Raw genomic sequence first — 56,502 nt, 5'->3', positions numbered from 1 at the left:
GACTGGGTGGAACTGCTGCTGGCGCACGCCTCGGGCGGCCCGGTCCGCGCGGCCGAGCTCGCCGGCGCGCGGCTGGAGGACCCGGGCGGTGCCCGCCGGATGCTGATCGAGGAGCCCGGTGCGGCGGCGTGGCTGGTGCGCCTGGCGCTGGCGGTGGGCGACACCCGGCTGGCCGGCGCGGTGGTCGGCGCGGCCGAGGAGCTGGCCGCCGCCAACCCGGGCTTCGCCGCGGTGTCCGTCGGTGCGGGCCACGCCCGCGCCCTGCTCGACCAGGACGAGGAGGCGCTGCTGGCCGCCGCCGACCGGCACCACCACCCGTGGGCACGGGCGAACGCGAACGAGGACCTGGCGGCGGTGCTCGCGGAGAGCGGGCAGACCGACCGCGCGGACGCGCACCTCACGTCCGCGCTGCGGATCTTCGAGCGGATGGGCGCGGACGCCGAGGTGGCGCGGGTGCGCGGCCGGGCCTGCCCGCCCCCGTCCGCGACGACCGACGACTGGGCGCGGCTGTCCGAGCCGGAGCGCGACATCGCCCGGCTGGTCGGCGCGGGCCTGACCAACCGGCAGGTGGCGCGCCAGTTGTTCCTGTCCCCGCACACGGTGAACTACCACCTGCGGGGGATCTTCAAGAAGCTCGGGATCAGCTCGCGCATCGAGCTCGCCCGCCTCGCGCTGGAGCAGGAGCACGCCGAGGTCTGAGCGCCGGCTCGCCGCTCAGGCGGGCACGGCGCTGCCGGGGACCACGTCGGCGAGCAGGAAGCACACCTCGTCGACCACCCGGCGCGGGTCCTCGGGCGCGACCACCGCGCAGTGCACGCCGCAGGCCGCGACCTCGACCGCCAGGTGCTCGGTGTAGGTGACGGCGGCGGCGAGGGAGGCCGCGTAGGCGGCGGTGCCCGACCGGAGCCCGGCGACCGGGTGCGCGGCGACCACGACGATCGTGCCGCGCCGGCGGAGCACCATCCGGGCGGCGACCGCGCGCGAGGCGTGGAAGACCCCGTCGGCGTTCACCGCGAAGCTCTGCGCCCAGTCCGCGTCGGAGATGGTCAGCGCCGGGCCCGGCCGCAGCTCGGCGGCCGTGGTGACCAGGGCGTCGATCGGCCCGAACTCGCGCTCGACCTGGTCCACCAGCGCGTCGACCGCCGCGCCCGAGGTCACGTCGATCTGCCGGCCGACGATCCGCAGGCCCGTGCCCTGCCACCGCTCGACGAGCTCCGCGAGCCGCGCCCCGTCGCCGTCCACGGCGGCGACCGGCGTGCCGCGTCGGGCGAGCGCCTCCACGACCGCCGTGCCCGGTGCCGCGCACGCGCCGGTCACCAGCGCGATCCTGTGACCGAATTCGGCTTTCATGCCCCAGCGCTCCCCGGTTCTGCCCCGTCCCGAACGTAATCGCCCGGCGGCCCGCGCGTGAACTACCCGCGTGAGTAGTCGGAAAAGGCCGGGGGAACCGGAAAACCGCGCGAACGGGTAGCGCACGTGAAATACGACTCCCCGCCGAGTCGGCGCAATCGCGGAACCCTAGACTGACCACCCGTGGTCCACCAGCCGATGATCGCCCCGAGCATCCTGTCCGCCGACTTCGCCCGACTCGCCGACGAGGCCGCCGCCGTCGCCGGCGCGGACTGGCTGCACGTGGACGTCATGGACGCGCACTTCGTGCCCAACCTGACCCTCGGCCTGCCGGTGGTGAAGTCGCTGCTGCGCGCGACCGACATCCCGCTGGACTGCCACCTCATGATCGACGACCCGGACCGCTGGGCCACCGGGTACGCCGAGGCGGGCGCGCACAACGTGACCGTGCACGTCGAGGCCGCCGCCGACCCGGTGCGGCTGGCCAAGGACCTGCGCGCGGCCGGCTCGAAGGCCGGCCTGTCGCTCAAGCCCGGCACGCCGATCGAGCCCTACACCGACGTCCTCAAGCACTACGACACGCTGCTGGTGATGTCCGTCGAACCCGGTTTCGGCGGCCAGGAGTTCATCGCCGACGTGCTGGACAAGGTCCGCACCGCCCGCCGGCTGGTCGACACCGGCCACCTGACGCTGCTCGTGGAGATCGACGGCGGGATCAACGCCGACACCATCGAGCAGGCCGCCGAGGCCGGCGTGGACTGCTTCGTCGCCGGCTCCGCGGTCTACGCCGCCGCCGACCCGGCCCAGGCGTTGGAAGCCCTGCGCGCGCAGGCCGCCCGGCACCGCCCGTGAACGACGGCGGGTGGCCCGCCGCGATGGCCCTGGCCGTCGCGGCGGGCGCGCGGGCGCACGGCACCACCAGCCCGAACCCGCCGGTCGGCGCGGTCGTGCTGGACCCGGCGGGCGCACTCGCGGGCACCGGCCACACCCGGCCGCCCGGCGGGCCGCACGCCGAGGTCGTCGCGCTCGCCGAGGCCGGCGACCGGGCTCGCGGCGGCACCGCCGTGGTCACCCTGGAGCCGTGCGCGCACCACGGCCGCACCCCGCCGTGCACGGGCGCGCTGATCGCCGCCGGCGTCGCCCGGGTGGTGTTCGCCAACGCCGACCCCCACCCGGAGGCCGCCGGGGGAGCCGAGGTGCTGCGGGCCGCCGGCGTCGAGGTCGTGCACCTGCCGACGCACGTGGAGGCGCTGCGCGCGTGGCTGCACTTCGCCCGCACCGGCCGGCCGCACGTGACGTGGAAGTACGCCGCCACCCTCGACGGCCGGGTCGCCGCGGCGGACGGTTCCAGCCGGTGGATCAGCTCGCCCGAGTCGCGGGCCGAGGTGCACGCGCTGCGCACCGCGATCGACGCGATCGTGGTCGGCACGGGCACCGTCCGCGTCGACGACCCCCGGCTGACCGCGCGGGGCGCGGGCGTGACCCGGCAGCCGCTGCGGGTGGTCGTGGGTAACGGCGACCTGCCGCCCGGCGCGCACGTCCTGGACGGCGAAGCGGAGACGCTGCACATCCGGACGCACGACCCGGACGTCGTCCTGGCGGAACTCGCCGCGCGGGGAGCGGTCGACGTGCTCGTCGAGGGCGGGCCTACGCTGGCGGGTGCGTTCGCGCGCGCCGGCCGGGTCGACCGGGTCCTGGCCTACGTCGCGCCGAAGCTGCTGGGGGACGGACCGACCGCTCTGCGGGACGCGGGGGTGTCGACCATCACCGACGCTGTGGGGTTGGTCGTCGAGCAGGTCACCATGTGCGGGCCGGACGTGCGGATCTCCGCCGTGCCGGCCTCGGGGCGGTAGAGGAGGAACGGTGTTCACCGGAATCGTCGAGGAGTTGGGTGAGGTCGTCGCGGTGACCGACCTGCCGGACGCGGCGCGGGTCACCATCGCGGGTCCGCTGGTGACCGGTGACGCGAAGCACGGGGATTCGATCGCGGTGAACGGCGTGTGCCTCACCGTGGTGGACGTCGTGGGCGGCGCGTTCACCGCGGACGTGATGCGGGAGACGCTGCTGCGCAGCAGCCTCGCCAAGATCACGGCGGGCGACCGGGTGAACCTGGAGCGCGCGGTGGCGGTCGGGCAGCGGCTGGGCGGCCACATCGTGCAGGGCCACGTCGACGGCACCGGTTCGGTGCTGGCGCGGGAGAAGGCCGAGCACTGGGAGGTCGTGCACGTCGGCCTGCCCCCGGACCTGGCCCGGTACGTGGTGGAGAAGGGCTCGATCACCGTGGACGGCGTCTCGCTGACCGTGGTGTCGGTGGCCGGGGACTGGTTCTCGGTGAGCCTGATCCCGACCACCCTGGAACTGACCACGCTGGGTCGGCGGAGTCCCGGCGACCCGGTCAACCTGGAGGTGGACGTGCTGGCCAAGTACGTCGAACGGCTGACGGCCCCCCACCTCGCGGGCAAGCCCGAGGAGACCCCCTGATGGACTTCGCCGACATCGAACGGGCCATCGCGGCCGTCGCGGAGGGCCGCGCGGTCGTCGTCGTGGACGACGAAGACCGCGAGAACGAGGGCGACCTGATCTTCGCCGCCGAGAAGGCCACGCCGGAACTGCTGGCGTTCATGGTGCGCTACACGTCCGGGTACGTGTGCGTGGCGCTCGTCGAGGCCGACTGCGAGCGGCTCGACCTGCCGCCGATGTACCACACCAACCAGGACCAGCGCGGCACCGCGTACACGGTGACCGTGGACGCCCGCGAGGGCGTGTCGACCGGCATCTCCGCCGCCGACCGCGCGCACACCATGCGGCTGCTGGCCGACCCGTCCTCGGACGCCAAGGACTTCAGCCGGCCCGGTCACGTGGTGCCGCTGCGCGCCCGCGACGGCGGGGTGCTGCGCCGGCCCGGCCACACCGAGGCGGCGGTCGACCTGGCCCGGCTCGCCGGGCTCGCGCCGGCCGGCGTGCTGTGCGAGATCGTGTCGCAGAAGGACGAGGGCGACATGGCGCGGCGCGACGAGCTGGAGGTGTTCGCCGCCGACCACGACCTGGTGCTGATCACCATCGCCGACCTGATCGCCTACCGCCGGCGGGTGGAGACCCAGGTGGAACGGGTGGCCGAGGCGCGCATCCCGACCGCGCACGGCACGTTCACCGCGGTCGGCTACGACTCGAAGCTCGACGGCGTCGAGCACGTCGCGCTGGTCTGCGGCGACCTCGGCGACGGTGAGGACGTGCTGGTCCGGGTGCACTCCGAGTGCCTGACCGGCGACGTGTTCGGCTCGCTGCGCTGCGACTGCGGGCCGCAGCTCGACGCGGCGCTGGAGGCCGTGGCGGCGCAGGGGCGCGGTGTCGTGCTCTACATGCGCGGGCACGAGGGCCGCGGCATCGGCCTGATGCACAAGTTGCAGGCCTACCAGTTGCAGGACGACGGCGCGGACACGGTGGACGCGAACCTGGCGCTCGGCGTGCCGGCGGACGCGCGGGACTACGGGACCGGCGCGCAGATCCTGTGCGAGCTGGGCATCAAGTCCATGCGGCTGCTCACCAACAACCCGGCCAAGCGGATCGGTCTGGAGGGCTACGGGCTGCGCGTGATCGACCGCGTGCCGCTGCCCATCTCGCCGAACCCGGAGAACCTGCGGTACCTGCGCACCAAGCGCGACCGGATGGGGCACGAGCTGCACCAGTTGGAGCAGTACGAGGCCCTGGGGCAGGGTGGCGCGATCGTCAGCACGGAGGGTGTGGAATGAGCGGCGGAGGTCGGCCCGAGTCGTCGGTGCCGGACGCGACCGGCATCCGGTTGGGCGTGGTGGCCACCCGGTGGCACGAGAAGATCACCGCGCGACTGGTGGAGCGCGCGGTGCGGGCCGCCGTGGCGGCCGGCGTGCCGTCGCCCACGGTGGTGCGGGTGGCCGGCGCGGTCGAGCTGCCCGTGGTCGTCCAGGAGCTGGCCCGGACGCACGACGCCGTGGTCGCGCTGGGCGTCGTGATCCGCGGCGGGACACCGCACTTCGAGTACGTGTGCGACTCGGTGACGGCCGGGCTGACCCGGATCGCGCTGGACGAGTCGACGCCGGTCGGCAACGGCGTGCTGACCTGCGACACCGAGGAGCAGGCGCTGGCCCGCGCCGGGTTCTCCGACTCGGTGGAGGACAAGGGCTTCGAGGCGGTGGCGGCGGCGCTGGACACGGCGCTGGTGCTCCGGTCGCTGCGGGCCGGGTCGTGATCGCGGTGGCTGTCGAGTTCCGGCCCAGGCGGATCCGCACCGTGGCGGTGATCAGCGCGGTGTTCCTGGTCGCGGTGTTCTCCGTGGTCGGCTGGCTGCTGACGGACACCCCGACCGGGGTGATCTTCCGGACGTCGGACCAGATCGCGATGGTGGTGCTCGGCGTGCTGCTGGCGTGCGGCGTGCTGCTGCTGGCGCGGCCGAGGGTGCGCGCCGACGAGATCGGCGTCGAGGTGCGCAATGTCGTGACGGCCCGCCGGTTCACGTGGTCCGAGGTGCTGCACGTGTCGTTCCCGGACGGCGCGTCGTGGGCCCGGCTGGAACTCCCGGACGACGAGTACGTGTCGATCATGGCCATCCAGGCGGTGGACCGCGACCGCGCGGTGGCGGCGGTCCGCGCCCTGCGCGACCTGCACCGCGCCGCGACCGGCTGACCGCGCGCTCGGGTCGGCGGCGGGGCGGGCGCTCGACCGGGACCCGTCCGGCACGCGTCCGCAACCGCTGATCGTCGTGGTGCCGATGGCGACCGGTGTCCGCCATCGGCACCCTTCCCCGGCCTGTCCGGTCTGCCTAGGTTCGAAAGATCGACGCGAACCTCCGGGGGCCTGGAATGCGCAGACGTACTGTTCTGGCGGGTGCCGCAGCGGCGGCGGGCGCGGTCACGCTGGGGTTCACCCCGGCGGCCACCGCGCAGCGCCCCGGCGCGTCGCGGGGACCGGAGCTGGCCCCGGGCGACTACCCCGTCGTCGGTCGCGTGCGCGCCCGGCGGGGGATGGAGCACCTGCGGGTGCTCAGCGAGCGGATCGGTCAGCGGATCGGCGGCACCGAGTCCGAGCACCGGGCCCGGGACTACCTCGCGGGCGTGCTGCGCGACCTGCGGTACCGGGTGGAGCTCCAGCCCTTCACCGTGCCGGACAAGTACCTGTCCACGCTGACCCTGCCCGACAAAACCCGCTGGAACGCCGGGTCGTCGCGGTTCGGGGCGCTCGGCGTCACCGCGTCCGGGCCCCTGGTGGACGCCGACACCGGCGCGGCGCTGCCCGCCGACCTCACCGGTCGGGTCGTGCTGCTGGTCAACGTCCCCAGCACCTCGACCGCCGTGTACGACGCGGTCGCGCGCGGCGCGGTGGCCGTGCTGATCGGCCGGGTCGCGACCCCGCCCGCCGGAAAGTCCGGTGCGTTCTCGCCCACGCTGACCTCGAACGTCGCCGTTCCGGTGCTGGGGATCGCCCAGGTGCACGTCGAACGGCTGCGTGCCGCCAAGCCCGCGGCGCTGACCGTGTCCACCACCCACCACGCCTCGCTGACCTCGTACAACGTGATCGCCGACCGGCCCGCGACGTTCGGCGGCAAGGGCGTGGTGATGGTGACCGCGCACTACGACAGCGTGCCCGGCTCGCCCGGCGCGAACGACGACGGCAGCGGCACCGTGCTCACGCTGGAGCTCGCGCGCGTCCTGCGGTACCTGCCCACGCACCAGGCGCTCCGGTTCGCGCTGTGGGGTTCGGAGGAACAGGGCCTGCTCGGCTCGCGCCACTACGTCTCGCAGCTCACCGACGCCGACGCCGCCCGCATCTCGGGCGTCTTCCAGAACGACATGGTCGCCACCAGCCACGGCCCGGCCACCGCGTACTGGCTGCTGTCCGTCGACGGCGGCGACAACAACACCACCCGCGAGGTCGGGGCGGCGGCCGAGCGGCTGGGCTACGACCCGCGCGTGCACGGCCCGGTGGCCCGGGGGAGCAGCGACCACGTGCCGTTCCACGAGCGGAAGATCGCGTCGGCGAACTTCAGCTGGCGCGGCGAGGGCGGCCCGCACGAGCTGGAACCGCTCTACCACACGCCCGAGGACACCATCGCGGCCAACGTGAGCGGCGAACGCCTCCAGGTGTCGATGGAGCTCATCGGGGCGGCGGCGTACCGCCTGGCCCGCGCGCGGGGTTAGCCGCGCCGAGGAAGCGCTCGCCGAGCACCCGCAGGTGCTCGGCGAGCTCGGGCGGTTCGCGGACGTCGAAGTCGATGCCGAGCATCCCGATCCACAGGCCGAGCTCCTCCAGCGACGGCGAGCCGACGGTGAGCAGCGTCCGTTCGTCGTCGATGCGCTCCAGGTGCACGTACACCGACGACGCCCGCGCCGACACGACCGCCAACGGCGCGTGCATCACCAACTGCGCCTGGTACGTGTAAGGCGCGACGGAGAGCTGACGCGCCACGTAGGACGCCAGGTCCTCGGCCGGGGGTTCACGGGGCGTGAAGCGGGCGGCGAGGGTGGGTTCCTCGGGCATCCGGTCCACCCGGAACGTGCGCCAGTCCGCCTTGTCGACGTCCCACGCCACCAGGTACCAGCGCCGCCCGGTGTGGGCCAGCCCCAGCGGTTCGACGTGCCGCTTGGTGTCGCCTTCCCGGCCCGCGTAGGGGAACCGCAGTCGCTGGTGGTCGCGGCACGCGCCGGCGATCGCGATCAACGTCCGGGGGTCCACCCGCGCCACGGTGGGCGTGAGCGCGATCGTGTGCTCCTGCAAGGCGTTGACCCGTCGGCGCAGCCGGGTGGGCAGCACCTGTTCCAGCTTCGCCAACGCCCGCACGGACGTCTCCTCGATGCCGGACACGGTGCCGTTGGCGGCCGTGCGCAACCCCACCGCGACCGCCACGGCCTCGTCGTCGTCCAGCAGCAGCGGCGGCAGTTCCGCGCCCGCGCCCAACTGGTAGCCGCCCGAGACGCCCGGCGCGGCGTTCACCGGGTAGCCGAGGCTGCGCAGCTTGTCGACGTCCCGGCGCACGGTGCGCACGTCCACGTTCAACCGCGAGGCCAGGTCCGCGCCCGTCCAGTCGCGGCGGACCTGGAGCAGGGAGAGCAGCTTCAGCAGGCGTGCGGACGTCTCCAGCATGACGCCCAGTCTTCCACCCATCGCGGACAACTACTGTCCCGAATGGCTCCCGGCCCAGGGGCTCCCGGCCGGCGGCGACCGGGCCAGGAGCAACCAGGCGTCAAGACTTCCGCCTCGCCTCCTCCGGCCACACGACCACCACCGGGACGCCGGACGCACGCGCCGTTTCCACGACGTCCGCCGTGCCGCCGCGACCGTCCGGCGGCTTGCCGTCCCACACCGCGATCAACAGCTCCACCGACGCCAGCATCCGCTCGTTCGCCATCACGTACGCGTACCGCCCGGACAGCTCGTTGGGCAGCACGCTGACCACGTGGGCCTTCGCCAGCAGCACGTCGTACTCGGCCCGCCGCTCGGGCTTGAGCTTGTCCCGGTAGTCCATGGCGGGCAGCACCGCTTCGACCCGGCCGCCCAGGTCGAGCACCGCGCGGGCGAAGAGCTGGTCCGCGCCCGGTGCCAGGCAGGTCACCCCGACCAGGGACGACCTGCCCGCCACCTCGGCCTCCAACGCCTCCAGGATGGCTTCCCGGACGGCGTCGACGCAGTCGGGCACCAGGTTGCTGTGCCCCGTGATCCCCACGCGCATCAGGCCGTCCGCACCCCGCGAATCGCCTCGCGGGTGTCGCGCACCACCGGCAGTTCCCGGTGGCGCTCGGCCTCCTGGGCGAAGTCCTGCAACTTGCGCAGCACCCGCCCCGAGGCCAGCCCCGCCGCGGTGGGCAGGACGTCGCGGATCAGCCCGCAGGCCTCCTCCGGCTCACCGGAGACCATCCGCGTGCGGGCCAGCCCGATCACGTCGAACGCCCGGTTGCGCACCCGGGAGGGGTCGCGCAGCCGCAGCGCCCGGCGGATGTGCTTCTCCGCCAGCGGTGCCTGCTTCGGGTCGTGCCCGGACAGGTCGCGCATCCGGGCCCCGATCACGCCTTCCAGCTCCGCCTCGTCGAAGCTGTCCAGCCACCACGGCTCCGCGCCGTCCTTGCGCTGCGCGAAGCTGTCCTGCGCCTGTCCGACCGCGCGGTGGAACTCCCGCACCCGACCCATCTGCGCGTACGCCCACGCTTCGCGCGTACGCAACAGCGCCTCTAAAGTCGGGGTGGCGTTGCGCCGCGTCCCGTACTGGCCCAACTGCACCAGCTCCAGCCCGTCCTCCGGGCGTCCCAGGTCGAACATCTGCCGCGCCATCGCCGCGAGGCACAGCGCGGCGAACGGGTCGTTGCGGCCCGCTTTCGCCATGCGCACCCCGAGCACGTAGTAGCGCTGCGCCGCGTCGTGCATCCCGGCGTCCCAGGACATGCTCGCCGCGACCTTGGACAACTCCGCGCCGATGAAGAAGGCCCGCTCCGTGGTGGGACCCTCGGGCGCTCGTGACAACCGCTCGGCCAGTTCCTCCAACTGCCCGAGCACCGCCTTGCGCGCCAGCCCGTACCCGCCTCGTCCGCCCCACCCGCGCAGCCCGTCGGCGACGTTCTGCAACGCCACCAGCTCCTCCTCGCTGATCGCCGCGCTGGACGACCACTTGGACAGGGGCTGAAGGGGGTGGAGCCACCGCTGTAGCGGTTCGACCAGGGCGGGGCCCATTGCCACCGCGGCCGCTCCGGTGAGCGCCGCTCGTCTGCTGATCGCCAAGTCGCTCCTCGCCGTCTCCTCGACCGATCTTGCGATGCTCGCCGCGTCCCACGCCGGGGCGAGCACATCGGGCGGGACACCGCGTTCGGGGCCCGCCTGGCTTGGGATTCCGACTCGGTCGAACCAGACCCGGTCGCCGGGGACGCCGAGCGCCCGCGCGAAGTGGCGCAGGCGGTCGATCCGGTCGATCGGGTTCTCGCCGGTCTCGTACCGCGAGAGCTGCGCCTGGCTGATGCCCAACCAGGACGCCATGCGATCCTGGGTGACGCGGCTGACGTGGTGCGGGTGGTGGCGGTAAGCGGCGAGCACCGCTCCCATGTCGCGGTCGGTGAAGGCGGCGGCCAGCGCCTCGTCGTCCCAGAAGTCGGCCGGGACCTCGGGCGGGCCGAACAACTCGGTGCGCGTGTTGCGCCGACACCGGTGGCAGAGCCGGTCGGTGTTGTCGGCGGCGATCAGCGCTCCGCACAACGGGCAAGCGCGCCTGGTACTGGCTGCTCTTCGAGCTTTCGGTTCCATCGCTCGCTCCCGTCACTGAGCGTGCCCGACAGCATATAGCGATGTGCTCGCGAGTCCATGCATCTCCTGCATAAGACGGGGTGGGGCGTCGGGTCGGGGGTCTGGTGACGCCGGGTGAGGGGTCTGGTGACGCCGGGTGGCGGATGCCCTTGACTCGGCGGGTGGATAACGGCCACCCGACCTCCGAGTGGTGAACCCCGCCGGAAGCGCCCACGCTGCCGTTGTGCCCGGGTCGGGACGACCCCCGTGCCGAGCACCCGCCCACTCCACCCGACCGGGGAGGGACCTCCGCCGATGAGCATCACCGCCACCACACCCGCCGCACCCGGCCCGCGAACCGGGCCCCGCGACCGCGCGCACCAGCAGGCGCTCGGCGAGGCCATCGCGGGCTACCGGCTGCTGGGTTGGAAGGTGTCCGTCACCGAGCAGGGCATCTTCCTGCCGCTGGGGCCGGCGACCACGGCCCTGGCCATGCCCGCGCGCATCGGCTCGCGGGTCCTGGCCGACCTGAAGGCCAGGATGCTGGCCGGACCCGTCACCGTCATCCCGGGCCCGCGCGAGCACTGGATCTTCCTCGCCGAACTCGTCGCCCTGCTGCCCACGCACCTGAAGGCACCGCCCGAGGTCCAGTTCGTCCGCTCCCCGCAGCGGATCGCGCTGCCGCCCACGATGACCCGGTACGGCTCGCTGCGCTGGGCCAACCCGCCGTCGCACTCCCGGCACTGGTTCCCGCCGTTCACGGCGGTGCTGGCGCTGGCCCGGACGGCGACGGTGCAGGACCGCTAGGCGAAGATGGGCGGGTGGAACGACGGACGCTGCTGCTCTGCGGCCTGCTCGCCCTGACCGGGTGCGGTACCGGTGGTGCCGCTCGGCGGCCCGGCGTGGGTTCCGCCAGGACGGGGGACCGGATCGCCGGGCAGGCCGACGTGCCCGTGGGCTCCGGCAAGCTGGTCGACCTGCCCGGCGACGGCCAGCTCCTGGTGGTCCGGACCGAGGCGGGCGTGCGCGCGTTCAACCCGGCCTGCCCGCACCAGGGCACGGTGGTGAACCCGCCGGCGGCGGGCGTGATCACCTGCCCCACGCACCGCAGCGGGTTCGACCCGGTGAGCGGCGCGGTGCTGTCCGGTCCGTCGCCGCGCGGGCTGGTGGAAGTCCCCGTCCGGGTGACGGGCGAGGACGTGGTGCTGGCCTGAGCTGTCGATGTCGACAGCTCGACGCCGGTCGAGGTGTCGAACCGATCGGCGCGTGGTCTCGTAGTGGGGGTATGACCCGAACGACCCCCCACCACACGCGGAGGCCCGTTATGAGCGCCACCGAGAACCCGGCGTTGTCCCGACGCTCGGTGCTGTGCGGCGTCCTGGTGGCGCTGGCCGTGCCCGGCGGTCTTGCGGCGTGCGGCGACGCCGGCACCCCCGCCGGTACTCCGGCCGACACCTCAGCCGGCACCCCTGCGGGCTCCGGTTCCCCGTCCGGCGGCCCCACCCCGACCGGCGGTGCGGCGGCGGGCGTCGTCGCCCTGTCCGAGGTGCCGGACGGCGGCGGCGTGGTCGTGCAGACCCCCGACAAGCCCCTGGTCATCACACGATCGGGTAATACGGTGAAGGCGTTCGACGCCACCTGCCCGCACGCCGGGACCACGGTCCGCGCACCCGCCGACGGCGTCATCACCTGCCCGAGCCACGGCAGCACGTTCACCGCGTCCGACGGAGCCCGCACCGGCGGCCCGGCGACCACCGGCCTCAAGACGGTGGACGTGCGGGTGGAGGGCGACCAGGTGGTCGTGCTGCCCTGACCGGCACGCGCCCGCGACCCGGCGCGGACCCGTGACCGGCGCTTCTCGATCCCCGACCGGTCGCGCAGGGGTCGGCCGGCCGATCGATTGTCGGTGGGCGCACGTAGGCTTGCCGGGTGGCCGACCCGTCGACCTATCGCCCCGCGACAGGCACCATCCCCGAAGCACCCGGCGTGTACAAGTTCCGCGACGCGGCCGGCCGCGTCGTCTACGTCGGCAAGGCCAAGAACCTGCGCCAGCGGCTGAACTCGTACTTCGCCGACCTCGCCGGTCTGCACCCGCGCACCCGGCAGATGGTGACCACCGCCGCCGGTGTCGAGTGGACGGTGGTCGGCACCGAGGTCGAGGCGCTCCAACTGGAGTACAACTGGATCAAGGAGTTCGACCCGCGGTTCAACGTCCGCTACCGGGACGACAAGTCCTACCCGGTGCTCGCGGTCACCCTGCACGAGGAGTACCCGCGCCTGCACGTCTACCGCGGCCCCCGGCGCAAGGGCGTGCGCTACTTCGGCCCCTACGCGCACGCATGGGCCATCCGCGAGACGCTCGACCTCCTGCTCCGCGTCTTCCCGGCGCGCACCTGCTCGGCCGGCGTGTTCAAGCGCCACCACCAGATCGGCAGGCCCTGCCTGCTGGGCTACATCGACAAGTGCTCCGCGCCGTGCGTGGGCCGCGTCTCCGCCGACGAGCACCGCGACATCGTCGAGGACTTCTGCGACTTCCTGGCCGGCAAGACCGACGCGATGGTCCGCCGCCTGGAGAAGGAGATGACGGTCGCCGCCGAAGAGCTGGAGTTCGAGAAGGCGGCCCGGCTGCGCGACGACCGGGCCGCGCTCAAGCGCGCCCTGGAGAAGCAGGCGGTGGTGTTCGGCGACGGCACCGACGCCGACGTCGTCGCGTTCGCCCAGGACGACCTGGAGGTCTCCGTCCAGGTGTTCCACGTGCGCGGCGGCCGGGTCCGCGGCCAGCGCGGCTGGGTCGTGGACAAGGTGGACGAGGCCGGCATCGCCGACCTGGTCGACCAGTTCGTCACCCAGTTCTACGGCGAGCAGGCCGACTCGGCGCGGGTCAGCGGCGTGGAGTCCGCCCCCGTGCCGCGCGAGGTGCTGGTGCCCGAACTGCCCGAGGACGCGGTCGCCGTGGAGAAGTGGCTGTCGGACCTGCGGGGCGGTCGGGTCGTGCTGCGGGTGCCGCAGCGCGGCGACAAGAGGGCGCTCATGGAGACCGTCGAGCGCAACGCGAAGGAGGCGTTCCAGCAGCACAAGCTGCGCCGCGCGGGCGACCTGACGGCCCGGTCGGCGGCGTTGCAGGAGTTGCAGGACGCGCTGGGGCTCGACACCGCGCCGCTGCGCATCGAGTGCACCGACATCAGCCACGTCCAGGGGACGGACGTGGTGGCGTCGCTGGTGGTGTTCGAGGACGGGCTGGCGCGCAAGTCCGAGTACCGGCGGTTCGCCGTCCGCGAGGGGGCGGAGCAGGGCGACGTGGCCTCGATCGCGGAGGTGGTGCGCCGGCGGTTCCAGGCGTACCTGCGGGAGAACGCCGACCAGCCGGCCGGCCCGCTGCCGGGCATCGACCCGGAGACCGGCAAGCCGCGCCGGTTCGCCTACGCGCCGAACCTGCTCGTGGTGGACGGCGCGGGACCGCAGGCGCAGGCGGCCTCGGACGTGCTGGCCGAACTGGGCATCACGGACGTGGCCGTGGTGGGGCTCGCGAAGCGGCTGGAGGAGGTGTGGGTGCCCGGCGAACCGGACCCGGTGATCCTGCCCCGCACCAGCGAAGCCCTCTACCTGCTGCAACGGGTGCGCGACGAGGCGCACCGGTTCGCCATCGCCTACCACCGGCAGAAGCGGTCCAAGCGCCTGACCGCCTCGGCGCTGGACGAGGTGCCGGGCCTGGGGCAGACGCGCAAGGCCGCGCTGCTCAAGCACTTCGGCTCGGTGAAGAAGTTGCGCGAGGCGAGCATCGAGGAGATCAGCGGTGTGCCCGGCGTGGGCAGGCGCACCGCGGAGGCCGTGCACGCGACGTTGGGCGTGGCCACCACCGAACGCGTCGGCGCAGCCGACCGGCAGAGGGAGCACAAGTGAGCGCACAGGCCGGCGAGAAGTCCGGCATCGAGGTCGCGGTGGTGACGGGCCTGTCGGGGGCGGGCCGCAGCACCGCCGCGAAGTGCCTGGAGGACCTGGGCTGGTTCGTGGTGGACAACCTGCCGCCCGAGCTGATCGCGACGATGGTGGAGCTGGGCGCGCAGGCGCGGGGGGCCATCACCAGGGTCGCGGTCGTGATGGACGTGCGCAGCCGCGCGTTCACCGAGGACCTGGCGGCGGTGATCAAGGACCTGGACGCCCGGGGCTACAAGCCGAAGGTGCTGTTCCTGGAGGCCACCGACGACGTGCTGATCCGGCGGTTCGAGTCGGTGCGGCGCGGCCACCCGTTGCAGGCGGACGGGCGGCTCGCGGACGGCATCGAGGCCGAACGCGCCCTGCTCCGGCCGCTGCGCGAGGAGGCCGACCTGGTGCTGGACACCTCCGGGCTGTCGGTGCACCAGCTCCGGGCCAAGATCGAGGACACGTTCGGCAGCGAGTCGGCGACCCGGACCCGGGTCACGGTCCTCTCGTTCGGCTACAAGTACGGCCTGCCGATGGACTCCGACCTGGTGATGGACGTCCGCTTCCTGCCGAACCCGTTCTGGATCCCGGAGCTGCGCGAGCAGACCGGACTGGACGGGGACGTGCGCAACTACGTGCTCACCCAGGAGGGCGCGGAGGAGTTCCTGGACCGCTACCACGAACTGCTGCGGCTGATCGGCGCGGGCTACCGGCGCGAGGGCAAGCGGTACCTGACCCTGGCCGTGGGCTGCACCGGCGGCAAGCACCGCAGCGTGGCGATCTCCGAGGAGCTGGCCGCCCGGCTGGCCGCCGAGGACGGCATGGCGATCAAGGTCGTGCACCGGGACCTGGGACGCGAGTGAGCTTGGGAGCTGTCGCGCCGAAGGTGGTGGCGCTGGGCGGCGGGCGCGGGCTGCACGTCACGCTCACCGCCCTGCGGCGGATGACCGAGGACGTCACGGCCGTCGTGACGGTCGCCGACGACGGCGGCTCGTCCGGCCGGCTGCGCCGCGAGCTGGGCCTGCTGCCGCCCGGCGACCTGCGCAAGGCGATGGTGGCGCTGGCCGACACCGAGGGCCCCGGTGCGCTGTGGGCGACGCTGTTCCAGCGCCGCTTCGGCGGCACCGGCGCGTTGGCCGGCCACGCCGTCGGCAACCTGGTGCTGGCCGGCCTGCTGGAGGAGCTCGGCGACCCGGTCGCGGTGCTGCGCGAGGCGGGCCGCCTGCTCGGCGTGCACGGCCGCGTGCTGCCGATGTGCACCGAGCCGCTGGAGATCGAGGCGGACGTGACGGGGCTGGACGAGGACGCCGACGTGGTGCGCCGGATCAGGGGCCAGGTCGCGATCGCCACCACGCCCGGTCGGGTGCAGCGGATCCGCCTGCACGGTCCTGGCGGACCGGGGGAGCCGCCGCGCGGCTGCCCGGAGGCCGTGGACGCGGTGCTGGGCGCGGACGTCGTGCTGCTCGGCCCCGGCTCGTGGTTCACCAGCGTGCTGCCGCACCTGCTGGTGCCGGAGCTGCACGACGCGCTCACCCGGACGGCGGCGAGGAAGGTCGTGGTCCTCAACCTCGTCCCCCAACCGGGGGAAACCGCCGGGTTCTCGCCGGAGCTGCACCTCGACGTGCTGTGCGCGCACGCGCCCAGGTTGCGGGTGGACGCCGTGATCGCGGACGTCGACGCGGTGCCCGTCCCGGACAGCCTGCGGCGCGCCGCCGCAGCTCTCGGGGCCGCGGCGCACCTGTCGCCGATCGCGCTGCCGGGTTTCCCGGACCGCCACGACCCCGTCGCCCTGGCGTCGGGCATTCGTCGCGCGTTGGACGGCCTGCCCGCAGCGGCCGGGGGGCCGTCAAGTACAACCCTCCAGGAAGAACGCGAGAGCAGGGGAGGCGATGAGCCGTGGCGATGACGTCTGCGGTCAAGGACGAGCTGAGCAGGCTGGCCGTCTCCAAGACCTGCTGCCGCCGGGCGGAGGTCGCCTCGCTGCTGAGGTTCGCCGGCGGTCTGCACATCGTGGGCGGCCGGGTCGTGGTCGAGGCGGAACTGGACCTCGGCTCCACGGCCCGGCGGCTGCGCCGGGAGATCCACGAGCTCTACGGCCACCAGTCCGACGTGTTCACCATCACCTCCAGCGGGCTGCGCAAGGGCACCCGGTTCGTGGTGCGGGTGGTGAAGGACGGCGAGGGCCTGGCCCGGCAGACCGGCCTGCTCGACCCGCGCGGACGCCCGGTGCGCGGCCTGCCCGCGCCGGTGGTGTCCGGCGGGGTGTGCGACGCCGAGGCGGCGTGGCGCGGCGCGTTCCTGGCGCACGGCTCGCTGACCGAGCCCGGCCGGTCCTCGTCCATGGAGGTCACCTGCCCCGGCCCGGAGGCGGCGCTGGCCCTGGTCGGCGCGGCGCGGCGGATGGGCATCGGCTCGAAGTCCCGCGAGGTGCGGGGCGCGGAGCGGGTGGTGATCAGGGACGGCGACGCGATCGGCGCGATGCTGACCCGGCTGGGCGCGCACGACAGCGTGCTGGCCTGGGAGGAGCGGCGGATGCGCCGCGAGGTCCGGGCGACGGCGAACCGCCTGGCGAACTTCGACGACGCCAACCTCCGCCGCTCGGCGCGGGCCGCCGTCGCGGCGGCGGCGCGGGTGCGGCGGGCGCTGGAGATCCTCGGCCCGGAGGCCCCCGACCACCTGGCGGCGGCGGGTGAGCTGCGCCTGGCGCACCGGCAGGCGTCGCTGGAGGAGCTCGGCCAGCTCTCCGACCCCCAGATGACCAAGGACGCCGTGGCGGGCCGGATCCGGCGGCTGCTGGCGATGGCCGACAAGCGGGCCAAGGAGCTGGGCATGCCGGACACCGAGTCGGCGGTCACCGCCGACATGCTCGAAGCCGAGGTCTGACCGGCCCCGGCCCGCCGCCCACCACCCCGCGCTCGCGGCCACCCACGCCGCGCCCGCGCTCGTCCACCCCCGCCGGCCCCGCGCCGGGCGGGTGCGCCCCGGCGGCACCCGGTCACCTCGCGGTGACGCCGTGCGGCCGGCAGGGTGGTGGCGGTGGCCCGCCGGTCGACCTCCGGAAGGCGCACACGTCACCGGACGTGGTGGTTACTGAACCGTAGCTCTGGATTTTCTTGCTCGATAAAGAGATCCTGGTGGTCCACGTGACCAGGGGCGCAGCGCGGAGGATAGGCTGGTTCGCGGCTGCTCGCAGTCAATCCGCACGCACCCTGGCGCACAGCCAGTCGAGTATCGAGGAGACTCACCGTGACGGTTCGCGTAGGTGTCAATGGTTTCGGCCGCATCGGTCGCAACTTCTGGCGCGCCGTTCAGGCCAGCGGGCACGACATCGAGATCGTCGCCTTCAACGACCTCGGTGACGTCAACACGATGGCCCACCTGCTGAAGTACGACAGCATCCTCGGACGGCTCCCGTTCGACGTGAAGGTGAACGACGAGGGCATCGAGGTCGACGGCAAGACGATCAAGGCGCTGGCCGAGCGCGACCCCGGCAAGCTGCCCTGGAAGGACCTCGGCGTCGACGTCGTGGTCGAGTCGACCGGCTTCTTCACCGACGCCGCCGCCGCGCGCAAGCACGTGGACGAGGGCGGTGCCAAGAAGGTCATCATCTCCGCGCCGGCCAAGGGTGAGGACCTCACCATCGTGCTGGGCGCGAACGACGAGCAGTACGACGGTTCGCAGACCGTCATCTCCAACGCCTCGTGCACCACGAACTGCCTGGCTCCGCTGGCCAAGGTGCTGCACGACGAGTTCACCGTCGAGCGTGGCCTGATGACCACCATCCACGCCTACACCCAGGACCAGAACCTCCAGGACGCGCCGCACAAGGACCTGCGCCGCGCCCGGGCCGCCGCGCTGAACATCGTGCCCACCAGCACGGGTGCCGCGAAGGCGATCGGCCTGGTCCTGCCCGAGCTCAAGGGCAAGCTCGACGGCTACGCGCTGCGCGTGCCGGTGCCGACGGGCTCGGCCACCGACCTGACCGTGACCGTCGGCCGGGAGACCACCGTCGACGAGGTCAACGCCGCCTACAAGGCCGCGGCCGAGGGCGCGCTGAAGGGCTACCTCCGCTACAACGAGGACCCGATCGTGTCCAGCGACATCGTCACCGACCCGGCGTCGTGCATCTACGACGCGCCGCTGACCAAGGTCATCGGCAACCAGGTCAAGGTCATCGGCTGGTACGACAACGAGTGGGGCTACTCCAACCGCCTCGCGGACCTGGTCAACCTGGTCGCCTCGAAGCTCTGACCTCCCCGGCCACCGAGCGGAAAGACCGGTTGTGAAGACTCTCAGCGACCTGATCGCCGAGGGTGTCTCGGGTCGGCGCGTCCTCGTGCGCGCCGACCTGAACGTCCCCCTCGACGGCGACAAGATCACCGACGACGGCCGCGTCCGCGCGTCGGTGCCCACGCTCAAGGCGCTGGTCGACGGGGGCGCGCGCGTCCTCGTCGCCGCCCACCTGGGCCGCCCCAAGGGCAAGCCCGACCCCGAGCTCTCCCTCGCCCCGGTCGCCGCGCGGCTGGGCGAGCTGCTCGGCAAGCCCGTCGAGATCGGCACCGAGACCGCCGGCGACGGGTCGGTCGTGCTGCTGGAGAACATCCGCTTCGACGCCCGCGAGACCTCCAAGGTCGACGCCGAGCGCGAGGCGCTGGCCGCCGAGCTGGCGGCCAAGGCGGACGCGTTCGTGTCCGACGGGTTCGGCGTCGTGCACCGCGAGCAGGCTTCGGTCTACGACGTGGCGCGCAAGCTGCCCGCCTACGCGGGCAACCTCGTGCTGGCCGAGGTCGAGGTGCTCCGCAAGCTCACCTCCGACCTCCAGCGCCCCTACGTCGTGGTGCTCGGCGGGGCGAAGGTGTCCGACAAGCTCGGCGTCATCGCGAACCTGCTCACCAAGGTCGACCGCCTGCTCGTCGGCGGCGGCATGGCCTACACGTTCCTCAAGGCCCAAGGCCACGAGGTCGGCGAGTCGCTGCTCCAGGCGGACCAGGTGGAGCAGGTCGCGGGCTTCCTGGAGGAGGCCGAGCGGCGCGGCGTGGAGCTGGTGCTCCCGGTCGACGTGCTGGCCGCGACCGGGTTCGCGGCCGACGCCGCGTTCGACGTGGTGGACGCCACCGCGATCCCGGCCGACCGGCAGGGGCTGGACATCGGCCCGAAGTCGCGCGAGCTGTTCGCGTCGAAGCTGGCCGACGCCAAGACCGTGTTCTGGAACGGCCCGATGGGCGTGTTCGAGTTCGAGGCGTTCGCCGGCGGCACCCGCGCGGTGGCCGAGGCGCTCGTCGCGAGCGAGGCGTTCACCGTGGTCGGCGGCGGCGACTCGGCGGCGGCGGTGCGCGCCCTCGGCCTGCCCGAGGACGGGTTCTCGCACATCTCGACCGGTGGCGGCGCGTCGCTGGAGTACCTGGAGGGCAAGGAGCTGCCCGGCGTCGCCGTGCTGGAAGAGGGGAACGCCTGATGGCCGTCCGACAGCCGCTGATCGCGGGCAACTGGAAGATGAACCTCAACCACCTGGAGGCCATCTCCCTGGTGCAGAAGATCGCGTTCTCCCTGCCGAACAAGTACTTCGCCAAGGTCGAGGTGGCGGTGCTGCCGCCGTTCATCGACATCCGGTCCATCCAGACCCTGGTCGACGGCGACAAGCTGCTGCTCAAGTACGGCGCGCAGGACCTGTCGCCGCACGACTCGGGCGCGTACACCGGTGACGTGTCCGGCCCGATGCTGGCCAAGCTGGGCTGCTCCTACGTGACGGTCGGGCACTCCGAGCGGCGCGAGTACCACCACGAGGACGACGCGCTGGTCAACAAGAAGGTCAAGGCGGCGCTCAAGCACGGCATCACCCCGATCTTCTGCCTCGGCGAGCGGGTGGACGTCCGCGAGGCGGGCACCCACGTCGAGCACTGCACGACCCAGCTCGTGCGGGGTCTCAAGGGCCTGTCCGCCGAGCAGGTCGGGAACGTCGTCATCGCCTACGAGCCCGTGTGGGCGATCGGCACCGGCAAGGTGGCCTCGTCGGCGGACGCGCAGGAGGTGTGCGCGGCGCTGCGGGTGAAGCTGGCCGAGCTGCACGGCGAGGACGTGGCCTCGGCCGTTCGGGTGCTTTACGGCGGCTCGGTGAAGTCCGGGAACATCGCCGAGCTGGTCGCGCAGAAGGACGTCGACGGCGCTCTGGTCGGCGGTGCGAGCCTGGATGCGGACGAGTTCGCGAAGCTCTGTGCCCTTGCGGCCGGTGGCCCTCTACCCTGACCCAGTGAACACGCCCTACCACCGAGGTGGTCCACGGTCGGCAGTTGACCGGGTACTCTGTGGCGTCACCTGTCTGACAGCGAGGAAGAAATGACACTGTTCCTGCAGATCCTGTTGGTTGTCGCCAGTGTGCTGCTGATCCTGCTGGTGCTGCTGCACCGGGGCCGTGGTGGCGGTTTGTCCTCGTTGTTCGGCGGCGGCATGCAGTCGAGCCTGTCCGGTTCGAGCGTCGTGGAGAAGAACCTGGACCGCCTGACGCTGTTCGTCGGGGCCGTCTGGGTGATCGCCATCGTCGGCATCGGACTGCTGACCAAGCTCTGATCAAGGTCAACCGACGACAGGGAAACCACGTGGTGGGGGTGTGAGGGTCGATGGCTGGAGGTAACGCGATTCGCGGTACCCGCGTCGGCGCAGGCCCGATGGGTGAATCGGAGCGCGGCGAGTCCGCGCCCCGGCGTCGGGTGTCGTACTGGTGCGCCAACGCGCACGAGTCGCGTCCGTCGTTCGCGGTCGAGGCGGAAATCCCGGAGAACTGGGACTGCCCCCGGTGCGGTCTGCCGGCGGGTCGGGACGAGCAGGCTCCGCCGGCTCCCCCGCGCAACGAGCCGTACAAAACGCACTTGGCGTACGTGAAGGAACGTCGTTCCGACGCGGACGGAGAGGCGATCCTCGAAGAGGCGCTGACCAAGCTGCGCAAACAGCGCGAAGAGCCCTAGCCGCAAGACAACGCGCCGGCCCCCGTGGACTCCACGGGGGCCGGCGCGTTTCCGCGCGGGCAGCCACCGGAACTCCGCGGTTCCGGTGGCTGCCGGCGTTCCGGGCGGTCGCGCCTCACCCGGTCGCCGCTGCTCCGGCCCTCGGTTCCGCCGCCGATCCCGCCGTGTTCGTGGCGGCGGTCAGGCGGTGCGGCGGAAGGCGCTGAACTGGCGGCGGAGCAGGGTGGCTCCGATCAGCAGGAAGAACACCAGGATCACCAGGGTCGACGTGGTGCCCCCGGTCGAGCTGGTCAGGGCCACGTCGACGCTGCCCACCAGGATCACGCCGCAGTCGGCGCGGATCACGTGCCTGCCCGGCTGGATCGTGGCGAACTCGACCCGCGTGCTGAACGTCCCCGCCCCGTCCGCCCGCGCGGTGCCCACGTCCTCGCCGAGCGAGCTCAGCTTCACCTCCGACCCCGGCTCGCAGCCGGTGCCGGTGGCGGTCAGCGGGTCGCCGGGCTGGATGTTGTCCTTGTCCAGCGTCAGCGCGCCGTCACCGCCCTCGAACGTGACCGGCGTCGGCACCGAACCGCTGGTGCTCTCCGTCGTGGTCGTCGTGGTGGTGGACGTCGTGGTCGTCGTCGTGGTGGTGGTCGTGGGCCGGGTGGTGGTGGTCGGCGCGGTCGTGGTGGTCACGACCGGCGGGTTCGTGGTCGTGGTGACCGGCGGGGGAGTGGTGGTGGTGGTCCTGACCGGTGCGACGGTCACCGAGTACGTCGCGCGGGCGATGCTGCCCCGGCACACCGTGCGCAGCACGACCGTGTGCGATCCGGGCGTGGACCACGTCGGCGAGGACACCGTGACCGCACCCCGGTAGCTCTGCGCGGGGGCCGCCAGGACGTTGCCCGCGTTGTCCCACAGCACCTGCATCCGCTGGTAGCAGTCGGGGTCCCAGGAGAACCCCGCCCAGTTCACCGTGAACGCGGACCCCGCCGGCCCGCTCGCGGGCGTCACCGCGATCGACGGCGGGACCTGCGCGGCGGCCGGAACGGGCACCAGGGCGGTAACGCCATAGGCCACGGCACCGAGTAGAGCTAGTGTTCCTGCCGATCGCATACCGACTCCCGGACTCGTCCGCGTCCCTGAACTTCGAGGTGCCCCTGTGAGACGCATTATGGGCGGGGTCGGTTCGCTGCTCGCCTGCGGGATCTTCGGCGGAGTCGTCAGCGGGATCTTCGGCGGGATCGCCCCGGCCACCGCGCACGCCGCCGGCGACGAGGTCACCGTGACCGCCTTCGTGGACAGCCGCCCGGTCGGTCCCGACGACCTGGTGCTCGACCCGTCCGGCTCGGTGAAGATCGCGGTGACCGTCCACAACGGAACCGACACCGCGTGCCACGTGAAGACCATCCGCCTCGCCGGCACGGCGCTCGCGCTCACCTTCTTCTCCTACGACACCACCGTCCCGTTCACCGTGCCCGCGAAGCAGAGCGCCACCAAGGCGTTCTTCCTCGACCTGGGCCAGCTCGGCACCCAGGCGACCGGTCTGCTGCCCACCGACATCGAGGTGCTGGACGCGGAGCGCGAGGTCGTCGCGTCGATCGGCGCGACCGGCGACGTGCGGGGCTCGCCGTGGTCGGTCTACGGCGTGTTCGGCCTCGCGGTGTTCGTCCTGACCGTGCTGGCGTGGGCGGGCGCGCTCTGGGCGCTGGCCCGCCGCCGGCTGCCCGCGAACCGGTGGCAGCGCGCCATGCAGTTCCTCCCCGCCGGCATCGGCACCGGTCTGGTCGCGGTGATCTCGCTGTCCGTGCTCCGGGTGGTGGCCCCGTCGCCGGCCGCCGAGGTGCCGTTCATCCTGGGTGCCGCCGCGGCGGCGTTCCTGCTCGGCTACCTGACCCCGAACGCGGCCGAGCCGCCGCCCGTCGACCCGGAGGCGACCCAGCGCTTCACCCGCCCGCTGCCCGGCGGTGCGGCGTGAGCCCGAGCACGGCCCCCAGCCCTGGCGTGATCGCCGCGCTGCCGCAGTACGACATCGGCGCGCAGATCGGGCACGGCGGCATGGGCGTGGTCTACGCGGGCGTGCACCGGCCGCTCGGCCGCCCGGTGGCGGTCAAGCGGCTGCCGCACGTGCTCGCCGAGGACGCCCGGATGAGCGCCCGGTTCGAGCACGAGGCCCGGTTGCTGGCCCGCCTGGACCACCCGCACATCGTGCCGGTCTACGACTACGTGCAGAGCCACGGCGAGCACCTGCTGGTGATGGAGAAGCTCGACGGCGGCACGGTCTGGTCCCGGTTCACCGGGCGCGGCCTGACCCCGTCCGAGTCGTGCGCGCTGGTGCTGGCCACGCTGTCCGGCCTGCACGCCGCGCACGGCGCGGGCGTCCTGCACCTGGACGTGAAGCCGAAGAACCTGCTGTTCACCGCGCAGGGCGCGCTGAAGGTCGCCGACTTCGGCATCTCCCAGGTGGTGAGCGAGGGCGCGACCCTGGTCACCCACGCCGGCCAGGTGCTGGGCACCCCCGCCTACCTGTCGCCGGAGCAGGCGCTGGGCAACCCGCTCAGCCCCGCCGCCGACGTCTACGGCACCGCCACCGTGCTCTACGAGCTGCTCAGCGGCCGGTTGCCGTTCGAGTCCGGCGGCGGCGCGCTGGCCATGATCCAGCGGCACGTCCACCAGCAGCCCCGCCCGCTGACCGAGGTGCCGGCCCCGCTGGCGCGGGTCGTGATGCGCGGGGTCGAACGCGACCCGCGCGCCCGCTACCGCAACGCCGAGACGTTCGCGATCGACCTGGCGGGCGCGGCGGCCGAGGTGTTCGGCCCGGACTGGCTGATCCGGGCGGGCCTGCCGGTGCACCTCGCGCCGCAGGTCGCCGCCGCCAGCACCCGGCCGTCGACCCACCCGTCGGTGCCGCGCGAGACGGTCGACGTCCCGGTCCGGGCCACCGCCGTCGACCTGTCGCCGCCGGCCCGGCTGGACGGCCAGACCCTGATCCCCGCCCGCGACCTGCTGGAGCGGCCCAGGCCCGCGCGCTGGTTCGGCCTCGCCGCCGGGGTGGCGGCGCTGGTCCTGGTGGCGCTGCCGTTCGCGCTGCCCGGCCGCGACCTGCCGGTGCTGGAGCAGGACCTGAGCCGGCCGGTCGCGGTGCCGGGCGTGGTCGAGCCCGCGCGGCTCACCGTCACCGCCGCCGGGATCACGCTCGCCGACGTCACCGCCGTGCCGCAGAGCGCGCCCACGGCGTTCGAACTGCCCGGCGCGGCCCGCTGGATCGTCGGCGGCGCGGCCCTGGCCACCGTCGAGTCCGGCGGGCAGCGCACCGAGTACTCGTTGCGGCCCACCGAGAACCCGATGATCAGCATCATGGGTGCGGGTAGCGCGGTGCTGCTGCTGTTCACCCTGGCCTACCTGGAGTCGCTGCTCCGCTCGCTGCGCCGTCGCCAGTCGGGTGCCGCCGCCGTCGTCGCGGCGGCACCCCTCGGGATCGGCCTGGGTGTCGCGGTGTGGCTGCTGCCGTCGGTGCTGCTGCGCCACGAACCCGCGCTGTGGCCCGCCCTGGTGTGCGGGGCGCTGGGGCTGGTGGCGGCCGTGTGCACGGCGGTGGCTACCCGTCGAGCTGCCGGGCCAGCGGGAAGGTGACGGCCACCCGGAACCCGCCGTCGTCGCTGGGCCCCGCCTCGAAGGTCCCGTCCAGCAGGGCCGCGCGCTCCTGGAGCCCGACCAGCCCGTGCCCGCCGCTGGGCAGCGTCGGGCACTCGCGCGGCAGCACCGGCGGGGCGTTGCGGATCTCCACCCGCAGCTCGTCCGGCTCGGCCTGGACGTGCACGGACGTCGCCGCGCAGCCCGCGTGCTTGCGGACGTTCGTCAGCGCTTCCTGCACGGTCCGGTAGACCGCGCCGGAGATCGGCGCGGGCAGCTCGTCCACGGGTCCCAGCACGGTCAGCGACGCCGGGATGCCCGCGCCCGCCACCAGTTGCGGCAGTTCCGCCACGCGCGGTTGCGGCGAGTCGTCCCCGTCGGTGGTGCGCAGGACGCTCACGAGTTGGCGCAGCTCGTCCAAGGTCCGGGTGGACAGGGTGCGGATCGTGCCCGCCACCCGCTTGGCGTCCGGGTCGGCGACCGAGATCCGCAACGCGCCGGCCTGCATGGCGATCAGGCTGACCTGGTGCGAGACCACGTCGTGCATCTCGCGGGCGAGCCGTGCGCGTTCGTCGGCCCGCACGGCGTGCGCGTGCAGCAGCCGTTCGCGTTCCCGGCTGGCCGCGAGCTCCGCTATCCGCGCCGACAGCTCCTCCCGGGCGTGCGCGAGCAACCCGATGGCGATCGGCATCCCGGCCACGATGCAGCCGTACATCGCGTCGTGCAGGTGCGTGGACCACGGCAGCGCCAGGAACTCCGCCGGCGGCCACAGGAAGAACCGGCTCAGCCACACCAGCCCGGCGGCGATGCAGGTCTGGGTGGAGAGCAGCTTCTCGCGGGCCAGCGTGCCCAGGGCGATCATCGCGGCGAGCTGCGCCATGCCCGCGAAGAACCCCGGCACGGTCAGCAGCACCACCAGGAACGGGAACCGCCGGCGCAGCACGAGCGCGGACACCGCGATGACCGAGAGCACGTAGTTGTAGAGCTCGGCGTCGGGTGCGAACCAGAACCACACGTCGAACGCGCCGATCGCGACGGCCGCGAGGTCCACCGCCGCCCGCCGGTGCCGGGCCAGTCGTTCGCGGAGACCCCGGGCAGCGCGCGGCACCCGTTCGGTGGGGACGCCGTTGACCCCGCCGCTCGGCAGCCGTTCGACAGCGTTGCCGGCCAGGACTCGCCCTCCCGTGTCAGCCATCCGCTGCCCGTCACCGTACTGCGCTGTCATCCCGCTTGGCATGACCGCTCCTTCACCCCCGGAAGTGCCCGTCGAGCCCCGCTTCACCCAACGAGAGGCAACGATTACCCGAAAGGGACGTGCGGGCGGCCACAAAATTGCGAGCGCGAACGCCTGTTCGACATCCGGACGCCTGACGGGTGATGTCGATCACCGGGAGCGGGGCGTACCCCGAGGTCGGGTCGGCGGGTCGGCGAGCGCTGTCCGGCGCGGGGACGGACGTGGAACGGGGCGGTGGTGACCCGTGGCCACCACCGCCCCGCTCGTCGGAGATCCGGTCAGAGCCGCTTCGCCGCCGCCGTGTCGAGGAGCCACAGCGTGCGGTGCAGGCCGGTCGCGCCGGCCGCCGGGAGGTCCACCTCGGACGCGCCCGCGAGCGCCCCGGCGACCGCTTCGGCCTTGGCCTCGCCGGTCGTCATCAGCCACACCTCGCGGGCGTGGCGGATCGCCGGGAGGCTCAGGCTGACCCGGGTCGGCGGGGGCTTGGGGCAGTCGCGCACCGCGATCGCGGTCCGCTCCCGCTCGTGCACCGCCGGGGAGTCCGGGAAGATCGACGCGACGTGGCCCTCTTCGCCCACGCCGAGCAGCAGCACGTCGAACGCCGGCACCCCGCCGGACGCCGTGAGCACCTCGGCGTAGGCCGCCGCCGCCGCGTCCGGGTCGTCGCCGAACCGGCCGTCGGACGGCTCCACCGCGTGCACCCGCGCCGGGTCCACCGGCACGTGGTCCAGCAGCGCCGCCCGGGACTGGGTCTCGTTGCGGTCCGCGTGCCCGGCGGGCAGGAACCGCTCGTCGCCCCAGTACAGATCGACCCGGGACCAGTCCACGGCGTCGCGCGCCGGGCTGTCCCGGACCTGTTCGAGCACGGCCGCGCCGGTCCGGCCGCCGGTCAGCACCAGCGCGGCGGTGCCGCGCGCGGCCTGCGCGTCGACCAGCGCGGTGATCAGGCGGGCGGCCGTGCCGGCGGCCAGCAGGCCACCGTCGCGGTGCACCACCACGTCGGGGCCGGTCACGCCTTGGCCTTCGCCTTGGCCGCCCGGGGTGCCTTCGCCGGTGCCTTGGCCGGTGCCTTGGCGGGACCGTCGGCGGGCGCGGTCGGAGCGGCGGCCTCGGCGGGCGCGGCCGACTCGGCCGACTCGGCGGGCTTGCGGGTCGCGGGCTTGCGGGCCACGGGCGTCTTCACCGGAATACGGCCGCGCACGACCTTGCCCAGCGCCCGCAACGCCGACTCGTACACCTCGTCCGGGTCCAGCCGGCGCAGCTCCTCGGCCAGGCAGTCGCGGATCTCGCGGCGTTGCAGCGCCACCCGCCGCTGCGGCTGGCCGGGCTGGGTCAGCGTGCCGACCTTGCCGTCCGGCCGGACCAGGTCCACCACACCGGACTTGCGGACCAGCTTCACGTCCACGATGCCGACGCCGCGCGCCGCCTTGGACCGCTTCACCGGTGCCTTCAGCGCGCCCGCCAGCCACGCGGCCAGCAGGTCGGTGGACGGCGAGTCGACCTCGCCGCTCACCTCGGCCTCGGTGACCCGCTCGAACGGCGGCAGGTCGAGCGCCGAGGCGAGCATCGCCCGCCACAGCGTCAACCGGGTCCACGCCAGGTCCGTGTCGCCCGGCGTGTAGCCGGACTTGCGCTGGTCCAGGGCCTTGATCGGGTTCTTCTCGGCCGCCGCGTCGGTGATCCGGCGCTGCGCGAGCTGCCCGATCGGGTCCTTCGCCGGCACCGCCGGGGCCTCGTGCGGCCACCACGCCACGACCGGGGTGTCCGGCAGCAGCAGCGGCACCACGCACGACGCGCCTTCGTTGGCGAGCTCCCCGTAGAGCCGCAGCACGATCACCTCGGACGCGCCCGCGTCGCCGCCGACCCGGATCTGCGCGTCCAGCCGGGGCGCGGCCTTGCGCGCGCCCCGCGCGACCACGATCACCCGGCACGGGTGCTCGCGGCTGGCGTCGTTCGCCGCGTCCACGGCACCCTCGGTCTTCGCCCCGTCGTCGGTGACGATGACCAGGGTCAGCACCCGGCCGAGGGTGACCGCGCCGCCCTCCTCGCGCAGGTGCACGAGCTTGCTGTTGACCTGTGAGGTGGTGGTCGAGGGCAGGTCGATGATCACGGACGCCTCCAGTGCCTGCCGGTGCGGGCCAGCATCTCGTTCGCGGACGCCGGACCCCAGGTGCCCGCCTTGTACTTCTCCGGCGTCCCGCCGGCGGCCCAGTGCCCGAGCACCGGGTCGAGGATCTCCCAGGACAGCTCGACCTCGTCGTTCTTCGGGAACAGCGACGGCTCGCCGAGCAGCACGTCGAGCAGCAGCCGTTCGTAGGCCTCCGGCGACGACTCGGTGAACGCGTGGCCGTAGCCGAAGTCCATCGTGACGTCGCGGACCTCCATGGTGTTGCCGGGCACCTTGGAGCCGAACCGGATGGTCACGCCCTCGTCCGGCTGCACCCGCACCACCAGGGCGTTCTGCCCCAGCTCCTCGGTCGCGGTGTCGTCGAACGGCAGGTGCGGCGCGCGCTTGAACACCACGGCCACCTCGGTGACCCGGCGGCCCAGCCGCTTGCCGGTGCGCAGGTAGAACGGCACGCCCGCCCACCGCCGGGTGGCGATCTCGCAGGTGATCGCGGCGTAGGTCTCGGTGGTGGAGTCCCGGGCGAAACCGCCCTCCTCCAGCAGGCCGGGCACCTTCTGCCCGCCCTGCCAGCCACCGGTGTACTGGCCGCGCGCGGTGGTCTCCGCGAACGGCCCCACCGGCTTGGTCGCGGACAGCACCTTGACCTTCTCCGCCCGCAGGTCGGCCGGCTTGAACGACACCGGCTCCTCCATCGCGGTCAGCGCGAGGAGCTGGAGCAGGTGGTTCTGGATCACGTCGCGCGCCGCGCCGATGCCGTCGTAGTAGCCCGCGCGACCGCCCAGGCCGATGTCCTCGGCCATGGTGATCTGCACGTGGTCGACGTAGTTGGCGTTCCAGATGGGTTCGTAGAGCTGGTTGGCGAAGCGCAGCGCCATGATGTTCTGCACCGTCTCCTTGCCGAGGTAGTGGTCGATGCGAAACACCGACTCCTCGGGGAAGACGTCGTTGACGATCTTGTTCAGGTGCTTGGCGCTGGGCAGGTCGTGCCCGAACGGCTTCTCGATGACCACCCGCCGCCACTGGCCGGGACCGTCCTGCGGCGTGGCCAGCCCGGCCCGCTTGAGCTGGTTGACCACGGTGGTGAACGCGCTGGGCGGCACCGACAGGTAGAACGCGTGGTTGCCGCCCGTGCCGCGCTCGCGGTCCAGGTCGGCGATCGTCTCGGCCAGCACGTCGAACGCGCTGTCGTCGTCGAACGTGCCCTGCACGAACCGGATGCCCTCGGCGAGCTGGTCCCAGACCTCCTGCCGGAAGGGCGTGCGCGCGTGCTGCTTGACCGCCTCGTGCACGACCTGCATGAAGTCCTGGTCGGCCCAGTCCCGCCGGGCGAAGCCGACGAGCGCGAAGCCCGGCGGCAGCAGACCCCGGTTGGCCAGGTCGTAGATGGCCGGCATGAGCTTCTTGCGCGACAGGTCGCCGGTCACGCCGAAGATCACCAGGCCGCACGGCCCGGCGATCCGCGGCATCCGCTTGTCCCGCGGGTCGCGCAACGGGTTGCGCTTGGTCGGAGCCGTCACGAACCGTCCTCCTGGATGGCCTCGACGAGCTGCGCGAGCCCGGCGACGCGGTCGGTGAGGTGCAGCCGCAGCACCGGACGCCCGTGCCCGGCCAGCACCTGGCCGTCGCCCAGCGCCTGCGCCGTCTGCAACGTGCCCAGGTCGTAGGGTCGGCCCGGCACCTCCAGCGACGTCCCGGACGCGCCGGTGAGCTGGAGGAACACCCCGTTCTGGTGCCCGCCCTTGTGGTACTGCCCGGTCGAGTGCAGGAACCTCGGCCCCCAGCCGAACGTGGTCTGGAGGTGCGCCCGCTGCGCCAGCTCCGGCCGGACCAGCGCGAACGACGCGTCGTCCAGCCGGTCCAGGTAGGCCTGCACGGACAGGTAGCCGTGGTCCGGCGCGGCGGCGACGAGCAGCTTGAGCGCGTCCGCGACGGTCTTCACGTCCGCCGGCAGCCAGCCCTCGCTCGCGTGCACCTCGATCGGACCGTCCACGAAGGCCGGTGCCGGCGTCGCGGCGGTCGGCGCGTCCAGCAGGGACCGGGCCGCGTTCTTCGCGGCCTCCACGTCCGGCTGGTCGAACGGGTTGATGTCGAGCACCCGGCCCACCAGCGCGGTCGCGTACTCCCACACCAGGAACTGCGCGCCGAGCCGGCCCTCCACCGCGACCGAGGACGACCCGGTGGCCGGTCCGATCGCGACGGTCGTGGCGTCCGAGCGGGCGTCCACGAAACCGGGCGCGCCCGGCCCCTCGACGACCACCGGCAGCAGCCCGGTGCCGTCCTTGCCGGTGGACTCGGCGATGAGCTGCTCGGCCCAGTCGCCGAGACCCGCGATCCCCGACCCGGTGTCGGCGAACACGATCTTCTCCGCGCCGTGCGCGTGCGCCACGGCGAACGTCGCCGCGAGCACCACGGCCGGGTTGTCCGGCGAGTCGACCGAGACCAGCGGCACGGCCGCCGCCGCGTCGTCCAGCAGGCCCGCGACGTCCGCGCCCGCCAGCCCGGAGGGCACCAGGCCGAACGCGGTCAGCGCCGAGTACCGGCCGCCCACGTTCGGGTCGGCCAGGAACACCCTGCGGTAGCCCGCTTCCCGGGACGCCGCCTCCAGCGGCGAGCCCGGGTCGGTCACCACGACGATCCGGGACGCCGCGTCCACGCCCTCGGCGGCGAACGCGGCCTCGAAGATCCGCCGGTGGCTGTCGGTCTCCACGGTGCCGCCCGACTTGGACGACACCACCAGCACGGTGCGCCGGAGGTCGCCCGCGAGCGCGTCGGCCACCTGGCCGGGGTCGGTGGTGTCGAGCACCACCAGCGGCACCCCGGCCGTGCCGGTGATCACCTCGGGCGCGAGCGACGAGCCGCCCATGCCCGCGAGCACCACCCGGTCCACGCCCTCGGCGAGCAGTTCCGCGCGCAGGGCCGCGATCTCGGCGACCAGCGGGCGGGATGTCTCGTGCAGCGCGGTCCAGGCGAGCCGGATGGACGCCTCGGGTTCCGCCGCCGGACCCCAGAGGGTCGCGTCGCCGGCGGTGAGCTTGCTCGCCACCCGGTCCCGGACCAGGTCCTCCACCACGAGGGCGACCTGGTCTTCGTTCGGCGAGCGGACGATCTCCACGGAGACCACCTCGGTCATGTGTTTCAGTCCTTAGCCTGGTTCAGTTGGCCGGTCACGGTGTCGAGCAGTTCCGCCCAGGACTTCTCGAACTTGTCGACGCCCTCGGTCTCCAGGACGGCGAACACGTCGTCGAGGTCGATGCCGACCTCGGCCAGGGAGTCGAAGACCTCCTGCGCCTGCGCGGCCCGCCCGGTCACGGTGTCACCGGTGATGGTGGCGTGATCGGCGACGGCCTCGAGGGTCTTCTCCGGCATCGTGTTGACCGTGCCGGCGACCACGAGCTCGTCCACGTAGCGGGTGTCGGAGTAGGCGGGGTCCTTCACGCCGGTCGACGCCCACAGCGGGCGCTGCGGGCGAGCGCCCTCGGCGGCCAGCGCGTCCCAGCGCTCGCCCCGGAAGGTCTCCTGGAACGCCGCGTAGGCCAGCCGCGCGTTGGCGATCGCGGCCTGGCCGCGCAGCTCCGCCGCGCGCGGGGTGTCCAGCGCCTCCAGCCGCTTGTCGATCTCGGTGTCCACCCGGGACACGAAGAACGACGCCACCGAGTGGATGCCGCGCAGGTCGTGGCCGTTGGCCTTGGCCTGCTCCAGACCGGCGACGAACGCCTCCATGACGTCCCGGTAGCGGGCGGTGGAGAAGATCAGCGTCACGTTCACGCTGATGCCCTCGGCGAGCACGCTGGTGATCGCGGGCAGGCCCTCGACCGTGGCCGGGATCTTCACCAGCAGGTTCGGCCGGTCGACCGCCTTGGCCAGGTCGCGCGCCTCGGCGACGGTGGCCTCGGTGTCGTTGGCCAGCCTCGGGTCGACCTCGATCGACACCCGCCCGTCCACGCCGTCGGTGGACTCGTGCAGCGAGCGGAACAGGTCGCACGCGTGGCGCACGTCCGAGGTGGTGATCTCGCGGACGGCGGCGTCGGTGTCCGCGCCGCGCGCCACGAGCTCGCGCACCTGCTGGTCGTAGGCCTCGCCCTTGGCCAGCGCGCTCGCGAAGATCGTCGGGTTGGTGGTCACGCCCACCACGCGCTGGTGGGCGATCAGGTCGGCCAGGTTGCCGGTGTCGAGCCGCTCGCGGGACAGGTCGTCCAGCCAGATCGACACGCCGGCGTCGCTCAGCGCGGCCAAGTTGTCGTTGGTCATCTCGTCATCTCCCCTGGGAGTTTCCGGCGAAGGGTGCTAGCGGACCCCGGCCAGCGACCGGCGGGCCGCCGCCACGACGTTCTCGGTCGTGAAACCGAACTCGCGGAACAGCGTCTGGTAGTCCGCCGACGCGCCGAAGTGCTCGATGGACACGATCTCGCCCGCGTCGCCGGCGAACCGGTGCCACGGCTGGGCGATGCCCGCCTCGACCACCACGCGCGCCTTCACCGAGGACGGCAGCACCGATTCGCGGTAGGTCTCGTCCTGCGCGTCGAACCACTCGATGCTGGGCATCGACACGACGCGGGTGGTGACGCCCTCGGCCTCCAGCGCGGTGCGCGCCTCGACCGCGATCTGGAGCTCGGAACCGGTGGCGATCAGGATCAGCTCGGGCTCGCCGTCGCCGGCCAGCACGTAGCCGCCGCGCTTGACGCCCTCGACCGCCTTCTCCCTGGTGCCTTCCAGCACCGGCAGGTTCTGCCGGCTCAGCGCCAGGCCGACCGGCCCGTCGAGCTGCTCGATGTTGGCCCGCCACGCGGCGGCCGTCTCGTTGGCGTCGCCGGGGCGCACCACGGTCAGGCCCGGGATCGCGCGCAGCGCGGCCAGGTGCTCGACCGGCTGGTGCGTCGGGCCGTCCTCGCCCAGACCGATGGAGTCGTGCGTCCACACGTAGGTGACCGGGGACTTCATCACCGCGGCCAGTCGCACGGCCGGGCGCATGTAGTCGGAGAACACCAGGAACGTGCCGCCGTACGGGCGGGTCGGGCCGTGCAGCGCGATGCCGTTGAGGATCGAGCCCATGGCGTGCTCGCGGACGCCGAAGTGCAGCGTGCGGCCGTACGGGTTCGTCTTCCACATGCCGGTCGAGATCGACTCCGGCCCGAAGGAGGTCTCGCCCTTCATCGTGGTCAGGTTGCTCTCCGCGAGGTCGGCCGAGCCGCCCCACAGCTCCGGCAGCACCGCCGCCAGCGCGGTCAGCGTCTCGCCGGAGGCCTTGCGGGTCGGCACGCCCTTGGCGTCGGGCTCCCACGACGGCAGCGCGTCGGTCCAGCCCTCGGGCAGCTCGCGGGCGGTGAGCCGGTCGAACAGCGCCTTGCGCTCCGGGTTCGCCGAGGCCCACGCGTCGAACGACTTCTGCCACTCGGCCTTGGCCGCCTCGCCGCGCTGGACGACCTCGCGGGCGTGCGCCAGCACCTCGTCGGCCACCTCGAAGGTCTGCCCGGGGTCGAAGCCCAGCAGCTCCTTGACCGCCGCGACCTCGTCGCCGCCCAGCGCCGCGCCGTGCGCCGCGCCGGTGTTCTGCTTGTTCGGCGCGGGGTAGCCGATGATCGTGCGCAGCAGGACGAACGACGGGCGCGCGGTCTCGGCCTTGGCCTTCCGCAGCGCGTCGAGGATGCCCGCGACGTTCTCGCCGCCCTCGACGACCTGCACGTGCCAGCCGTAGGCCTCGTAGCGCTTCGCGGTGTCCTCGGACAGCGCGATCGCGGTGTCGTCCTCGATGGAGATCTTGTTGTCGTCGTAGATCACCGTGAGGTTGCCCAGCTCCTGGGTGCCCGCGAGCGAGGACGCCTCGGAGGTCACGCCCTCCTCGATGTCGCCGTCGGAGGCGATCACGAAGATCTGGTGGTCGAACGGGCTCTCACCGGGCGCGGCGTCCGGGTCGAACAGGCCCCGCTCGCGGCGCGCGCCCATCGCCATGCCGACCGCCGAGGCCAAGCCCTGGCCCAGCGGCCCGGTGGTGATCTCCACGCCCCGGGTGTGCCCGTGCTCGGGGTGGCCGGGGGTCTTCGAGCCCCACGTGCGCAACGCCCTGAGGTCGTCGAGCTCCAGGCCGTAGCCGGCCAGGAAGAGCTGCACGTAGAGGGTCAGGCTGGAGTGGCCGGCGCTGAGCACGAACCGGTCGCGGCCCGGCCAGTCTGCGTCCGCCGGGTCGTGGCGCATGACGCGCTGGAACAGCGTGTAGGCGAGCGGTGCCAGGCTCATCGCGGTGCCGGGGTGGCCGTTGCCGACCTTCTGGACCGCGTCGGCGGCCAGGACGCGGGCCGTGTCGACGGCGCGCTTGTCGAGCTCCGTCCAGTCGTCGGGCAGATGGGCCTCGGTCAGCCGGGTGATGTCATCGGTGACGGACACGGACTTCCAGCTCCAGTCTCACGTAGGCGGCAGGGGTGCGACGAATCGTTCTCAATCGATTCCGTCCGGCCCGATCCGCGGTTTTCCCTCGTCCGCCGGCCAGCCTAGTCGGCTCGCCGGACCCTCGTGCCGTGAACACTCTGTGGGTGTACGCACACGGGAGGCGAACAACTCGTCGGGTGCGGCCGGAACCGGTGTTTCCTCACCTTCAGGCGTACCCGAACGGGCTGTGCTTTCCACACGCGGTTACGATCTGCTCATCCCGAGACCTGACCGAGGAGTGCGATGAGTGCCGTCAGCGAGCTACCGGCGCGATCGCCCCGACAGGTCGTCGGCGCGTACGTGGCCCTCACCAAGCCGCGCGTGATCGAACTGCTCCTGATCACCACGATCCCGGCGATGCTGCTGGCCGCGCGCGGCCTGCCGCCGCTGTGGCTGATCGCGTGCACGCTGGCCGGCGGCACCCTCGCGGCGGGCTCGGCGAACGCGCTCAACTGCTACGTCGACGCCGACATCGACTCGGTCATGAAGCGCACCGGGGCCCGCCCGCTCGCGCAGAACACCATCCCGCCGCGCAACGCGCTGATCTTCGGCGTGGTGCTGGGCGTGGTGTCGTTCGCGTTCCTGTGGCTGACCACCAACCTGATCTCCGCGGTGTTCGCGGTGGCCACGATCCTGTTCTACATCTTCGTCTACACGCTGGTGCTCAAGCGGCGCACGTCGCAGAACATCATCTGGGGCGGGATGGCCGGCTGCATGCCGGTGATCATCGGGTGGTCCTCGGTGACCGGCACGGTCGCGTGGCCCGCGCTGGTGATGTTCGGCGTGATCTTCTTCTGGACGCCGCCCCACACGTGGGCGCTGGCGATGAAGTTCAAGGAGGACTACGCGCGGGCCGGGGTGCCGATGCTGCCGGTGGTGGCGACGGCGCAGCAGGTGACGCGGCAGATCGTGATCTACTCGTGGATCACCGTGGTGTGCACGCTGCTGCTGGCCCCCGTGACGTCGTGGATCTACGTGTCGATCGCGGCCCTGTCGGGCATCTGGTTCGCGGTGTTCGCGCACCGGCTGCACGGCGTCGTGCGGCGCGGCGGGTCGACCAACACGATGAAGTTCTTCCACATGTCGAACCTGTACCTGATGCTGGTGTTCTGCGGCCTGGCCGTCGACGCGGTCGTGGGCCTGCCCGTGCTCGGCCTGCCGTTCTAGGGCCACCCGGCCCACCTCGAACCGACCTCTCCGCGCGCACCTCCCGCCCCGGGAGGTGCGCGCGGGTCGATCAGCTCGTCACCAGGTGCCCCTCGATCACCTTCCGCAGCCGGGTGAGCGCGCGGTGCTGGGCGACGCGCACCGCTCCCGGGGTCGACTCGACGGCCTCGGCGGTCTCCTCGGCCGACAACCCCACCACGACCCGCAGCAGCAGGATCTCGCGCTGCTTGGGCGGCAGGACGTCGAGCAGCCGGGACATCTCCTCGGACAGCTCGCCGCGCAGCAGGACCAGTTCCGGCCCGGCCTCGGTGACCGGCTCGTCCGGCACGTCGGCCACCGGGTCGATCCGGTTGCGCGCCCCGTACCGGTGGGCGTCGGCGACCTTGTGCGCGGCGATCCCGTAGACGAACGCGAGGAACGGCCTGCCCTGGTCGCGGTAGCGGGGCAGGGCCTGGAGCACGGCCACGCACACCTCCTGCGCGACGTCGTCAGGCGCGATCAGCGCCCCGCCCAGGCGCGCCCGGCAGTAGCGCAGCACGGCCGGCCGGACCGCCTTGAGCAGGTGCGCCACGGCGTCCCGCGAACCACCCACCGCCTGGGTCACGACCTCCGGCGACACCATCTCCCTTAACGGGACTGTCCTGTCATCCGCGAACACCTCGCACCTCCACCCCCGCCGCAGCGCCCACCGCAGCTTCACTCGGGTGACGTGCACTCTCGGTGAGCCTTACGCGGGTAAGTGGAGTAATTATGGGTGACTTTCGGACCAACTTGGACCAGATCAGGTTTAGAGCGTAGTCAGGACACGTCGGCAAGCAGCCGATCGACGGTGGGATCGTTCAACGATTCTACGATGCACTGCCACAGTTCCAGGTTCGCCGTCGCCCACCGCGAGTAGGTGGCCGCCGCTTCCGGGTCGTAGAAGTAGAAGCCCTCGTCCTGCTTGCCCTGCTGCTCGCCGACGATCTTGTGCGCCAGCTCGCGCAGCGTGATGCCGTTCTCCTCCAGGTACCGGGGCGCGAGCACCACCGGCGTCACCGGCAGCGCCTTGAACAGCGTGTCGGCGTCGGACAGCGCCTGCGCCTCCCGCGAGATGTGCCGGTGCCGGGTGCGCATCTCGGCCTCCTCCACGACCGCGTCCACCCTGGCCGCCACGGCGTCCGCGACGCCCGCGCCGGCCAGGATGGACAGCCGCAACCGCCGCCCGTCCACGGGCAGCGAGTTCTTCCGGACCATGTAGTTCACGTCGTGCACCAGGGCGGCGACCTCGACCAGCGCGACGTCCGAGCCGTTGCGCCGGGCGAAGCCGACCGCCTTGTCGCGCACGAAGCTGACGTGGTGCCAGCCGTGGAACTGGAGTTTCGCGGCCAGGGTGCGGCACAGCCGCCACACCTCGCGCTCCACTTCGGAGACCGCCTGCGCCGTGATCGTCGGTACCGAGACCGTGCTCATGGGACCCCTCCCGTGCCGGGTGGGGCGATGGTAAGTCGGCCGACCGGCCGTCAGAGCGCGTTCGTCAGTTCCTCCAGCCTCGCCTCGACCGGCACGTGCCGGTGACTGGTGCGGGTGTCCGGGTCGTAGGACAGGCTCCACGGGGTGATCGCGCGGCTCTTCACCAGGAATGTCACCGTGTCGTCCGCCGCTTTCGGGATGCGGTGGAATTCGTGCGCCAACATCGTCCCGGAATCGCCCTCCAGGGCCCGGGTGCTGCGCAGCAACGCGGTGTCCTCGATGGAGCGGCCGTCCGCCGCGAGTCGCGCGGTGAAGCGTTCGTGCAGGTAGGACCCCGCGAGCAGGATCGTGCAGAAGTGGTAGCGGTGGTTGTGGATGGAATCGGCGTACCCCTGCCGCCAGTCCTGCTGCGGTTTGTACTCGTGCAGCCAGAAGGTGAACGGCTCGGCCGGCTCGTCCCGCAGGCACCACGCGAAGTGCGTGGTGGTCTCCCGCGATTTCGCGACCACCCGCATCTCCTCCTGCGGGGTCAGCCGGCGCAGGTGCGCGCGCAGCCGGTCCCGGAGGTCGGGGCGCTCCGCCCACTCCCGGAACCGGCCGCGCACGTGCTCCCAGAGGTCGACGACAGGGGGGTCGGCCACGGAGATGATCGCGGCGAGCTCCACGAGGGCGGAGGACCCGGCAGACTTGGTCAACACGACTTATCAGCTCCCCAACTGAGCGGAGGCGGAGAATTCCCGGCGGAACCGGTGGAACTTGTCCTCAAGGGCTCGAAAACGTTCTTCGGACAACGGCGTGGCGGTGATCCGCTCGAACAGGACGCGGAAGTCCGCCCGGCTGCTGCCCGGCGTGATCACGACGTGCCGCCCTGCCTTGGAATTGCTGATGCGCAGGAACTCCGCGCGTTCCATGCCGTACAGGAACGACCCCTCGGAGAAGCGCAGCGTGCGCGGGTACAGCCGGACGGTGCCCGCGCCGGTGTTGCTGTACAGCGTCAGCCAGGCGCTGTCGTCGAACAGCTCCAGCCGGTCCAGCGGCGGGTCCGACACGATCGTCAGGTCGATCCGGGAACACCGGCTGCGGGCCAGGAACAGACCGACCAGGCCGATCGAGATCTGGTCGCGCAACCGGTCCACGATCGTGTCGTAGTCGCCCTCCGCGCCCTCGTGCCGCAGCAGGTAGCGGGCCCGGCCGCTGATCGCGTCGTCGTCCCCCGGGTCGGCGAGGACGGCCCTGAGCTCGCACTCCGACTGCGACAGCAGCAGCCGGCAGGCGGCGTAGCGCCCCGCGAAGCCGCGGAACCCGTACAGCCGGGTCCGCTCCAGGTCCTGCATCATCAACTGGTTGAACGCCGGGTCGGGCCGCGCGGTGGGCTCGAACACGTCGCTCGGGAAGAACTCGCGGTCGAGCGCCCGGTACTCGGCGGTGAGGTCGTGCAGCGCCTTGCGGCTCTCCTCGACCACCGGGGTGATCAGCGCGCGCTGCGCCGCGGAACTGGTGATCAGCGTCTGCGTGAAGCCGACCACGGCGGAGATCATGGTGCCCGTGCCGACCGACGCGATGAAGTTCCGCGCGGTCCCCGGGTCCATTCCACTGGAAATGGCCAGACTGGTTCCGGAGGTCACCACGAGGAGGAGCAGAAGCAGCCCGGTCCTGGTCCAGAACAATTCCTGCAACAGGTTGCCGCGTTCGCCCCTGGGCACCGCGGACACGTGTTCACCTCCTTGGTGGGCACCCAAAAGGTCGAATGCCTTCGGTATCCGATCAACTGCGCGGAGTTACTGTACGCTGGGGTGTCGAACTGCGGAAGCGGTAATTAGTGGCACATTTGCGGTTTTATTTCCGGCCCGCCGGCAGCGCACCGTGACCGGCGTTGCGCCCGCAGTGGGCCTGGGCGTACGGCGTCCGGGGCCGCACCATAAGCTCCGCAACCATGCGTACTGTCGGCCGTACGGCCCTGGTCCTCGTCTCCCTGCTGTCCGCCGGCCTGGCGCTGTCCGCGTGCACCGCGAGCGACCGGCCGTCCACCAAGACCAACTCCCCGTCGGCGACCGCGCCGGCCACCTCCGAGGCGCAGGCGGAGACGCTCCCCGAGCCGAGCGGCCCGCCGTGCGAGGTCACCCAGTACGAGGTGACCGGCGAACCCGGCGCGAAGCCGACCATCACCGTGCCGACCGGCTGCAAGCCGCAGGACGGCCTGCTGGTCAAGGACCTCACGGAGGGCACCGGCCCGGAGATCAAGGCGGGGTCCGACGCCGAGCTCCACTACGTCCTGGCGACCTTCCGCGACCGCAAGACCCGCGAGGCGTCCTGGGACAACGGCGCGCCGTTCCCGCTGAAGAACATCGGTCAGGCATCGGTCGTCCAAGGCTGGAACGAGGGCCTCATCGGTCTCAAGGAAGGCGGCCGTCGCCTGCTGGTCGTGCCGTCGGACAAGGGCTACCCGCAGGGGCGCGGCACCATCCAGCCCGGCGAGACGCTGATCTTCGTCGTGGACGCGGTCAAGGTCGAGGGCTGAGCACCCGGCGGACCGCCGGACGACGAGGGGCCCCGGCACACCGCCGGGGCCCCTCCGCACAGCACGACCACCCACCCCGGGTGCCGCGACCACGGCGCTCGCGGCCCGGACGCCGACGTCACGATCGCGCCCGACCCCGGCACCACCGGCCCGCTACGGCACGAGCAGCAGCTTGCCGGTGGTGCGGCGGCCCTCCAGGTCCTCGTGCGCCCTGCGGGCGTCCGAGAGCGGGTAGCGCCCGCCGATCCGGACGTCCAGCGACCCGTCCGCGACCGCCGCGAACAGCTCGCCCGCACGCCACTCCAGCTCCTCGCGCGTCGCCGTGTACGCGCCCAGCGACGGACGCGTCAGGTACACCGAGCCCGCCTGGTTGAGCCGCTGCGGGTCGACCGGCGGCACCGCGCCGCTGGCACCGCCGAACAGCACCAGGTACCCGCGCGGGCGCAGGGTCGCCAGACTCCCGTCGAACGTCGCCGCGCCCACGCCGTCGTAGACCGCGGCCACGCCCTCGCCGCCGGTCAGCTCCCGCACCACCGGCGCGAACTCCACCTGGTCGTACCGGATCACCTCGTCCGCGCCCGCCGCGCGCGCCAACGCCTCCTTCGCCTCCGTGGACGCGGTGCCGATCACCCGCGCGCCGCGCGCCTTCGCGAGCTGCACCAGCAGCAGCCCGACCCCGCCCGCCGCCGCGTGCACCAGCACCGCGTCACCGCTGCGCACCGGGTAGGTCGAGGCGACCAGGTAGTGCGCCGTGAGGCCCTGCAACAGCAGCGCGCCCGCGACGTCGTCGTCCACGCCGTCCGGCACCGCCACCGCGCCCGACGCCGGGATCAACGCCTGCTCGGCGTAGCTGCCCGGCGCGGAGGCCCACGCCACCCGGTCGCCGACCGCGAACCCGGACACGTCCGAGCCCACCGCCGACACCCGCCCCGACCCCTCCAGCCCGATGCCGAACGGCAGCGGCAACGGGTAGCGGCCCTCGCGGTGGTAGGTGTCGATGTAGTTCACGCCCGCCACCGCGACGTCCACCAGGAGCTCGCCCGCGCCCGGCGACTTCGCCTCGACGTCGCCGAACTCCAGCACCTCGGGCCCGCCGGTCGCGTGCACCACCACTGCCTTGGGCATGTCCCGTCCTCCCGCACACGTCGGTTCCGCTACAGCCGGACCAACTCTCCCGCGCGCCGTCCTGTTCCGCGTCCCGGCATCCGGGAACCCGCCCCGCCGCTCACCACCCGCCGCTCACCGTCCCAACGCGACCCGCCGCGCCAGCCCCAGCGGCAGCGCACCCGAGCCCGCCAACGTGTCGTGGAACTCCCGCTGCGTCCCGGTGAACTCGTCCCGGATTCGATCGATCTCCAGCGCGCCGGTCAGGTAGGACGGGGCCTGCGTCGGCCACGCGCAGTACCGGTCGACCTCGCCCTGCGCCGTGCCCGCCGTCAACGACGCCTTCGTCGTCATGAACTCCTGGGCCTCCGCGACGTCCATGTCACCGCAGTGCAGCGCGGTGTCCACGATCATCCGCGCCGCGCGGAACAACCGCGCCTCCACGTACGCCAGCTCCTGACCGCGCGCCTTGACCGGGTCGCCGACGTTCTCCGCGCTGTAGTAGCCGTGCTCCCGCAGCAGCTTCTCCGAGTACAACGCCCACCCCTCGGAGAAGTAGGGCGTGCGCAGCACCTTGCGCACCGGCCGGTTCTGCGTGGCCAGCCACGACAGGTGCCAGTGGTGGCCCGGGTACGCCTCGTGCACCGCGACCGTCGCCAACTGCGCCCGCGAATTCGACCGCAACCGCTGCTCGACCTGCTCGGCGGTGAACTCCTCCGGCGGCCACGGCACGAAGAAGTGCCCCACCCGGGCCGACGTCAGCGGCGGCGGCGACATGTAGGACGCGACGCTCAGGATCGGCCGCTGGAACGCGGGCGACGGGACGACGCGGCACTCCTCGCCGTCGGCCAGCGTCACCAGCCCGTGCTCGACCAGGAACGCCCGCGCCCGCCGCGTCTCGGCCTCGTACTCGACGCGCATCGCCTCCGGGGTCGGCGGGTGGTCGTCCTGGAGCGAGAGCATCACCGAGTGCCAGTCGTCGGAGCCGGCCAGCTCCCGGATCTCGGCCTCCAACCCGGCGTACGCGACCTTGCCGCGCTCGTGCAGCTCGGCGGCACCGTAACCGAGCACCTCCTGGTCGCGCAGCAACGTCGAGTAGAGCTTTTCGCCCATCCGCCAGTCGCCCCGCGCGGTCTCCGCGAACCCGTCCAGGAACGCCGCGAGCCGGTCGAACGCCGCCGCCGCGGGCTCGGCCGCCGACGCCAGCGCGGCCCGCAGGTCGGGATCGGCCACCTCGCCCGGCAACGTCCGGGTGACGAACGCGCGGCCCGTCCTGGCCTGGGCCGCCGCCCGCGCCACGAGCCGAGGTGACGCCAGGTCGGCGTCGAGGTTCGCCGCGCACGCCGCGAGCACGGCGGGCACCTCGGCGAGCCGCGCGATGACGCTGTCGACCAGCTCGCGCTCGGGCCGCAGCCGGTTCAGGAAGGCGGAGAACAGCGGGTAGAACACGGCCGAGGTGTAGGTGGAGGGGTCGCGCCGCCAGGCGGGCCAGGACGTTCTGGCGAGGTGGCCGCGCAGGACGGAGATCACCAGGTCGCGGTCGACGGAGTCGTCGAGGTCGTCGGTGTCGGCGCGTTCGAACCGCTCCAGCCAGCCGGCGGCCTCGCGGTCGTAGGCGGTGAAGGACTCGGCGCGGAAGTCGCCGAGCGTGTGGTCGTGGGCGAGCGAGCCGAGCAGCGCGGCGGTGCCCGGGAGCCGGTCGAACTGCCAGGAGAGGAAGTCGTCGACCAGTCGGGGGAGTGTCGTGGTTTCGGTCACGTGCACGGAAGTTACCCGCAGGTTCTAGTCTGGCGGGGTGGCTGAGGACAAGAAGATCGGTGCGGCGGTCAAAACGGCGGAAGCCTTCGTGGCGGCCCACGGCAAGCCGGCGCGCGCGGTGGTGGAGAACATCGGCCGGGCGGGCGCGCGCGTGGTGCTGGTGGGCGACGACGGGGCGATGGGCGACGTGATCCTGCCGACCGTCGAAGAGGCGGAAGCCGTGGTGGCGGCGGTGGCGGACCTGGAAGCCCACGAGTGGGACCGCGAGACGACGGCGGCGCTGAAGATCGGCCCCGCCCACCGCCGCAAGATGGCAGGCCGCTGACCTGCTGGTTCGTGGGGTCTGACCTGCCGATTCGCGGAGACTTGATCACTCGATCGGGCGAAGGTGCGGCGGATCGGGCACCAAGTCGGGCGCGGTTTCGTTGCCAGAACAAGGTGGCGGCGCTCTGGTGGAACAGCCGAGTCACCCCCCGGCTCATCACGCCCTAGGCCACCCGCCGGCCGCGCACCGACGCCCCGTGCCTAGGCCTGCACCCCCGGGCCCACCCCTCGCCCGGCCCGTGCCCAGCGGGTGAACAGCACCCCACCTCCACCGGCGTTCGGCGTTCGGCGTAACCGGTGCGATCGGGGGATTGTCTAGGCTGCGGTGGTGAAGGTTCTTTTTGCCACCTGTGCCTCCCTGCCCGCTGGTGACGGGGACGACGACGCGGTGATCGACGCCCTGGCCGAGGTCGGGGTGTCGGCGACGTGGTCGGTGTGGGGGTCTGACGAGGCCGCCGATCTGGTGGTCCTGCGGTCCACTTGGGACTACCCCGATCGGTTGGGGGAGTTCCTCTCCTGGTGTTCCTCCGTGCCCGCGCTGGCCAATCCGGCCGTGGTCGTGCCGTGGAACACCGACAAGTCCTACATGGTCGACCTCGCCGCCGGCGTGCCCGTGGTGCCCACCCTCGTGGTGTCGCCCGGCTTCTCCGACTGGCCCGACGGCGAGTTCGTCGTCAAGCCCACCGTGGGTGCCGGGTCGCGGGGCGCGCTCCGGGTCGCCGCCGGGGACCGCTCCACCGCGTCGGCCCACCTGGACTCGTTGGCGGGTCCGGCACTCGTCCAGCCCTACCAGTCCGCCGTGGACTCGGCGGGGGAGACCGCGCTGGTCTTCTTCGGCGGCCAGTACTCGCACGCCTTCACCAAGGGCGCGATGCTCACCCCGGACGCCGAGGTCGACGACTCGGGGCTCTACGTCGTCGAACGGCTCTCCGGTGCGTCACCCACCGCCGCGCAGCGCCGCGTCGCCGAAGACGCCCTCGACGCCGCCGCGCACCTGCTCGACCTCCACCGCGCCGAGCTCCTCTACGCCCGCGTCGACCTGGTCGCCGGGCACGACGGCGCACCGCTGCTGCTGGAACTCGAACTCGTGGAACCGTCGCTGGGCTTCCGGCAGACCGACGCCGCCGCGCCCCTGCGGTTCGCCTCGGCCGTGCGCGCCGCCCTCAGCGCCCGATGAGCGCCCGCTGAGCACTCCCTGAACGCCCGGACCCGAATCCGAGCGGGCTACCGCAGACCTGAACCGATCCCGGTCAGCGAGCGGACCTCCAGCTCGGCCTGCTTGTCCGGGTCCGCCACCTCGTGGCTTAGCACCGTCCCCAACCACCCGCACAGGAACGAGAGCGGGATCGACACCAACCCCGGGTTCTCCAACGGGAAGAGCGCGAAGTCCACGTCCGGGAACACCGAGGTCTTCAGCCCCGACACCGCCGGCGAGAACGCGATCAGCAGGACGCACGACCCGAGCCCGCCGTAGATCGCCCACAGGGTCCCGTTGGTGTTGAACCGCTTCCAGAACATCGAGTAGACGATCGTGGACAGGTTCGCCGAGGCCGCGAGCGCGAACGCCAACCCCACCAGGAACGCCACGTTCTGCCCGTTCGCCGCGATCGCGCCGCCGATCGCCGCCAACCCGATCGCCACCGCGGTCAGCCGCGCGACCCGCACCTCCGACCGCGGGTCGGCCTTCCCCCGCTTGACCACGTTCGCGTACACGTCGTGGGCGAACGACGCGGAAGCCGTCAACGTCAACCCCGCCACCACCGCCAGGATCGCCGCGAACGCCACCGCGCACACGATCCCCAGCAGCACCACGCCCCCGATCCGGAACGCCAGCAGCGGCGCGGCGGAGTTCTCGCCGCCCGGCGCGTTCTTGATCGCGTCCGACCCGACGAGCGCCAGCGCCCCGTACCCGATCACCAGCGTGCACAGGTAGAACGCGGCCATCGTCCACGTCGCCCACACCACGGACCGCCGCGCCTCGCGGGCGTTGGGCACCGAGTAGAACCGCGTCAGCACGTGCGGCAGGGACACGGTCCCCAGCACCAGCGCCAGCGCGAGCGACACGAAGTCCAGTCCCGCCAACGGCGAACCGCCGTACCGCACGCCCGGCTCCAGCACCTCCGGCCCCAACGGCGTCTTGGTCGTCGCCGTTTCGAGCACCGAGGACAGGCTGAACCCGAACTTCCCCAGCACGAACGCCGTCATCAACGTCACGCACAGGAGCAGCAGCACGGCTTTGATGATCTGCACCCACGTGGTGCCCTTCATCCCGCCGACGAGCACGTACAGCACCATCACCGCGCCGACGACCGCGAACACGAGCGCCTGCCCGCCGGCGGTGCGCACGTCCAGCAGCAGCGCGATCAGCCCGCCCGCGCCCACCACCTGCGCGATCATGTAGAACAGCGAGATCACCAGTGTGACGTTCGCCGCGGCGGCCCGCACCGGGCGTTGCCGCATCCGGAACGCGAGCACGTCGCCGAGGGTGAACCGCCCGGTGTTGCGCAGCCGTTCCGCGACGATCATCAGCCCCAGCAGCCAGGACACCACCCAGCCGACGGAGTACAGGAACCCGTCGTAGCCGTTGACCGCGATGCTGCCGGCGATGCCCAGGAACGACGCGGCGGACAGGAAGTCGCCCGACAGCGCCACCCCGTTCTGCGGCCCGGTGAAGCTGCTCCCGGCGGCGAAGTAGTCCGACGCCCTCGCGCTGCGCGAACCCACCCGGTACAGCACGAACAGCGTGATCACCGCGAAGACCGCGAACACGCCCAGGTTGAGCGCGGTGTCCTCGCCGATCACGGCCGCTCCTGCGCGGTGAGCGCGCGCACCGCCGCCACCTGCGGGTCGATCTGCCGCCGGGCGTAGCGGGCGTAGGCCGTGGTGAGCGCGAGGGTGGAGACGAACTGGAGCAGCCCGAGCACCACGCCGACGTTGATCTCGCCGACCACCTTGCCGCTCATGAACTCCGCCGCGTACGCCGACGCCAGCACGTAGGTCAGGTACCAGGTCAGGAAGCCGAGGACGGCGGGCAGCACGAAGACCCTGGTGCGCCGGCGCAGTTCGCGGAACTCGGCGGTGTCCCGGATCGCCGCGAAGTCCGGCCGCCCGGCCCCGTCCACCAGCAGGGGCGGCGGCGGCTCGTCGAACGTCGCGAAACCGCGCGCCCGTCTGGACTCGCCCGGGGGCAGGATCGCCTTCGCCATCAACCCTCCACGGTGTGCTGCCTTCTCCACCGCAGGGATCGCGCGGCCCGGTGAGCGATCAGCCTAATCACGAAGAGCCACCAGTCAACGGCCGATTGCGTCACGAAATGCCACCGCGCAAGCGTTCCGGCTGCTCAACTCCCGTGCCGCCGCGCGGCCCCGGCCGGGTTTCGACGTTAACTTCACTGTGCGTGCCTGATCCGAACGGATGAGCACATGCGCCAAGGTCGTTGTCCCGGCCCCGATCTCGACCTACTATCGCCCATCAGCATCCGCTGCCGGTGCGCCTTGGCGCAGGCGACGTCGTGCGTGGCGGATCAACTACTCGAACTCCCGGGACTTGTGTGGTGACTGGCGACAACAGCGCGCGCTGGCCGTGGTGGGGCGCTGTCGCGGATTGGCGGAACTGGCGTCTGCCGGTCAAGCTGGCCGCCGTGCTCGCGGTGCCGGTGCTGGTCGCGATCGGCGCGGGCGTGGTGCAGATCCGCGGCTACGTAAGGGCTTCGGACGGTTACTCCGCGGCGCAGCGGATGGTGACCCTGCGTGCCGGTCTGGATCCGCTGATCGCCAACGTCCAGGCCGAGCGCGCGGTGGCCGCGCGTGGTGTCGAGGCGACCAGCGCGGAACAGCGGCGGTTCAAGGAACTCCTGCGCAACACCGACACCGCGGCGGCCGGTGTGCGCAACCTCCTGGAGCGCACCGCGTCCTCGCTCGGCGAGGTCGCGACGGCCCGGTTCCACGACGTCGACGTGCAGCTCGACGGTCTGCCGCAACTGCGCGACCGGCTGCTGGCGCGCACCGTCGACGCCACCGCCGCGATCGGCGGCTACACCGTCGTGCTGCGCGCGCTGCTGGACTTCGACCAGGCGATGGTCGGCGACTTCGGCGACCCCGCGCTGGCGGGCACCGCGAACGCGCTGCACAACCTGGCGATGGCCGCCGAGCAGATCTCCTGGCAGCACGCGACCGTGCTGTCCGGGGTCCGCACCGGTGCGCTGCCCGACACCGAGCGCAACATGCTGGAGCAGTCCTGGACGCGCCAGTTGGACAAGATCGCCGACTTCAACGCCGTCGCCACGCCGCAGCAGCAGGCCGATTTCCGGGCCGCTGTCGCGGGCCCGTCGGTGGAGACCCGCAACACCCTGTTCCAGGAGGTCCGGATCGACCCGGAGGGGTTGCGCCGGGTCGACGTCGAGGCGTGGAACGCCGGGTCGACCACCACCGCCCGGCAGTTCGACCGCGTGCTGCGCGGTCTGGAGGACCAGCTCAAGGCGTCCGCGGCCCGGCTCCAGGACGAGACCAGCGACCGGGCGGGCCTGGCGTCGGCGATCCTGCTGGCGTCGCTGTTCGCCGCGGTCGCGGTCGGCTTCGTCGTGGGCAGCTACCTGCTGCGCTCGCTGCGCGCCCTGCGGGTCGCCGCGCTGGACGTGGCGCAGCACCGGCTGCCGACCCTGGTCGCCCAACTGCGCGAGGACGTCACCGCGCCCGACGTGACGATCGACCCCGTGCCGGTGCACACCCGCGAGGAGTTCGGCCAGTTGGCGCGCGCGTTCGACGCGGTGCACCGGCAGGCGGTCAGCTCGGCCACCGAGCAGGCCGAGCTGCGCACCGGCATGCGCAACGCGTTCATCAACCTGTCCCGCCGCAGCCAGAGCCTGGTGGAACGGCAGCTACGGCTGATGGAGGAGCTCGAACGCCGGGAGGAGCAGCCCGAGCAGCTCTCGGGCCTGTTCAAGCTGGACAACCTGGCGACCCGGATGCGCCGCAACAACGAGAACCTGATGGTGCTCTCCGGCAGCGACATGGCCCGCCGCTTCACCCGCCCCGTGCCGCTGGGCGACGTGCTGCGCGCCTCCGCGTCCGAGATCGAGCAGTACCAGCGGATCGTCTTCCAGGGCACGCCGCCGGTCGAGGTGGTCGGCTACGCCGCGGGTGACGTGGTGCGGCTGATCGCCGAGCTGATGGACAACGCCACGACGTTCTCGCCGCCGCGCACCCAGGTCGTGGTGGGCGGGCGCGGGCGGCCCGGCGGCGGGGTCCTGGTGGACGTCGTCGACGTCGGTGTCGGCATGTCCGAGGAGGACCTGGTCGAGGCCAACGCGAAGATCGCCCGCGCCGCCGCCGACGAGGAGGCGGGCGACCTGCCGGTGTCCCGCCAGCTCGGCCTGTACGTGGTGGGCCGGCTCGCCGGGCGGCACGGCATCCAGGTCGCGCTGCGCGAGCAGGGCGAGGGCGTGCGCGCGGTCGTGGCGCTGCCCGCCGAACTGGTGCGCGCGGTGAAACCGGCCACCGGCCGGCACGCCGCCGCGCCGCCGCCCGCCGCCACGCCCCAGCAGGGCGGCCCCCCGGCGGCCCTGCCCGAGGCCGCCCAACCCCCGTCGGCCCAACCCCCGTCGGCGCAGTCCTCGTCAGGGCAGTCCCCGTCGGCCGCGTCCCCACTGGCGCAGTCCCCCCTGGCGCAGTCCCCGCCGGCCCAATCGCCGTCGACCCCGGCCGCGCCGGTCAAGTCCGCACCGGGCAGCCACCGGGCGGCGGTGCCCGCGCCGGGTGCGCCCCCGGCGGGTGGACCGCCCCGCGACGAGAAGTGGTCGTCCTTCCGGGGCCGCACCGCCGAACCCCCGCCGACCGGCCCCACGGCCTTCGGCACCACGGTCACCCCGAGCTCGCCGGCACCGCCGGCCGGGGCCGGGGCGTTCTTCACCAAGCCCGTGCCGGGCTCCGCACCCGGCACGGCGAATCCCGCACCGTCGGACACCGCCGGAGCGGCGCGGCCGGGCGCGCCGTGGTTCGGTCGTTCCCGGGGCCCGAACGGGTCCGGGGAACCACCGGGCTCCTCCGGCGTTGAACACTCCGGGCACGTGGAGGTGCCCGGACAGGGGGATCCGCCGGTGCAGGAGAACGCCGCGGGGCTGCCGAAGAGGCGTCCGCGCTCGAACCTGGCCGCCGAACGGCCCAACGCCCCCGACCCGGCGGCACCCGTACGGAGGGATCCGAGCGCGACACGCGGATTCCTGGCGAATTACCAGACCGGCGTCAGGCAAGGTGTACGCGACTCCGGTGAGAACCGAACGGGGCGGGAGACCACGACATGAGCGGGCAGAGGTCACGGCAGATCGACCAGTTCGGCTGGCTGGTGAGCAACTTCGCCGAACGCGTGCCGGGCGTCGCCCACGCCGTGGTGATCTCCGTGGACGGGCTGCTGCTCACCGCGTCCAGCGGCCTGCCCGACGACCGGGCGGAGCAGCTCTCCGCGATCGCGGCGGGCGTCGCGAGCCTGACCGAGTCGGCCGCGCGGTGCTTCGACGGCGGCGGCGTGCTGCGCTCGGTGATCGAGATGCAGTACGGCATCATGCTGCTGATGTCGATCCGGGACGGCTCGTGCCTGGCGGTGCTGGCCGCGCCGGACGCGGACGTCGGCCAGGTCGCCTACGAGATGACCGTCGTGGTGGACCAGGTCGGTCAGCTCCTCACCCCCGAGCTGCGCGCCGAACTGCACGGTGTGAAGCGGATGATGGCCCGCCCTTCGGCGTGAGGTGGTCATGACCCAGGACGAGGAGCCGCCCGCCGAGCGGTCGTTCGCGGACCTGCTCGACGGGTTCAGCCTGAGCGGACGGCGGTCGTCGCGGCGCGCCGAGGAACCCGACCCGGTGGAGCGGCCGACCAGGCCGCACCCGGTCTTCCAGGACGCCCCGGACCTGTCGGGCGAGGAGGCGGCGTCCAGCGTGCGCGCCTACTCGTGGACCGGCGGGCGCACCACGTCGAAGCACCAGTTGGAGATCGAGACGCTGGTGTCGGTGGTCGACTGGGACTTACCGGGTGCGGTGCGGTCCGAGTACCAGGAGGTGATCGACCTGGTGGCCGCGCCGCGCTCGGTGGCCGAGGTCGCGGCGCTGCTGCGGCTGCCGCTGGGCGTGGCGAAGGTGCTGCTCGGTGACATGGCCGAGCGCGGTCTGATCGACGTGCACGAGACCGCGTCCGCCGAAGAACCCGATCTCGTGTTGATGGAGCGCGTGTTGTCCGGGCTTCGCCGCCTCTGACTGCCTACGATGGCTTCAGTGTCGACCGAAGCAGGGGGATGGTCAGCGTGGGTGTCGGGCGTGAGACGCGGTTGTCGTCGTGGATCGAGCGGTTCGCCGCGCACTTCGCCGAGGAGGGCATCCCGCTGATCGGGGGTCGAATCCTCGGCTACCTGCTGGTGTGCCAGCCGTCCGAGCGCACCGCGGCGGAGTTGTCGCAGGAGCTGGAGGCGTCCAGCGGCTCGATCTCGACGAATATGAAGTTCCTGGTCAACGAAGGTCTGGTGACCAAGCGCACGCGCCGGGGCCGGCAGGCGGCGCAGTACCGGATCAACGAGAAGAAGTGGGCCGAGCTGGTGCAGCGCAAGCTGGACGCGCTGACCAGCGTGCGCGAGCTGACCGAGGCCGGGATGCGGCTGATGAGCGGCGACCCGGAACGGGCCCGGCGGCTGCGGACCGTGGACGAGCTCTACGCGTGGCTGGCGACGGAGCTGCCCGCCGTCTGGGAGCGCAGGCCCTCGTCGTCGAGGTGACGGCGCACGCGGGTCGCGGTCCAGAGGTTCGCCGTCGCGATCACGACCGCGCCCGCGCCCAGCACGTGCACCGAGACGAGCACCTCCGGCACGCCCGTCCAGTACTGGACCATGCCGACCACGCCCTGGGCGAGGACGGTGGCGATCAGGACCAGGTAGGCGCGCCGGGCCTGGCGGCCGAGCATGAAGCCCAGCGCGATCAGCATCCCCAGGAACAGGAACAGCAGGTCGGCGTGGATCTGGGCGAGCGTCGGCACGGGCAGCAGCAGGCGGGGCGTGGCGGAGTCGCCCGCGTGCGGCCCGGCGGCGGTGACGAACGTGCCGGCCAGCATCAGCAGGCCCAGCACCCCGGCCTGCACGACCTGGAGCCGCCGCACGTTCCGCGACGCCAGCGGCTCGGCCGGTCCGTCGCCCTCCCGCAGCGACGCCACCAGCAGCACGGCGGCCCAGGTCAGCACCATGGACACCAGCATGTGGATGCTGACCGTCCACCAGAGCAGGCCGGTGAGCACCAGCGACCCGCCGATGACGGCTTGCAGGACCACCCCGCCGAACTGGACCAGGGCCAGGGTCAGCACCCGCCGCCGGCGCGGCCGGTCGACCCACGCGGAGAGCACGCACAGCGCGGCGATGATCCCGACCACGCCGGTCAGCGTCCGGTTGCCGAACTCGACCCACTGGTGCAGCGGGGCGACCTCGGGGTGGGGGACCGGGACGAGGCTGCCGGCCACGCACTCGGGCCACGTCGGGCAGCCGAGCCCGGAGCCGGTGACCCGGACCACCGACCCGGTCACCGCGATCCCCGCCTCCGCGATCACCACCGCGATGGCGAACACGCGCTGGAACTTGAGGAGGAAAGCGGTCAACCAGAGAGGCACGGCTACCGATGGTAGGTAGCGCATCCTGAGAGCTCGCGGCCGGGTCTGACGGGTGCCCACCGACCCGGGGGACGCCGTGAGCCCGCTCACCACGCGGCGGGCGGTGCCGCCGGCTAGCTCAGCTTCGTGGTGCGGGAGGCGAGCGCGGCGGCCACCACGCCCCAGCCGAGCAGCACCAGCACCTGGCGCGGTCCCGGTGCGCCGCCGTCCACGACGGCCGTGTGGAGACCTTCGGCCAGGGCCGCCGAGGGGAGCAGTTCGACGACGGTGCCCAGCCACCCGGGCAGGCTGTCCACGCCGAGCGCGACCCCGCCGATGAGCAGCAGCACGACCCACACGATGTTGGCCAGCGCCAGCACGATCTCCGCGCGCAGCGCACCGCCGAGCAGCACGCCGAGCGCGCCGAACGACAGCGTGCCCAGCACGAGCAGCACGACCACCCACAGCAGCCCGACGGCGGACGGCAGTTCCCAGCCGAGCAGCAGGGCGGTGATCGCGAGGATGACGACCTGCACGGCGACCACGGCGAACGCGGCGGTGATCCGGCCGCCCACCAGCAGCCAGCGGGGCAGCGCGGTGGCGGCCAGCCGCTTGAGGACGCCGTAGCGCCGATCGAAGCCGAGTGCGATGGCCTGCCCGGTGAACGCGGAGGAGATCACCGCGAGCGCGAGGACCCGGGCGACGGCCGAGCCCACTCGCGGGTCCGGCACCGGGATCACCGACATCGTGGCGAGCGCGACCAGCAGCGCCACCGGGATGAGCACGGTGAGCAGGATCTGCTCGCCGTTGCGCAGGGTCAGCACGGCCTCGGTGCGCGCCTGGACGAACAGCATCCGCGCCAGCGGGCCGCGACCGGGCGCGGGGGTGAAGGTGCCGGGTGCGAACGTCACGACCGCAGCTCCCGTCCGGTCAGGTCGAGGAAAACGTCTTCCAGGCTGCGTTTCGCCACGGTCAGCTCCTCGGCCAGCACGCCCTGCTGGGCGCACCAGGACGTCACGGTGGACACGACCTGGGGGTCGATGCGGCCTTCGACGAGGTACCCGCCGCGCCCGGCTTCGCGCACCCGCATCCCCTCCGGCAGCGCGCCGGTGAGCAGGGTCAGGTCGAGGCCGGGTCGGGCCCGGAACCTGAGCTGCTGGTCGTCGTCGGCGTTGCGGGCGGTGAGCTCCTCGGGGGTGCCGGCGGCGACCACGCGGCCCGCGTCGACGATCACGACGTGGTCGGCGAGCGCTTCGGCCTCGTCCATGAGGTGGGTGGTGAGCAGGACGCTGACGCCGTCGGTGCGCAGCGCGGCGACGAGGTCCCACACCAGCCGCCGGGCCTGGGGGTCCAGGCCGGCGGTGGGCTCGTCGAGGAAGACCAGCTCCGGCCGGCCGACCAGGGCGCAGGCCAGGGACAGCCGCTGCTGCTGGCCGCCGGAGAGGCGCTTGTAGGTGGTGCGGCCGACGGTGGCCAGGCCGAGGACGTCCAGCAGCCACGCGGGGTCCAGCGGGTGCGCGGCGCACGCGGCGACCAGCCGGAGCATCTCGTCGACGCGGATGCCGGGGTAGCCGCCGCCGCCCTGCGGCATCACGCCGATGCGCGGGCGCAGCTCGGGCGCGCGGGGGTCGAGGCCGAGCACGCGGACCTGGCCGCCGTCGGCTTTCCGGAACCCCTCGCACACCTCGACGGTGGTGGTCTTGCCCGCGCCGTTGGGGCCGAGCAGCGCCAGGACGGCACCGCGTTCGAGGGTGAGGTCGAGTCCGTTCACCGCGACGACGGAGCCGTACCGCTTGACCAGCCCCGACACTTCCACGGCAGGGTGCTGGGGATGCGGGCTCACGACGGCAGAGCCTAGGGCGTGTACCGGGTGGTCGCGGTGGTGGGGTGGGCGCGACCCGGTGGTGGGGCTGACCCCCCCACGGCGGTCGGGGTCACCTCAGGGTCGTCTCGGGGGCAATCCGGATAGTTCGGAGTGCTGTTCCGCGGCCAAGATTCCGGTGTGGCGGAGAACCGGGGGAAAAGACGGGCGGCGGTGCTGCCGTTGGCTGTTGCGGGCCTCGTCCTGTCGCTGTTCCCGATTGTTTACCTGCACGTGGCGTCGGTCGGCGAACTTAGTCCGATCAGCCACACGATCAGCGATTACATCTTCGTCGCCAACGGCGGTGGGCTGCTGGCGGTCACCGCACTGTCCCTCGCGGCGGCGTCGGTCGCGCTGCTGGTCGTGCTGGTCCGGCGGGGTTTGCCCAGGCGGGGGCCGGTGGCGGTGCTGATGGCGCTGTGGGCGGCGGGGTTGACCGCGGCGGCGGTGTTCCCGACCGACCCGACCGGCACGCCGACGTCGTTCTCCGGCGCGGTGCACCGCTACGCGGGCGCGGTGATGTTCGCGAGCCTGCCGCTGGCCGGGTGGCTGATTTCCCGCCGATTCATTTCCAGTACGTCGGTGCGTCGTTTTTCGGTCGCTTCCGGTATCACGTCGCTGGCATTCATGGCCAGCCACGTGACGCTGACCTATCAAGGCGCGGTGCTGCTCGGCCTCTTCGAGCGGCTGCTGTTCGCCCTGCTGTACGGCCTGCTGTTCGCGCTGGCCGCCGGAGTCGCCCGGCGGGAGGTGCGGTCGTGACGTGGCTCGCGGTCCTGCTCGCCGTGGCGGGTGCGGTGTTCTTCGCGTTCGCCGCGCGGTTGCAGCACGACGCGGTGCGCGCCGGTGACGGTCCGCTGCGGGTGCTGGAGCTGCTGCGCCGGCCGCGTTGGCTGGGTGGTCTGGTGCTGCTGCTCGTCGGTGCCGGTGTGCACGCGGTGGCGCTGGGGATGGCCCCGCTGAGCGTCGTGCAGCCGGTGGGGGTGCTGGCGATCGGCGTCACCGCCGTGCTCGACGGCCGCCGGCGCGAGCTGCCCGCCGTGGCGTTGACGACGTTCGGCGTCGGCGCGTTCGTGCTCCTGGCGGCCGGCAGCGCCACGGCCACCCCGGTCGTGCCGGAGGCGGAGCTGACCGCGGGCCTGCTGGTGCTCGGCCTGATCGCCGCGCCGGTGCTGCTCGCCGTGCTGTCGACGAATCCCGTGGCGCGGGGGCTGGGTTTCGGCGCGGCGGGCGGTGTCGCCTACGGCTACGTGTCGGTGCTCATGCGCTCGGTGTCCCAGGACGTCCAGGCGGATCGGGTCGACTGGACGACCGGTTTCTCGGCGGCGGGCATCGCCGCCTCCCTGCTCGTCGGCGGCTGGTTCATCCAGCACGCCTACGCCAGTGGGCCGCCGCACCTGGCGGTGGCCTGCCTCACCGTCGTGGACCCGCTCGTCGCCGTCGGCATCGGCGCGGGGCTGCTCGGCGAGGCCAACCGGACCAGCGGCCTCGTCGCCCTGGCCGAACTCGCCTGCGCGACCGTCGCGATCGGCGGCGTGGTCGTGCTGGCCCGCGAACCACACACACCTGCACCACTGAGATCGGAGACCACTGTGCACTACGGACGCGCCATGCGGATCGTGATCGCCGCGGAGACGTTCCCGCCGGACGTCAACGGTGCGGCTCGGTTCGCCCACCGCCTGGCCACGGGCCTGGCGGGCCGGGACCACGAGGTGCACGTGATCGCGGTCGACCCGGCCGGCCGGGCCCGCACCGAGCACGTGGACGGCATCACCGTGCACCGGCTCAGGTCGTACCGGACGCCCTTCCACCGCTCGTTCCGGATCGGTCTGCCGTGGCAGGTGCGCAAGGACGTCGGCGCGCTGCTCGCGGAGTTGCGGCCGGACCTGGTGCACGTCCAGGCGCACTTCGTGGTCGGCCGGTACGTGCTGCGGCAGGCGTCGGCGATGGGCATCCCCACGGTGGCCACCAACCACTTCATGCCCGAGAACCTGTTCGGCCACGCGCGGTGCCCGCAGTGGTTGCAGGGCGTGGCGTCCCGGTGGGCGTGGCGCGACCTGACCCGGGTGTTCGGCGCGGCGGACGTGGTGACCGCGCCGACCCCGCGCGCGGTGCAGTTGTTGCACGACAACGGTTTCCCGGCCCGCGCGGTCCCGGTGTCCTGCGGCATCGACATCGACCGCTACCGGCTGCGCCCGGCGGTGCGCACGAACGACGGCCCGACGGTGTTGTTCGTGGGCCGGTTGGACGAGGAGAAGCGGGTCGACGAGCTGCTGCGCGCGGTGGCCCTGGTGCCCCGCCTGCACGCCGACATCGTGGGCGACGGCTCGTGCCGCCAGGAGTGGGAGCGGTTGGCCGCCGACCTCGGCATCGCCGGCCGCGTGCGGTTCCGCGGGTTCGTGGGCGAGGAGGAGCTCCTCGACGCCTACACCGGTGCGGACCTGTTCTGCATGCCGGGGATCGCGGAGTTGCAGAGCCTGGCGACGATGGAGGCGATGGCGGCGGGCAAGCCGGTCGTGGTGGCGGACGCGATGGCGCTGCCGCACCTGTGCCGGCAGGGCCGCAACGGGTGGCTGTTCACACCGGGCGACGTGCCGGGGCTGGCGGACCGGCTGCACTCGGTGCTCTCCGACCCCGGTGTGACGGCGCGGATGGGCGCGGCGAGCCTGGAGCTGATCGGGGCGCACGCGATCGAGACGACGCTGGAGAAGTTCGAGGCGCTCTACGCCCGGGCGACCGGCCTGCCCGTGGCACCTTGATCAGCGGGTTGATCGCGGGACCGGCGGTGTCCTTGAACGGGTCGCCGACGGTGTCGCCGATGACCGTGGCCGCGTGGGCGTCGGAG

General features: G+C 72.8%; 55 protein-coding genes (1 of these 55 only partly in view). 32 read left to right on the top strand and 23 right to left on the bottom strand.

The features are described from left to right. Positions 1–699: the 3' end of a LuxR C-terminal-related transcriptional regulator gene (locus tag AB0G01_RS33890; protein WP_360954514.1), read on the top strand. Its footprint begins 1,737 nt before the window's first position; the window shows 699 of its 2,436 coding nt (coding positions 1,738–2,436); its start codon lies off the left edge, out of view; its stop codon occupies positions 697–699. A 15-nt stretch (positions 700–714) separates the two neighbouring features. On the opposite strand, the gene AB0G01_RS33885 is transcribed toward AB0G01_RS33890, so the two are convergent. Beyond that, positions 715–1,350, bottom strand: a complete 636-nt coding sequence (locus AB0G01_RS33885) for an SDR family NAD(P)-dependent oxidoreductase (protein ID WP_360954511.1) — start codon at positions 1,348–1,350, stop codon at positions 715–717. Between the two features lie 198 nt (positions 1,351–1,548). Between AB0G01_RS33885 and rpe the strand changes: the two genes are divergently transcribed. The 7 genes from rpe (at position 1,549) to AB0G01_RS33850 (ending at position 7,520) form a co-directional block, all read left to right on the top strand. After that, on the top strand, positions 1,549–2,202 hold the full coding sequence (gene rpe, locus AB0G01_RS33880) for a ribulose-phosphate 3-epimerase (protein WP_360954544.1): 654 nt from the start codon (positions 1,549–1,551) through the stop codon (positions 2,200–2,202). Positions 2,203–2,225: 23 nt separating this feature from the next. Continuing rightward, complete coding sequence (ribD, locus tag AB0G01_RS33875) at positions 2,226–3,203, top strand: bifunctional diaminohydroxyphosphoribosylaminopyrimidine deaminase/5-amino-6-(5-phosphoribosylamino)uracil reductase RibD (protein ID WP_360954541.1); 978 nt, start codon at positions 2,226–2,228, stop codon at positions 3,201–3,203. 10 nt (positions 3,204–3,213) lie between these two features. Further along, positions 3,214–3,831, top strand: coding sequence for a riboflavin synthase (locus AB0G01_RS33870; RefSeq protein WP_360954508.1), 618 nt, complete (start codon positions 3,214–3,216; stop codon positions 3,829–3,831). After that, positions 3,831–5,099, top strand: coding sequence for a bifunctional 3,4-dihydroxy-2-butanone-4-phosphate synthase/GTP cyclohydrolase II (locus AB0G01_RS33865; RefSeq protein WP_360954505.1), 1,269 nt, complete (start codon positions 3,831–3,833; stop codon positions 5,097–5,099). Before AB0G01_RS33870 ends, AB0G01_RS33865 begins: the two co-directional genes overlap by 1 nt. Further along, complete coding sequence (gene ribH, locus AB0G01_RS33860) at positions 5,096–5,575, top strand: 6,7-dimethyl-8-ribityllumazine synthase (RefSeq protein ID WP_360954502.1); 480 nt, start codon at positions 5,096–5,098, stop codon at positions 5,573–5,575. The genes AB0G01_RS33865 and ribH overlap by 4 nt, the downstream gene beginning before the upstream one ends. 5 nt (positions 5,576–5,580) lie before the next feature. After that, positions 5,581–6,009 carry a PH domain-containing protein gene (locus AB0G01_RS33855; RefSeq protein ID WP_360954499.1) on the top strand — a complete coding sequence of 143 codons (429 nt, stop codon included), beginning with the start codon at positions 5,581–5,583 and terminating at the stop codon, positions 6,007–6,009. 176 nt (positions 6,010–6,185) lie between these two features. Continuing rightward, entirely contained in the window at positions 6,186–7,520 is a 1,335-nt protein-coding gene (locus tag AB0G01_RS33850) for a M28 family peptidase (protein WP_360954496.1), read from the top strand. On the opposite strand, the gene AB0G01_RS33845 is transcribed toward AB0G01_RS33850, so the two are convergent. From AB0G01_RS33845 to AB0G01_RS33835, 3 genes are all read right to left on the bottom strand, one after another. Then, positions 7,477–8,463 (bottom strand): YafY family protein, encoded by a 987-nt coding sequence (locus tag AB0G01_RS33845; RefSeq protein ID WP_360954493.1) that lies wholly within the window; start codon positions 8,461–8,463, stop codon positions 7,477–7,479. The genes AB0G01_RS33850 and AB0G01_RS33845 overlap by 44 nt on opposite strands. A gap of 100 nt (positions 8,464–8,563) precedes the next feature. After that, entirely contained in the window at positions 8,564–9,049 is a 486-nt protein-coding gene (locus tag AB0G01_RS33840; RefSeq protein ID WP_360954490.1) for a hypothetical protein, read from the bottom strand. After that, positions 9,049–10,557 carry a helix-turn-helix transcriptional regulator gene (locus AB0G01_RS33835; RefSeq protein WP_360954487.1) on the bottom strand — a complete coding sequence of 503 codons (1,509 nt, stop codon included), beginning with the start codon at positions 10,555–10,557 and terminating at the stop codon, positions 9,049–9,051. The genes AB0G01_RS33840 and AB0G01_RS33835 overlap by 1 nt, the downstream gene beginning before the upstream one ends. A 342-nt stretch (positions 10,558–10,899) precedes the next feature. Here AB0G01_RS33835 and AB0G01_RS33830 point away from each other — a divergent pair, with 342 nt between their 5' ends. The 12 genes from AB0G01_RS33830 (at position 10,900) to AB0G01_RS33775 (ending at position 21,464) form a co-directional block, all read left to right on the top strand. Beyond that, entirely contained in the window at positions 10,900–11,391 is a 492-nt protein-coding gene (locus AB0G01_RS33830) for a hypothetical protein (RefSeq protein WP_360954484.1), read from the top strand. Between the two features lie 14 nt (positions 11,392–11,405). Beyond that, positions 11,406–11,798: a Rieske (2Fe-2S) protein gene (locus AB0G01_RS33825; RefSeq protein WP_360954481.1), complete on the top strand. Its 393-nt coding sequence runs from the start codon at positions 11,406–11,408 to the stop codon at positions 11,796–11,798. Between the two features lie 110 nt (positions 11,799–11,908). Further along, positions 11,909–12,397 (top strand): Rieske (2Fe-2S) protein, encoded by a 489-nt coding sequence (locus AB0G01_RS33820; protein WP_360954478.1) that lies wholly within the window; start codon positions 11,909–11,911, stop codon positions 12,395–12,397. Between the two features lie 116 nt (positions 12,398–12,513). After that, the gene (uvrC, locus tag AB0G01_RS33815) at positions 12,514–14,484 is read left to right on the top strand and encodes an excinuclease ABC subunit UvrC (protein ID WP_360954475.1); all 1,971 of its coding nucleotides are present in this window, start codon (positions 12,514–12,516) and stop codon (positions 14,482–14,484) included. Then, a complete protein-coding gene (rapZ, locus tag AB0G01_RS33810; protein ID WP_360954472.1) occupies positions 14,481–15,368 on the top strand; it encodes an RNase adapter RapZ in 888 nt (295 codons plus the stop codon). Before uvrC ends, rapZ begins: the two co-directional genes overlap by 4 nt. Continuing rightward, complete coding sequence (yvcK, locus tag AB0G01_RS33805; protein ID WP_360954469.1) at positions 15,365–16,411, top strand: uridine diphosphate-N-acetylglucosamine-binding protein YvcK; 1,047 nt, start codon at positions 15,365–15,367, stop codon at positions 16,409–16,411. The genes rapZ and yvcK overlap by 4 nt, the downstream gene beginning before the upstream one ends. Then, entirely contained in the window at positions 16,402–17,388 is a 987-nt protein-coding gene (whiA, locus tag AB0G01_RS33800) for a DNA-binding protein WhiA (protein ID WP_360954466.1), read from the top strand. Before yvcK ends, whiA begins: the two co-directional genes overlap by 10 nt. A 363-nt stretch (positions 17,389–17,751) precedes the next feature. After that, positions 17,752–18,756, top strand: a complete 1,005-nt coding sequence (gene gap / locus AB0G01_RS33795; protein WP_360954463.1) for a type I glyceraldehyde-3-phosphate dehydrogenase — start codon at positions 17,752–17,754, stop codon at positions 18,754–18,756. 31 nt (positions 18,757–18,787) lie between these two features. After that, positions 18,788–19,960: a phosphoglycerate kinase gene (locus AB0G01_RS33790; protein WP_360954460.1), complete on the top strand. Its 1,173-nt coding sequence runs from the start codon at positions 18,788–18,790 to the stop codon at positions 19,958–19,960. Next, complete coding sequence (gene tpiA, locus AB0G01_RS33785) at positions 19,960–20,748, top strand: triose-phosphate isomerase (protein WP_360954457.1); 789 nt, start codon at positions 19,960–19,962, stop codon at positions 20,746–20,748. Before AB0G01_RS33790 ends, tpiA begins: the two co-directional genes overlap by 1 nt. Before the next feature lie 90 nt (positions 20,749–20,838). Beyond that, positions 20,839–21,069 carry a preprotein translocase subunit SecG gene (gene secG, locus AB0G01_RS33780; RefSeq protein WP_360954454.1) on the top strand — a complete coding sequence of 77 codons (231 nt, stop codon included), beginning with the start codon at positions 20,839–20,841 and terminating at the stop codon, positions 21,067–21,069. Positions 21,070–21,119: 50 nt separating this feature from the next. Further along, the gene (locus tag AB0G01_RS33775; RefSeq protein ID WP_015103628.1) at positions 21,120–21,464 is read left to right on the top strand and encodes an RNA polymerase-binding protein RbpA; all 345 of its coding nucleotides are present in this window, start codon (positions 21,120–21,122) and stop codon (positions 21,462–21,464) included. 180 nt (positions 21,465–21,644) lie between these two features. Here AB0G01_RS33775 and AB0G01_RS33770 read toward each other — a convergent pair whose 3' ends face one another. Next, a complete protein-coding gene (locus AB0G01_RS33770) occupies positions 21,645–22,526 on the bottom strand; it encodes a hypothetical protein (protein ID WP_360954451.1) in 882 nt (293 codons plus the stop codon). 82 nt (positions 22,527–22,608) lie between these two features. Here AB0G01_RS33770 and AB0G01_RS33765 point away from each other — a divergent pair, with 82 nt between their 5' ends. Together AB0G01_RS33765 and AB0G01_RS33760 are read left to right on the top strand one after the other, a co-directional pair. Then, positions 22,609–23,424, top strand: a complete 816-nt coding sequence (locus tag AB0G01_RS33765; protein ID WP_360954448.1) for a hypothetical protein — start codon at positions 22,609–22,611, stop codon at positions 23,422–23,424. Further along, on the top strand, positions 23,421–25,079 hold the full coding sequence (locus AB0G01_RS33760) for a serine/threonine-protein kinase (protein WP_360954445.1): 1,659 nt from the start codon (positions 23,421–23,423) through the stop codon (positions 25,077–25,079). Before AB0G01_RS33765 ends, AB0G01_RS33760 begins: the two co-directional genes overlap by 4 nt. On the opposite strand, the gene AB0G01_RS33755 is transcribed toward AB0G01_RS33760, so the two are convergent. From AB0G01_RS33755 to tkt, 7 genes are all read right to left on the bottom strand, one after another. After that, complete coding sequence (locus AB0G01_RS33755; RefSeq protein WP_360954442.1) at positions 25,045–26,274, bottom strand: histidine kinase; 1,230 nt, start codon at positions 26,272–26,274, stop codon at positions 25,045–25,047. The genes AB0G01_RS33760 and AB0G01_RS33755 overlap by 35 nt on opposite strands. A 317-nt stretch (positions 26,275–26,591) precedes the next feature. Next, positions 26,592–27,326 carry a 6-phosphogluconolactonase gene (gene pgl / locus AB0G01_RS33750; RefSeq protein WP_360954439.1) on the bottom strand — a complete coding sequence of 245 codons (735 nt, stop codon included), beginning with the start codon at positions 27,324–27,326 and terminating at the stop codon, positions 26,592–26,594. Beyond that, positions 27,323–28,423 (bottom strand): glucose-6-phosphate dehydrogenase assembly protein OpcA, encoded by a 1,101-nt coding sequence (gene opcA / locus AB0G01_RS33745; RefSeq protein WP_360954436.1) that lies wholly within the window; start codon positions 28,421–28,423, stop codon positions 27,323–27,325. The genes pgl and opcA overlap by 4 nt, the downstream gene beginning before the upstream one ends. After that, the gene (zwf, locus tag AB0G01_RS33740; RefSeq protein WP_360954538.1) at positions 28,420–29,907 is read right to left on the bottom strand and encodes a glucose-6-phosphate dehydrogenase; all 1,488 of its coding nucleotides are present in this window, start codon (positions 29,905–29,907) and stop codon (positions 28,420–28,422) included. Before zwf ends, opcA begins: the two co-directional genes overlap by 4 nt. 47 nt (positions 29,908–29,954) lie before the next feature. Beyond that, positions 29,955–31,571 (bottom strand): glucose-6-phosphate isomerase, encoded by a 1,617-nt coding sequence (locus tag AB0G01_RS33735; protein ID WP_360954433.1) that lies wholly within the window; start codon positions 31,569–31,571, stop codon positions 29,955–29,957. A gap of 5 nt (positions 31,572–31,576) precedes the next feature. Beyond that, the gene (tal, locus tag AB0G01_RS33730; RefSeq protein WP_360954430.1) at positions 31,577–32,689 is read right to left on the bottom strand and encodes a transaldolase; all 1,113 of its coding nucleotides are present in this window, start codon (positions 32,687–32,689) and stop codon (positions 31,577–31,579) included. A 36-nt stretch (positions 32,690–32,725) separates the two neighbouring features. Next, on the bottom strand, positions 32,726–34,819 hold the full coding sequence (gene tkt / locus AB0G01_RS33725) for a transketolase (RefSeq protein ID WP_360954427.1): 2,094 nt from the start codon (positions 34,817–34,819) through the stop codon (positions 32,726–32,728). Positions 34,820–35,104: 285 nt separating this feature from the next. Here tkt and AB0G01_RS33720 point away from each other — a divergent pair, with 285 nt between their 5' ends. Next, positions 35,105–36,028 (top strand): heme o synthase, encoded by a 924-nt coding sequence (locus AB0G01_RS33720; protein ID WP_360954424.1) that lies wholly within the window; start codon positions 35,105–35,107, stop codon positions 36,026–36,028. A 70-nt stretch (positions 36,029–36,098) separates the two neighbouring features. Here the strand turns inward: AB0G01_RS33720 and AB0G01_RS33715 are convergent, their stop codons facing one another. From AB0G01_RS33715 to AB0G01_RS33700, 4 genes are all read right to left on the bottom strand, one after another. Continuing rightward, the gene (locus AB0G01_RS33715; RefSeq protein ID WP_360954421.1) at positions 36,099–36,650 is read right to left on the bottom strand and encodes a sigma-70 family RNA polymerase sigma factor; all 552 of its coding nucleotides are present in this window, start codon (positions 36,648–36,650) and stop codon (positions 36,099–36,101) included. A gap of 176 nt (positions 36,651–36,826) precedes the next feature. After that, positions 36,827–37,480, bottom strand: coding sequence for an HD family phosphohydrolase (locus AB0G01_RS33710; protein ID WP_360954418.1), 654 nt, complete (start codon positions 37,478–37,480; stop codon positions 36,827–36,829). A gap of 50 nt (positions 37,481–37,530) precedes the next feature. Beyond that, positions 37,531–38,178, bottom strand: coding sequence for a hypothetical protein (locus AB0G01_RS33705; protein ID WP_360954415.1), 648 nt, complete (start codon positions 38,176–38,178; stop codon positions 37,531–37,533). Between the two features lie 6 nt (positions 38,179–38,184). Then, complete coding sequence (locus tag AB0G01_RS33700) at positions 38,185–39,192, bottom strand: hypothetical protein (protein ID WP_360954412.1); 1,008 nt, start codon at positions 39,190–39,192, stop codon at positions 38,185–38,187. A gap of 221 nt (positions 39,193–39,413) precedes the next feature. Here AB0G01_RS33700 and AB0G01_RS33695 point away from each other — a divergent pair, with 221 nt between their 5' ends. Beyond that, the gene (locus AB0G01_RS33695; RefSeq protein WP_360954409.1) at positions 39,414–39,998 is read left to right on the top strand and encodes an FKBP-type peptidyl-prolyl cis-trans isomerase; all 585 of its coding nucleotides are present in this window, start codon (positions 39,414–39,416) and stop codon (positions 39,996–39,998) included. A gap of 153 nt (positions 39,999–40,151) precedes the next feature. Here AB0G01_RS33695 and AB0G01_RS33690 read toward each other — a convergent pair whose 3' ends face one another. Both AB0G01_RS33690 and AB0G01_RS33685 read right to left on the bottom strand, forming a co-directional pair. Then, the gene (locus tag AB0G01_RS33690) at positions 40,152–41,123 is read right to left on the bottom strand and encodes a quinone oxidoreductase (protein WP_360954406.1); all 972 of its coding nucleotides are present in this window, start codon (positions 41,121–41,123) and stop codon (positions 40,152–40,154) included. A 114-nt stretch (positions 41,124–41,237) separates the two neighbouring features. Next, positions 41,238–42,860 (bottom strand): DUF885 domain-containing protein, encoded by a 1,623-nt coding sequence (locus tag AB0G01_RS33685; RefSeq protein WP_360954403.1) that lies wholly within the window; start codon positions 42,858–42,860, stop codon positions 41,238–41,240. Positions 42,861–42,897: 37 nt separating this feature from the next. On the opposite strand from AB0G01_RS33685, the gene AB0G01_RS33680 reads away from it, so the two are divergent. Continuing rightward, positions 42,898–43,185 carry a hypothetical protein gene (locus AB0G01_RS33680; protein ID WP_360954400.1) on the top strand — a complete coding sequence of 96 codons (288 nt, stop codon included), beginning with the start codon at positions 42,898–42,900 and terminating at the stop codon, positions 43,183–43,185. A gap of 324 nt (positions 43,186–43,509) precedes the next feature. Next, positions 43,510–44,361, top strand: coding sequence for a hypothetical protein (locus tag AB0G01_RS33675; RefSeq protein WP_360954397.1), 852 nt, complete (start codon positions 43,510–43,512; stop codon positions 44,359–44,361). 47 nt (positions 44,362–44,408) lie between these two features. Here AB0G01_RS33675 and AB0G01_RS33670 read toward each other — a convergent pair whose 3' ends face one another. Together AB0G01_RS33670 and AB0G01_RS33665 are read right to left on the bottom strand one after the other, a co-directional pair. Continuing rightward, the gene (locus AB0G01_RS33670; protein ID WP_360954394.1) at positions 44,409–45,986 is read right to left on the bottom strand and encodes a cation acetate symporter; all 1,578 of its coding nucleotides are present in this window, start codon (positions 45,984–45,986) and stop codon (positions 44,409–44,411) included. After that, complete coding sequence (locus tag AB0G01_RS33665) at positions 45,983–46,390, bottom strand: DUF485 domain-containing protein (RefSeq protein WP_360954391.1); 408 nt, start codon at positions 46,388–46,390, stop codon at positions 45,983–45,985. The genes AB0G01_RS33670 and AB0G01_RS33665 overlap by 4 nt, the downstream gene beginning before the upstream one ends. A gap of 347 nt (positions 46,391–46,737) precedes the next feature. Between AB0G01_RS33665 and AB0G01_RS33660 the strand changes: the two genes are divergently transcribed. The 4 genes from AB0G01_RS33660 to AB0G01_RS33645 are packed head-to-tail and all read left to right on the top strand — an operon-like array spanning position 46,738 to position 50,939. Further along, a complete protein-coding gene (locus AB0G01_RS33660) occupies positions 46,738–49,482 on the top strand; it encodes a nitrate- and nitrite sensing domain-containing protein (RefSeq protein ID WP_360954388.1) in 2,745 nt (914 codons plus the stop codon). Continuing rightward, positions 49,479–49,922, top strand: a complete 444-nt coding sequence (locus AB0G01_RS33655) for a roadblock/LC7 domain-containing protein (RefSeq protein WP_015103605.1) — start codon at positions 49,479–49,481, stop codon at positions 49,920–49,922. The genes AB0G01_RS33660 and AB0G01_RS33655 overlap by 4 nt, the downstream gene beginning before the upstream one ends. Before the next feature lie 7 nt (positions 49,923–49,929). Continuing rightward, entirely contained in the window at positions 49,930–50,427 is a 498-nt protein-coding gene (locus AB0G01_RS33650; RefSeq protein ID WP_360954384.1) for a DUF742 domain-containing protein, read from the top strand. A gap of 47 nt (positions 50,428–50,474) precedes the next feature. Beyond that, a complete protein-coding gene (locus AB0G01_RS33645; RefSeq protein ID WP_360954381.1) occupies positions 50,475–50,939 on the top strand; it encodes a helix-turn-helix domain-containing protein in 465 nt (154 codons plus the stop codon). Here the strand turns inward: AB0G01_RS33645 and AB0G01_RS33640 are convergent. The 3 genes from AB0G01_RS33640 to AB0G01_RS33630 form a co-directional block, all read right to left on the bottom strand. Further along, the gene (locus AB0G01_RS33640; RefSeq protein ID WP_360954378.1) at positions 50,876–51,817 is read right to left on the bottom strand and encodes a COX15/CtaA family protein; all 942 of its coding nucleotides are present in this window, start codon (positions 51,815–51,817) and stop codon (positions 50,876–50,878) included. The genes AB0G01_RS33645 and AB0G01_RS33640 overlap by 64 nt on opposite strands. A 113-nt stretch (positions 51,818–51,930) precedes the next feature. Beyond that, complete coding sequence (locus tag AB0G01_RS33635) at positions 51,931–52,650, bottom strand: ABC transporter permease (protein ID WP_360954535.1); 720 nt, start codon at positions 52,648–52,650, stop codon at positions 51,931–51,933. A gap of 53 nt (positions 52,651–52,703) precedes the next feature. Beyond that, positions 52,704–53,639, bottom strand: a complete 936-nt coding sequence (locus tag AB0G01_RS33630; protein ID WP_360954375.1) for an ABC transporter ATP-binding protein — start codon at positions 53,637–53,639, stop codon at positions 52,704–52,706. A 159-nt stretch (positions 53,640–53,798) separates the two neighbouring features. On the opposite strand from AB0G01_RS33630, the gene AB0G01_RS33625 reads away from it, so the two are divergent. Both AB0G01_RS33625 and AB0G01_RS33620 read left to right on the top strand, forming a co-directional pair. Beyond that, positions 53,799–54,419, top strand: coding sequence for a DUF998 domain-containing protein (locus AB0G01_RS33625; protein WP_360954372.1), 621 nt, complete (start codon positions 53,799–53,801; stop codon positions 54,417–54,419). Next, positions 54,416–56,416 carry a glycosyltransferase gene (locus tag AB0G01_RS33620; RefSeq protein ID WP_360954369.1) on the top strand — a complete coding sequence of 667 codons (2,001 nt, stop codon included), beginning with the start codon at positions 54,416–54,418 and terminating at the stop codon, positions 56,414–56,416. Before AB0G01_RS33625 ends, AB0G01_RS33620 begins: the two co-directional genes overlap by 4 nt. Positions 56,417–56,502: the final 86 nt, after the last annotated feature.

Source organism: Actinosynnema sp. NPDC023587, assembly GCF_040640215.1.
In the GTDB taxonomy this organism is placed as follows: Bacteria; Actinomycetota; Actinomycetes; order Mycobacteriales; family Pseudonocardiaceae; genus Actinosynnema.
Note: the sequence above shows the minus strand (reverse complement) of the source record. Positions and strands in the feature narration are given on the sequence as shown.

Excerpts from the sequence above, each read along its gene's own strand:
- ribD (WP_360954541.1), top strand. The coding sequence starts at position 2,226 with ATGGCCCTGGCCGTCGCGGCGGGCGCGCGGGCGCACGGCACCACCAGC.
- tpiA (WP_360954457.1), top strand. The coding sequence starts at position 19,960 with ATGGCCGTCCGACAGCCGCTGATCGCGGGCAACTGGAAGATGAACCTC.
- AB0G01_RS33850 (WP_360954496.1), top strand. The coding sequence starts at position 6,186 with ATGCGCAGACGTACTGTTCTGGCGGGTGCCGCAGCGGCGGCGGGCGCG.
- AB0G01_RS33655 (WP_015103605.1), top strand. The coding sequence starts at position 49,479 with ATGAGCGGGCAGAGGTCACGGCAGATCGACCAGTTCGGCTGGCTGGTG.
- AB0G01_RS33710 (WP_360954418.1), bottom strand. The coding sequence starts at position 37,480 with ATGAGCACGGTCTCGGTACCGACGATCACGGCGCAGGCGGTCTCCGAA.
- AB0G01_RS33635 (WP_360954535.1), bottom strand. The coding sequence starts at position 52,650 with ATGCTGTTCGTCCAGGCGCGCACCGAGGCCGTGCTGACCCTGCGCAAC.
- AB0G01_RS33885 (WP_360954511.1), bottom strand. The coding sequence starts at position 1,350 with ATGAAAGCCGAATTCGGTCACAGGATCGCGCTGGTGACCGGCGCGTGC.
- AB0G01_RS33720 (WP_360954424.1), top strand. The coding sequence starts at position 35,105 with ATGAGTGCCGTCAGCGAGCTACCGGCGCGATCGCCCCGACAGGTCGTC.
- AB0G01_RS33820 (WP_360954478.1), top strand. The coding sequence starts at position 11,909 with ATGAGCGCCACCGAGAACCCGGCGTTGTCCCGACGCTCGGTGCTGTGC.
- AB0G01_RS33665 (WP_360954391.1), bottom strand. The coding sequence starts at position 46,390 with ATGGCGAAGGCGATCCTGCCCCCGGGCGAGTCCAGACGGGCGCGCGGT.
- zwf (WP_360954538.1), bottom strand. The coding sequence starts at position 29,907 with ATGCCGCGGATCGCCGGGCCGTGCGGCCTGGTGATCTTCGGCGTGACC.
- AB0G01_RS33865 (WP_360954505.1), top strand. The coding sequence starts at position 3,831 with ATGGACTTCGCCGACATCGAACGGGCCATCGCGGCCGTCGCGGAGGGC.
- ribH (WP_360954502.1), top strand. The coding sequence starts at position 5,096 with ATGAGCGGCGGAGGTCGGCCCGAGTCGTCGGTGCCGGACGCGACCGGC.
- tal (WP_360954430.1), bottom strand. The coding sequence starts at position 32,689 with ATGACCAACGACAACTTGGCCGCGCTGAGCGACGCCGGCGTGTCGATC.
- AB0G01_RS33690 (WP_360954406.1), bottom strand. The coding sequence starts at position 41,123 with ATGCCCAAGGCAGTGGTGGTGCACGCGACCGGCGGGCCCGAGGTGCTG.
- AB0G01_RS33695 (WP_360954409.1), top strand. The coding sequence starts at position 39,414 with ATGCGTACTGTCGGCCGTACGGCCCTGGTCCTCGTCTCCCTGCTGTCC.
- rpe (WP_360954544.1), top strand. The coding sequence starts at position 1,549 with ATGATCGCCCCGAGCATCCTGTCCGCCGACTTCGCCCGACTCGCCGAC.
- AB0G01_RS33830 (WP_360954484.1), top strand. The coding sequence starts at position 10,900 with ATGAGCATCACCGCCACCACACCCGCCGCACCCGGCCCGCGAACCGGG.
- AB0G01_RS33650 (WP_360954384.1), top strand. The coding sequence starts at position 49,930 with ATGACCCAGGACGAGGAGCCGCCCGCCGAGCGGTCGTTCGCGGACCTG.
- AB0G01_RS33755 (WP_360954442.1), bottom strand. The coding sequence starts at position 26,274 with ATGGCTGACACGGGAGGGCGAGTCCTGGCCGGCAACGCTGTCGAACGG.
- AB0G01_RS33840 (WP_360954490.1), bottom strand. The coding sequence starts at position 9,049 with ATGCGCGTGGGGATCACGGGGCACAGCAACCTGGTGCCCGACTGCGTC.
- AB0G01_RS33845 (WP_360954493.1), bottom strand. The coding sequence starts at position 8,463 with ATGCTGGAGACGTCCGCACGCCTGCTGAAGCTGCTCTCCCTGCTCCAG.
- secG (WP_360954454.1), top strand. The coding sequence starts at position 20,839 with ATGACACTGTTCCTGCAGATCCTGTTGGTTGTCGCCAGTGTGCTGCTG.
- AB0G01_RS33735 (WP_360954433.1), bottom strand. The coding sequence starts at position 31,571 with ATGACCGAGGTGGTCTCCGTGGAGATCGTCCGCTCGCCGAACGAAGAC.
- AB0G01_RS33775 (WP_015103628.1), top strand. The coding sequence starts at position 21,120 with ATGGCTGGAGGTAACGCGATTCGCGGTACCCGCGTCGGCGCAGGCCCG.
- AB0G01_RS33715 (WP_360954421.1), bottom strand. The coding sequence starts at position 36,650 with ATGGTGTCGCCGGAGGTCGTGACCCAGGCGGTGGGTGGTTCGCGGGAC.